Source organism: Pseudomonas sp. 1L-C-7-B-C1, assembly GCF_057291635.1.
This window is the reverse complement of sequence record NZ_JBXAWH010000003.1, coordinates 283,616-341,286: the sequence shown is the minus strand read 5'-3', so window position 1 is coordinate 341,286 and position 57,671 is coordinate 283,616. Positions and strand designations below refer to the sequence as shown.

Here is a 57,671-nt window from a genome sequence, read left to right as displayed (position 1 = left end):
CCGCCTCGCTGAATCTGGACAAGCCCGGCGCTCACGATCCCTACGTCGAGCGGTTGTTCGAAGGTTTCGCGTTCCTCATGGGACGGCTTCGAGAAAAGCTCGACGATGACCTGCCGGAGCTGACCGAAGGCCTGGTCAGCCTGCTGTGGCCCCATTACCTGCGCACGATCCCGTCGCTGTCGATCGTCGAGTTGCAGCCCGACGTGCACCAGATGAAGCAGAGCGAGCAGATCGCGACCGGCTTTGAAATCCAGTCGCAACCCATCGGCCCCCAGCGCACGCGCTGCAGTTACACCACCACTCAGGACCTGACCCTGCGCCCGTTGGCCCTGGATTCGGTGCGCCTGGTCCAGGAGCCGGACGGCCGCTCGGTGATCCGCCTGCGTTTTTCCTGCGGTGCCCTGAGCAACTGGGGCCAACTGGATTTGCGCCGCATCCCGCTGTACCTCAACGCAACGCCGGCGGTGGCCAATGCGCTGCACCACGCACTGACCCTGGGCACCCAGGCGCTCTATGTGCGTCAGCCCGGCGACGCGCAACGTCAACCGCTGCAAGGACGGTTTGGCCCCAAGGGCTTTGGCGATGAGGACCGCCTCTGGCCCAAGGGTGACAGCGCCTTCAGCGGCTATCAGTTGCTGCTGGAGTACTTCAGCTTTCGCGAGAAATTCATGTTCGTGACCCTGTACGGGCTCGAAAACATGAGCATCGCGCCCGACGCGCCGTGGTTCGAGCTCGATGCCGTGCTGAGCACCGCCTGGCCCCATGGGTTTGCCCTCAGTGCCGAGCACATTCGCCTGCACGCCGTGCCGGTGATCAATCTGTTCCCGCTGGAGGCGGATCCCCTGTCCCTGGACCCGTTGCAGACCGACTATCTATTGCGGCCGATGCGTCTGCAGGACGGCCACACCGAAATCTATTCGGTCGACCGGGTGACGGCGTCCCGCGACTCGGGGCGGGAAGAGTACGTGCCGTTTTCCAGCTTCCGGCACAAGGGCGGCATGCTCCGCGACGAGGCGCCCGAACGTTATTTCCACACCCGCCTCAAACGCGGCGCGAACGGGCTGCATGACACCTGGCTGATACTGGGCGGCGAGGGCGCTGACGTCGATCGGTTGACCGAGCGCCCGTGCCTGTCCCTGCGGCTCACCGGCACCAACGGACAGTTGCCGAGAAAAGCCCTGCAACGCACGATCCTCGACACGCCCCTGCACGCGACCCAGGCCGGTCTGCGGGTGCGCAACCTGTGCGCGCCGACCCTGCCGTGCTATCCGCCGAGCCGCGACCGTTTTCACTGGCGGGTGTTGAGCCACCTGGGCTCGAACTTCCTGCCGATGCTCGACAACGCCGAGGTGCTGCGCGGCACCCTGGCGCTGTACGACTGGACCGGCAGCGAGCTCAATCGCCGGCGTCTGGAAGCCATCGTCGAGGTGCGTCATCACCTCATCCAGCGCTTCGAAAAAGGCTTTCTGCTGCGCGGCGTGGACATCGAAGTGACCCTCGATGCCAACGGTTTTGCCGGCGAGGGCGACATCTGCCTGTTTGGCGAAATGCTCAACCGGTTCTTTGCGCTGTACGCCGACATTCATCTGTTCACCCAGATCACCCTGATCCTGCAACCGACCGGGAGGAGCCTGCGATGGAGCGAAAACCACAGCCAGCGGATTCCCGGTTAAGGCTCATCGAATGGCTCGATGCCGCGCAGGGGCGGGTGGCCGAGGCCGGTGTCTACCGCTTCTGTCAGTTACTGGAATGTGCCGCGCCGGAGCAGCCGCCGTTGGGCAGCTCGGAGGATCCGGCCGATGATCTGGTGCGTTTTCGCCCCGATCCCGGCATGGGCTTTCCGGCCAGTGAACTCAAAGCGCTGGAGTGGCCGACGACCGATGAAGGACTGCCGGCGACCGTGCGGACCCGTTTGCTCGGCCTTTACGGTGTGGACTCGCCACTGCCCACCCGTTACCTCGACGACATCGCGCAAAAGCGGGAAGGTCACGAGGCGCTGGAAGGGTTTCTCGACATCTTCAACCATCGGGTCTTCACCCAGTTCTACCGGATCTGGCGCAAGTATTCCTACCCGGCCTCGTTCGCGCCGGCTGGCGCCGACCCCACCTCCCAGTGCCTGTTCGGGCTGATCGGGCTTGGCATCCCCGGCACTGCGAAGCGCATCGCCACGCCGCTGTCGCGTTTTCTGGCGTTGCTCGGCGTGATGCGTCTGCCAACCCGCAACGCCGAGGGCATCACGGCGCTGGTGCAGTTGCTCGCGTCTCATACTCAGGCGTCGATCAAGCCGCACTGGCCGCGAAGCATTGCGTTGGACGCGCCTGCCAGCCTGTCCTCAACGCGGCCGGTGAGCCTGTCCCAGGGCACGCCGATGGGCAGCATCGGTCGCGACGTCAACAGCGAACTGTTGCTGACGCTGTTCACCGCCGACCACGACGAGGCGCGGGAATGGTTGCCCGGCGGCGGTTTGCTCAGCGACCTGCGGGTGCTGTTGCAGGTGTACCTCGGTTGGCGCTGTACGGCACGGTTGCGTCTGTCGCTGCCGATCGATTGCCTGCCGGTGTCAGCACTGAGCGGACGGGGCGTGCTGCTGGGCATGACCGCGGGACTCGCGTTGAAAGGCCGCGCTGCCGGGAGAACCGACACCATCACTATTCATCTGGGCCGTTATCAGGGGCTCCAGGTTAATCCTCAGGAAAGAGAACCCGCCCATGTCGACTATTACTTTTGTTAAAGCGTTGCCCGTCATCGCCCTCGTGCTCCTCGCCAGCGGCTGCGGGGTGACGCAACGCGTGTCCGACTCCACCGCGTCGATGACCCAGGCAATCTTCTACAAACAGGTCAAAACGCTGCGCCTGGACTTCGACGGCCGCCTGGCCCTGAACACCGAAGGCACCGACATGCGCGGGTTGTCGGTGCCGGTAATGGTGCGGGTGTATCAACTGCGCGACGGCCAGTCGGTGAACAAGGCCACCTACGACGATCTGCTGCGTGACGCCGACCACCTGCTCGGCGCTGACCTGTTGGAACAGCGATCGCTGGTGATCAAGCCCGGGGAGGGCGCGCAACTGGATGTGCCGCTGAACGAAAACGCCGGGGCGATCGCCGTCGTCGCCTTGTTCCGCGAACCCGATCTGCAGCGCAATGACTGGCGCTTGCTGCTTAAGCGTGACGAACTCGACCCGGACCGGCCTCGGGTTATCGAGCTGGGCGAAAGCCGGCTGACGCTGCGCCCCCTGGCCGAGGGTTGAGCCATGGGCGAGCTCAACCCCTCGCTGTACGAAACCCTGCTGCAGAATTTCAGCGGCGAGCTCGACCTGTCCCGGGTGGGGGAAGACGACCAATACGTGCTCTCGGTCCTGGATAATTTGCAACGCGTGCTCAACAGCCGCGCGGGCACCCTCGCGCACTTGCCCGACTACGGCCTGCCGGACATGGGCGCTGTGCTCGAAGGCTTGCCGTCTGCCGCCCATGGACTGATGCGGACCATCGCCGACACGCTGCTCAAGTACGAGCCGCGCCTGTTGTCGCTGCACATTGAGCTGATGCCGCAGACCCAGCCCGGCCATCTGGTCTACGCCCTCGACGCCACCCTTGAAGGGAACCGCACCGCGACGTTCGGCACGACGTTGAGCCCGGAGGGAAGGGCAGTGGTGCGTCACCTCAAGCGCCATGATGTGCGGGCCCTGCCTTGAGGCCGACAGGAAGTTCGATGACCAGGGGTTTCGCCATGGAGATCAAGGCCGGCGGCGATCCGCGCGCTCTGCCTGACTACCAGACGCTGTGCACCGAGATGGCCAGACTTGCTCATCCGGCCTGCCCTGATGTGGATTGGCGAGCCATCGAGCACTGCTGCCGCGCCTTGTTTGCGAGCAATGGCGCGGACCTGCAAACGGCGGCGGCCTACGCCCTGGCGCGCAGTCATCTGGCCGGGCTGGACGGGATGTTTGAAGGCGTGGTGGTGCTGGACACCCTCTTGCACGCAGATGCCAAACCATGGCCCCGAGGGCTATCGGCGCAGGCGGCAATTGTGGGCCAATTGTTCGGCCAGTGGCAGGCGGTGCTGCGGGGACTGGAGATCAATCTCTGTAATCTGGCGGGCCTGCGTCTGTTGGGCGCGCAGCTTGAGCGCCTGCGTCAGACGCCGGTTGCTCAACGCCTGGAATTCGTCATCGCGCTGGAAAGGTTGCACCAGCAGATCGGACAGCTCGCGTCACGTATCGAGCGCGATGCTCAAGCCGCTGAAGTGGTCGGGCAGCAGGCAATGCCAGATCCAACACTCCCCGCTGCGGTTCACTCCCCGGTGCATTGCACAACCCAAAGCCACCCGCCGGGCATGCAGCCGAAGGCCGCGCACAACATCCCGCGGATCAAGAGGCGCCGAGCGTCTTGGATCGGCTGGCTCGTCGCCGCGCTGTTCATCCTGATCATCGTCCTGGCCGCAGCGTTTTAGGGTGCGCTGCCATCCTGTTTCGCGGCGCCGTTCGCGCAGAGAGCGTACCGCCCGGCCGAACGTCGGTTTTTACCCGCCAGCCATATTTACAGCCGGGCACTGTCTCCATTAGTGTGCGCGCATCATCTGCCTCAACACTGCGGCTGCCGCATGTTCAGGCACGTCCGCTCAGATCGGACACTTTCGCCCTTGGTTGAAATCACCCCTGCGTTGCGCGACCCTTGCGTCCCGGCCTCCTTTACCAGTGTCCTTCAGCAATTGCGAACGGCTACCGCCGTCCAGCACACGACACTCGAAGCCCGATTGCCACTGACCCACCCTCAGCTTGATCTCGGCACCTACAAACGGATCATCGCGGCCTACTACGGCTTTCATCTGCCCTTGCAACAATCGATTGAGCGCTTTCTGGCGCCCCAGGCCGTCGACCCTGCGCGGCAGAAAATCCCGGCGCTGATCAAGGATCTGCACGCCCTCGGCCTGGACGACCTGCAGATCCAGGCCTTGCCGCTGTGCACTGAACTGCCCGCCATCGACAGCGTCGCGCAGTTGCTCGGCGTGATGTACGTGATGGAGGGGGCGACGCTGGGGGGGCAAGTCCTGCGTCGGATCATCGCGGAAAGACTGGGCGTCGACGCCGACAGCGGTGGCGAGTTTCTGGATGTGTACGGCCGAGAGACCGGGCGTTTGTGGAAAGCCTTCCTCAAACAGTTGGCCGAGTTTGACAATCCGCTGTCCAACACCGAGGTGGTGCAATCGGCCCGCCTCACCTTCGAATCCTTTCAAACCTGGCTGGAGCGGGCGGGAGTGCTGAACGATGCTTAACGACATGCAGACCATGGACGACCTGCTGGATAACTGCGCCAACGAACCGATTCGCATCCCCGGCGCCATTCAGCCCCACGGCGCTCTGTTGACCCTGCTCGAAACCGACTGGACCGTGCAACAGGCCAGCGCCAACGCCTGGCAGATGTTGAACATCGGCAGTGACGTGCAGCCCGGTGATCCACTGGTGCGCTGGCTGGGCGAGGCGCAGACAGACGCCTTGCGCGACGCCGTTCAGGACGCGGATCTGCACAGCCTTGATCCGTTGCCGATGCAGTTTGCCGGGCAGGCATTCGATGGCCTGTTGCATCGCCATGACGGCCTGTTGTTTCTGGAGCTTGAGCCCGTCGCCACACAAGCATCGATGCAGGGATTGGGGCCGCGCCTCACGCGCACCTTGCGTCGCCTGCAATCGGCCAAATCGCTGGACGATCTGTACGCCATCAGCGTCTCGGAAATCCGTGCGCTGACCGGCTACGACCGGGTCATGATCTATCGCTTTGAAGAGGAGGGTCACGGGCAGGTCATTGCCGAGTCGGCGACGGCCGACCTGGACGCCTACCTGGGGCTGTTCTTCCCCGCCACCGACATCCCGCAGCAGGCCCGCGAGCTGTATCGCCTGAACTGGCTGCGCATCATCCCCGACGCCGCGTATGTGCCGGCGCCTCTGGTCCCGGCCCTGCGGCCCGATACCGGCGAGCCGCTGGACATGAGCCACTCGGTGCTGCGCAGCGTGTCGCCGATCCATTGTCAGTACATGCACAACATGGGCGTGCGCTCATCGATGAGCATTTCCCTGCTCAAGGATGAGCGCCTCTGGGGCCTGATCAGTTGCGGCAATCGCGAGCCGTTGCAGGTTCCCCACACGCTGCGCTCGGCCTGCCAGACCATCGGACAAGTGCTGTCGATGCAGATCAGCCTGCTGGAAGATCAGCAGACTCAGCGCCAGCGACTGGCCAAACATCACATGCTGGACAGGCTGTCCAGGGCGATGAACGAGTCCGCGGACGACGTCTACAACGGGCTGCTTGAAAACTCCCAGGCGCTGCTGACACTGGTCGACGCCCACGGGGCGGCGGTGATCATCGACGGTCAGGTACACCTGGTCGGCCAGTGCCCGAGCACCGAGCAAGTGAGCGCGTTGCAGCAATGGCTGCAGAACCGCCCCGGATCGGTGTTCGAGACGTCCAGCCTCGGCGCCGTGTTCCCCGACGCGCAAGCGTATCAACGCGTGGCCAGCGGACTGCTGGCGTTCAGCTTGCCCAAGCCGGTGGCCAATGGGGTGCTGTGGTTTCGCGCCGAAGTCCGGGGCAGCGTGGAGTGGAGCGGCAACCCGCAACAGGCCAAACGGGTCGTCAATGACCGCCTGCAGCCACGGGAATCCTTTGCCCTGTGGGAGCAGCAGGTTGAGGGTAAGGCCAGAGCCTGGAGCGCCGGCGAGGTCTACGCGGTGTCCGACCTGCGTCGCTCTGCGCTGGAGGCAGACCTGTCACGGCAGGTGCTGCGTGAAAAAGAGGCGGTGCGTGCCCGCGATGAGCTGGTAGCCGTGGTGTCCCACGACCTGCGCAGCCCGCTGACGGTTATCGTCATGCAGTGCGGCATGATGCAGCGGGTGATCAACGCCGACGCCACTGCGTCTACCAAACGACTCAACTCTGCCGTCGACATCCTGCAGCGCGCATCTTCGCGGATGACCAGCCTGCTGGAGGATTTGCTCGATACGTCAAAGATCGAAGCCGGCCGCTACTTCATCGACGCCGAGCGGCTGGAAGTCAGCCAGTTGTTCGAAGACGCCTGGTCATTGCTCACGCCACTGGCGCTGAGCAAATTTATCGACCTGACGTTCCACGCCGAGCCCGACCTGACGATTTTCGCCGACCCGGAGCGCATGTTTCAGGTGCTCTCCAATCTGGTGGGCAATGCGATCAAATTCACCCCCAAGGCCGGCAGTGTGAAGGTCACGGCGGCAGGTGAGGGTGACCATGTGGTATTCACCGTGGTGGACACCGGGGAGGGTATTCGCAGCGACCAGTTGCCCCACGTGTTCGAGCGCTACTGGCGCAGACGTGAAGGCAATCCGAGCGGGACGGGTCTAGGGCTCTACATCTCCCAAGGGATCGTCAGGGTCCACGGCGGTGAACTGACGGCCTCTAGTGAAGAGGGGGTCGGCAGCGAATTCCGTTTCACGGTGCCGCGCGCGTCCATGGCGTCCTGACCCTGCTGCGACCGCCTTGGCGGCGGGGGAGGGGTATTCCTGGCTGGAATCCCCCGCATGAAAAACATGAATTTTATTTATGGCCGTCAGCCCTCTACCGTGTGCGTATTCCGTTCACGGTAGAGCCATTATGACCACGCCCTCTCACCCTCAGCCATCCCTCGTCGAAGAACACTGGAAGCGCAACCTGGCGGTCTGCGTGTTCGGCGCGTTCGCCACCATCGTGGCGATGACGTTGCTGCTGCCGTTTCTGCCGCTGTATGTCGAGCACCTGGGCGTCACCGATCCGGCCGCCATCGTGCAGTGGTCGGGGGTGGCGTTTGGTGCGACCTTTCTGTCTGCCGCGCTGACCGCGCCGCTGTGGGGGCGGCTGGGCGATCGCTACGGGCGCAAGTTGATGCTGATCCGCGCCAGCCTGGGCATGGCGGTGGCGATGTCGCTGATCGGCCTGGCAGAGAATATCTATCAGTTAGTCGGGCTGCGTTTGTTGGCGGGGCTGCTCGGCGGCTATGCCTCTGGCGCGACCATTCTGGTGGCGACGCAGACGCCCAAGGCGCGCACCGGCTGGGCGCTGGGCATGCTCTCTTCGGGAATCATGGCCGGTAATCTGGCCGGGCCGTTGATTGGCGGCCTGTTGCCGCCGCTGATCGGCATCCGCAACACGTTCTTCCTGGCCGGGGGCGTGATCTTTCTGACCTTCCTTGCCACGCTGTTTCTGATGAAGGAGGCGCCTCGGTCCAAGCGTCAGACTGGCGGGGCGAAAGCCCCGGCGGTGCGGGCGTGGGACGTCATCACTGACAAGAAGCCGGTGCTGACCATGCTCGTGGTGGCCTGTCTGGTGATGTTCTCGATCATGTCCATCGAGCCGATCATCACCGTGTACCTGACCCAGTTGCACAGCGAAAACGTCACGCTGATGGCCGGGCTGGTGATGTCGGCGACCGCGCTGGCCAGCGTGTTGTCGGCCTCGCGCATTGGCAAGCTGGCCGACCGTATCGGCCACTGGAAAGTGGTCATTGGCTGTCTGACTGCGGCGGCTGTCTTGCTCATCCCCCAGGCCTTCGTCACCCATGCCTGGCAGCTGGTGCTGCTGCGTTTTCTCATGGGCATTGCTCTGGGCGGTCTGTTGCCGTGCATTGCGGCAATCATCCGCCATTCGGTGCCCGACGCCGTGGCCGGACGCATGCTCGGCTATTCCACGTCCTGCCAGTACATCGGTCAGGTGCTGGGCCCGCTGACCGGGGGGTACCTGGGCGGGCATTTCGGCATGCCGGTGGTCTTCATCGTCACCTGCCTGCTGATGGGAGGCTGCGCGGTCGGGATGTTGCTCATGCGGCCTCTGATTTCCAGTGGGCCCGGCCTCAGCCCGAAAGAGGGTGGCATTTGACAAAACCATGACATCCCGCACCGGATAATCGCCGCCGGTGGGGCCACGCCCCGGAGTCGAGTACCGCCATGCACGGACCTTCATGGACATCAAACACAGCCTTAAACAACGCATTGTCATCGTATTTGCGTTGATGAGCGCGCTGGTCGCCGGGGTATTCGCCGCCGGCATCATCGCCACCGTGCACGTGGTCGAAAAGCGCCTGTCGATCATGAGCCTGAAGGGCAATATGCACCGTCTGCTGGCCGTGGACAGCGTCAACGACTGGCGCCACCGGCCGGAAAAAGACGAATTGTTCTACGCCGAAGAGGGCGTTGGCGACCTTGCCATGAGCGATGACCTCAAGGGCCTTCCCCTGGGATTTCAGGAGTTCTTTCGCGGCAAGAAAGCCTATTACGCCATGGTCTCGGAGGTGAACGGACGCCATTACGTGTTGTTGCGAGACCAGCGCAGATTCCAGAAACGTGAACGGATTCTGTTCGGTGTCGTGCTGGTCGGCTTCTTCCTCAGCGTGCTGTTGGCGGTGCTGCTGGGTCGGCTGCTTGCGTCCCGGGTGATCACGCCGGTGTCGCGCCTGGCCGGCCAGGTACGTCATCGCGATCAGTTGCTGGAGCTGGCGCCGGTACTCGCCAGCGACTACGCCAACGACGAAGTCGGTGCCCTGGCCAGGTCCTTCGACGAAACCCTGGGCCGGCTGCGGGCCGCGCTGAGCCGCGAGAAGCTGTTTACCAGCGACGTCAGCCATGAACTGCGCACGCCGCTCATGGTGCTGGCGACGTCCTGCGAATTGCTGATGGAATACCCGGCGCTGGACGAGCGTTCCCGCACGCAGGTGAAGCGAATCGGCAAGGCAACGGCGGGTATGAACCAGTTGGTCGAAACCTTTCTGCTGCTGGCCCGTACCGAGGGCAAGAATGTTCCCCAGGGTCAGCGCTCATCGATGCAGCAGATTGCCGATGAATTGGTCGAGGCCTGGCGTCCTCCCATTGAGGCCAAAGGCCTGCGATTCATTTACCAACAGCTGCAAGTCGACGGCGAAACGCACAACGCACCCTTGCTGCGTTCGGTCATGGGCAATCTGCTGCGCAACGCCTGGCATTACACCGATCAAGGCTTGATTCAGCTGACCCTGCGCAGCGATGGTTTCAGCGTCGAGGACAGCGGCATCGGCATTCCGCTGGAGAAGCAGCAGGCCATGTTTCAGCCCTTCGTGCGCGGCGACGAACAGCGCGGGGAGGGGCTGGGCCTGGGGTTGTCACTGGTCCAGCGTATCTGTGCCAACCAGCGCTGGACAGTCACGCTGACCAGCCGTGATGACGGCGGATGCTGTTTTACGGTGTTGTTGAAGCTGGATGCAACCGGGGAAAAGCCGGTATGAGCGCTTTCCATTTTCGTTGTGTTGCCCGGCGCGTTCCCGGCTAGAGCCGGTCCTACAGTCGAGGTCACCGCGAGTTCTGCACGCCGCGCACGACGCTGCTCACTCCACTGGTCCGACGAACCGCACGAATGCGCGGCACCACGCTCCAACGCCGTGCCTACCCCTACGGACCTGCGACCATGTGCCCGATCCGCCCATCACTCGTTTGCGGGAGTGCCGACAATCAGCCTGCAGACCGCGACGACACCCCCGAATACCCGCTCTCCGGGCCCATCAAGCCTGATGACCCAGAACGTCGCACTGAGGAGTCTCAGGCCGAAACCGACGGCTGTGCCCCGGAACCTGAAGCCAATTTGGCTGATCGGTAATCACCCGTTCGGGTGGACTCGGTATCACGTCTGTCGGCGAATGTCGGTGCAACTGTCGCGGAATTTGATGATTGCCCTTGGAAAGCTCCCTTAAAAACGGAAGAATGTGTGATTAGTCGCGCACTTAACTCGCAATATTCACGACGCCAACACCGTGGCGGAGGAAGCAAATTTGAATCAGCTAAAACGCCTTCAGAGCGGAATTGAAGGGCTTGATGAGCTGCTAATGGGCGGTTTCGTTGCCGGATCCTCGTACATCATTCAGGGGCGACCGGGCTCCGGCAAAACCATCCTGGCCAACCAGATCGGTTTCAATCACATCCGCAATGGCGGCCGCGTGCTGTTTGCAACCCTGCTTGCCGAGCCCCACGAGCGGCTGTTTCAGTTCCTCTCCACCATGAGCTTCTTCGACAAGGACCGGGTTGGCGATCAGATCCAGTTCGTCAGTGCGTTCGACACCATGGAAAACGACGGCCTCGATGAGGTCGTCAAGCTGCTGCGCCGCGAGATCGTCCGCCAGAAGTCCACGGTGATGATCCTCGACGGGCTGCTCAATGCCCGCTCCAAAGCCGAATCCACGATCAACACCAAACGCTTCATCTCCGAGCTGCAGGGCCACGCCGCCTTCGCTGGTTGCACCGTGTTCTTCCTGACCAGCTCCCAGCTGGACGACGGCAGCCCCGAACACACGATGGTGGACGGCGTGCTGGAAATGGGTGAAGAACTGGTCGGCAACCGCTCCGTGCGCCGCATCAAGGCCCGCAAGACCCGTGGCAGCGGCGCCATTCCCGGCGCTCATGAATGCGAGATCACCGAAAACGGCCTGGTCGTCTACCCGCGCCTTGAAAGCACCATCACCCACTCGGCGCTCCGTGACAGCGCGGAATTCAGCGTTGTCCCCAGCGGGATCGACACGCTGGATCCGTTGATCGGCGGCGGACTGGTGGAATCATCCGTGACCTTGCTCCTCGGCCCGTCGGGCACGGGCAAGACCACGTTCGGCCTCAACTTCCTCGCGCGCTCTACGCCCGAGGAACCCGGGCTGTTGTTCGGCTTCTACGAATCGCCGCAGCGGCTGAGGGCGAAGGCGGCGGCGCTTGGGCTGGACTTCGAAGCGCTGGAACGAGACGGTGCGCTGCACGTTGCATGGAGATCACCGACCGCCGAGTTGATCGACAAACTGGCTCTCGATCTGCTGCGGATCGTCGAGCAGCACGGCGTCAAGCGGGTGTTTCTCGACAGCCTCGGTGGCATGGCCCGGGCGTCGGCCGATCAATCGCGGATTCTCGACCTCTTCAGCGCCCTGATGAGCGAGCTTCGCGCCCGTGGCGTCACGGTGGTCTCGAGCTGGGAAATTCGTGGCCTGATCGGCGGCAAGATTGACGCGCCGGTCCCGGACATGTCGGGCATTGTCGACAACCTCATGCTGATCCGCTTCGCGCAATCAACCGCGGGGCTGACCCGGCAGCTGTCGATTCTGAAAATCCGCGATAACCCCTACGACCCGGCCCTGCTGGACGTCTTGATCGGCGAGCAGGGTTTGACTGTGAGAAAGGCTGCTTTCCATGCCCTTGACGATTCAGGCAATGCCACGGCGCAGCAGTCATCACCGAGCCGATGATGGCTCGTTCGCGCGGAGGGTTGCATGACCACAATTCTGATTGTCGATGATGAATACCTCATCGTTGACATACTGAGCTTCGCGCTGGAAGATGAAGGCTACTTGACCGTCACTGCCGGCAGCGGGCAGAAGGCCCTGGGCATTCTCGAACGCGAACGTCCGCAGCTGATCATCACCGATTACATGATGCCGGGGATGAACGGCATCGAGCTCGCAGAAGCAGTGCGTGTGAATCAGAGCCTTGGGCATATCCCTATTGTGCTCATGAGCGGTGCGCAGTCTCATCTGGGGATTGCCCGCCCCGATCTGTTCAGCAAGGTGTTCGACAAGCCATTCGAGATCAGCGCCGTACTGCACGCTGTGCGCGAACTGCTGGGCGCGTAGGACTGGCTTTGGCCGGGAAGGCGATCGTGTGAACGCCATCAATTTTGCAGAGCGGCAGCTGACGCATTCCCGGCTAACGCCGGTCCCACAATCGAGTTCACAGCTGCTGCCCACGTAGAGGCGCAGCACGTCTCGCTGAATGCGTGGGATGCTTTTTGTGGGACCGGCTTCAGCCGGGAAGTGGCCGGTACAGAGGTTGTCGGTTTTGTGGCGCGGCGGGGGATGCCGGGAGGGGATTGAATGTCAGGAAGCAGGGCGGCGCTGGGGCCGCCCGGGCCAGGATCAGCGGCCGTCAGCAACCTTGCGCTCGATTTCGGCTGACTTCTTGTTCAGCTCTTCGACGTCCTGTTCCTTCTCGCGAATGGAGGTCGGGGTGATGACTTCGTCCACCGCGCGGGTGTCGTCGTCCGTATCGTTGAGGTCTCGCTGTACCACGTTGACAGGTTTGCCAGCGCTGTCGAGGGTCGGCGCGTCAGGCTGGGTGACGTTACGTGGGTCAACCGGGGTGTCTTGGCTCATGGATTCATCCTCGCTGTGGGTATGTAGCTTGGATGTGTCGGAGGTCGGCGAGTTCGGGTTTTTTTCGACCGCGCGCGTACCCGATCCTGACCCGGTCAGCGTTGCTCCACCAGATTGAGAAAGCGTCGCGTGCGCTCGTTGTCCGGATCGACCAGCACTTCGTTCGGCGAGCCGTCGGCGACGATGCGGCCGGCCTCCATGAACAGCACGCGATCGGCAATGTCCTGGGCAAACTTCATTTCGTGGGTCACCAGCAGCATGGTCATCTGCTGCTCGTGGGCGATGGCGCGAATCACCGCCAGCACTTCACCGACCAGCTCCGGATCAAGCGCCGAGGTGACTTCGTCGAACAGCATCACCTGGGGCCGCATGGCCAGCGCCCGGGCGATCGCCACGCGCTGTTGCTGACCGCCGGAAAGCTGCGCGGGATAGGCATCGGCCTTGTGACTCAACCCGACCAGCCCGAGGTATTGATGGGCGCGCTCCAAAGCCTCTTCGCGGGTCAGCTTAAGCACTTGAAGGGGGGCCTCGGTGACGTTCTCCTGCACGGTCAGGTGCGGGAACAGATTGAACTGCTGAAACACCATGCCGACGCGGTGCACCAACGGTGGCTTTTTCGCGCCCGGCCAGTGCCAGCCGCCGGACTTGGCGGGCACCGGCGCGCCGGCCACCTCGATGCTGCCGTGCTGATAGGCCTCAAGGCCCTTGATCAGGCGCAACACCGTGGATTTGCCCGAACCGCTGGGGCCGATGAGGGCAACTTTCTGGCCGGCGGGAATGCTCAGGTCAAGATGATCAATGACCCGGGTCGCGCCGAAGTTTTTTACCACTTGGTTGAGGATGATCTGCGGCGAAGCGCCGGGCAGAGCGTGTGCGAGATCAGACATGGCTGCGCCTCTCGAAATATTTGAACAGCAGGGAGGTCGGCACACTGATCGCCAGGAACATCAGTGCCATCACCGTGTAGGGCTCGTTGTAGCGGTAGGTCATGCCGGCGATCTGTTTCGCCGCCTGAAACAGCTCTGGAATGGTGATCACCGCCAGCAGCGGGGTTTCCTTGAACATCCCGATGAGGTAATTGCCAAGCACCGGCAGCATCGGCTTGAGGGCCTGGGGCAGGACGATGCGCCGCCACGTGGTGGCGCTGTCGAAATCCAGTGCCCTGGCCGCTTCCCATTGACCGGCCGGCACGCCCTCGATAGCGCCGCGAAAGGCTTCGGCAATGTAGGCGGCGTAATACAGCCCGAGGCCGATGACCCCGGTGGAAATCGCCGGCAGGGTCAGGCCGGCCAGGGGCAGGGCGAAGAACAGCACGTACAGCTGAACCATCAGCGGGGTGTGTCGAAAGAAGCTCAGGTAGCCGGCGCTCAGTCTTTGCACCAACGGGTTTTGAGATCGCTGAGCAATGGCCAGCAGCAGACCGAGCAACACCGCCAGCAGGAAGCCGAGGATCACTACTTGCAGCGTCACCAGCAGCCCCTCAAGCAGATCGGGGACGATGGACCAGGCGAAGGCGTAATCGAAATTCATCGCGCCACCCCGCGACGCCAGTGAGTGACCCGCCGCTCATAGCGTTTGACCAGCCAGCTGAGCGGCCAGGCCATGACGAAGTAGCACACCAGCACGATGCTCCAGATCAGCGTCTGCTGGCCCAGGGTGGTGATCAATTGGCCACCGGAAAAGGTCAGGTCGCTGAGGGTGATCAATGACACCAATGAGGTGGTCTTCAGCAATTCGACCAATTGGTTGCCCATCGGCGGGAGCATGAACGGCAACGCCTGGGGCAGGATGATTCGGCGAAACGCGGTTATCGCGTCGAAGTCCAGGGCCTTGATCGCGTCGCGTTGGCCTCGGGCGACATTGCTCAGGGCCGAGCGGACGATTTCCGAACCGTAGGCGGAGAAGGTCAGGCCCAGTCCGAGAATGCCGGTGATCATCGGTGCGAGCGTGATACCAAACAACGGCAGGATAAAGAACAGGTAGAACAGCAGCACCAACGCGGAGATGCCGCGCAGGATTTCGACGTAGACCGCCGCGATCCAGCGCAGCGCGCGCCACGGCGACAGGCGCATCAGCGCGATGACGAACGACATCACCACCACGACGATTTGAGCGAAGAAGGTGATTTCGAGGGTGACCAGTGCGCCGTTGGCCAGTTGGCGGGCGATGAAGCGCGCGGTGTCCAGGGTGGAAGCATCAAAAAGCATGGGCCGTACTCGTATGGGTTGGGGCCTTGATATTGAGGGGGCGAAAATTGGCAGCGTCAGGTGCTTGCGGTCCTGCGGAATGCGCGCGGTCTGAAGGACCGGCTTCAGCCGGGAAGAGGCCCGTGCAGGCGCCATCAATTTTGCGGTGTGCTCACCGACGCCTTCCCGGCTGAAGCCGGTCCCACTGAAAGCACGCGATCCCACAGTAGGACTGGCTTTAGCCGGGAAGAGGCCCGTGCTGGCGCCCACCATTTTGCGGTGCCCCCACCGACGTCTTCCCGGCTAAAGCCGGTCCTGCAATGGTGCCGGCGACAGCGCCGGCGTCATTAGGATCAGTCTCAGCGGTTGCAACGCTGCTCGGCGGTCACGTCTGCGGGTGGCAGTTCGTTTTCGGTGTAGCCGTATTTCTGCAGGATCTTCAGCAGGTCGCCGGAAGCGCGCAGTTTCGCCAGTTGCTCGTTGAACCCCTGGATAAACGCCGGATCGTTTTTCGGCAGGCCGTAGGCGTGGTAATTCCAGGTCGGCTTACCGTCGGCATCCGGGATCTGCTCGAATGGCAGTGCCCGTTCAACCGGCGTGCCTTCGGCTTTTTTCAGCAGGCCGATGATTTCGGCATCCGGGAAGTACACCACGTCGACACGATCGGCCTGCAGCGCGGCGAGGGCTTCGGTGTCCTTGTCGAAGAGCACGACGTTGCCATTGCTGATGCCGCTGTCCTTGGCTTCCTGCACCTGATTGCTGCCAGGCTGGGTCGCCAGGCGCGCCTTGCCGTTGGCCGCGACGTCCTTGAGGCTGTGCAGCTTCAGCGGGTTGCCGGCCTTGACCAGAAACGCGCCGCCGGAACGGGTGACCGGGTTCGAATAGCCAATCACTTTGCAGCGCGCCGGATTGATGAACAGGCCGGCGCCGATCAGATCGAAACGACCTGCTGCCAGTCCCGGCACCAGCGAGCCGAACTCGGTGATGGGCAGTTCAACCTTGGTGACGCCCAGCGGTTCGAGAATGGCCCGAAGGATCTCGACGTTGGCGCCGACGATTTTCCCGTCGGTGCCCACGTACGCGTAGGGTTGCTCGTTGGCGATGCCGGCGGTCAGGCCCTGACTGCGGCCCTTTTCCAGCAGGCCGGCAACGGCAGAGAACGAAAACACGGCATTCAGCAGCAGGGCGGAGCCGAGTGCGGCAGACAGCGACAGCGGTTTTAAGCCTTTCATCAAGTGCGCTCAAGAGTGGGAATGAAGGTCAGGTGCAGCGGTTGGTTACGCCAGGTGCTCCGTTCATGGCGTCCAGATGTCCACGTCCTTGGCATCCACAGCAGTGGGCAATAGCCCGGCATTGAAAAAGGCATCGGCGATCTTCTGTTGCTCGCCCAGTTGGTCTGCCTTCACCGGCTCGACCTGATAACTGCGATGGGCGTTGGCGGCCTCGACGGTGTCCACGTCCAGATTGCCCCACAACGGGCCGAGCACTTGCGCCGCCTCACGGGGGTGGCTTTTGACCCAGGCGCCCGCCAGGTGCAACTGTTCATAAACCCGCTTCAACACCTCGGGATGAGCCTTGGCGTAGGCCGTGCTGGTCAAGTAGTAGCGTTTGTAACTCGCCGGGCCGGCACCGTCAGTCAGGGTGCGCGTCGGCAATTGCCGCTGCACGCTGGTGAGGAAGGGCTCCCAAGTGACCCAGGCGTCGACCTTGTCATTCTCGAATGCCGCCCGGCCGTCTGCCGGGGACAGGTACGCCGGCTGGATATCGGAGAACGACAGCCCGGCCTTGCTCAGCGCGGCGATCAACAGGTAATGGGTACCGGCCGCCCTGGTCACGGCGATCTTCTTGCCTTTCAAATCCGACAATTGGCGGATCGGCGAGTCATTGCGCACAACGATGGCCTGGGCGGCGGGCGAAGGCGACTCTTCAGCGAAATAGGTGAGCCTGGCCTTCGCGGCCTGGGCGAAGATTGGCACGGTGTCGGCGACGTCCGCACTGATGTCGACGTTGCCGACATTGAGTGCTTCAAGCAGGGGCAGACCGCTGGGGAATTCATGCCAGGTGATGTCGATGTTGTCTTTGCCCAGCGCCTGCTCGAGGGTGCCCTGGGTCTTGAGCAGGGTGATCAGGGTGGAAGATTTCTGATAGCCGATGCGCACCGTTTCTCGCGCATTTGCCGACACCGCGAAACTGCTCGCCATCGCAACGACCAGGCTGATCAGCCAAGCGTGTCGGACGAAAGTGCCAGCGGTTGTGCGTGGAGTGGGCATGGCGGGCTCGTGGCTTGAGTGAGGCGCGGGAAAGCGCAAGCCACAAATCATAGGGTTCTAAAAAGAATTGGCTAAATATCGTTTGGTTATGAGGTTATGCACTCCGGCGTCGCGTGGCAAAACCGGTAACCAGGACGGGGACCGCTCTGGCACGGCGGTCCCGGTCTTGTGGCGCGCAATCAGGCCGTGGTGGCCTTGTCGCGCACAGGCAATGTCCAGTTCGGTCGAACGAAGTGGCAGGTGTAGCCGTTGGGGATGCGTTCCAGGTAATCCTGATGCTCGGGCTCAGCTTCCCAGAATGGGCCGGCCGGGGCGATTTCAGTGACGACTTTGCCCGGCCAAAGGCCCGACGCATCCACATCGGCCACCGTGTCCAGGGCGACGGCTTTCTGCTCGTCGCTGAGGTAGAAAATCGCCGAGCGATAGCTCACGCCCACGTCGTTGCCCTGACGGTTCGGGGTCGACGGATCGTGGATCTGGAAGAAGAATTCAAGGATTTTGCGGTATGAAATCTGCTCGGGGTCGAAGACGATTTCGATGGCTTCGGCGTGGGTGCCGTGGTTGCGATAGGTGGCGTTGTCAACGTCGCCACCGGAGTAGCCGACGCGGGTCGACACGACGCCGGGGTAGCGGCGCAGCAAGTCCTGCATGCCCCAGAAGCAGCCTCCGGCGAGCAGCGCGGTTTCGGTGTGGGTGGTCATGGGCAAGTCCTTCCAGCTATTAACGGTGTGTGTCAGGTACGCAGTGCAGTGTGCGTGTCTGCGAGCGCGCGGCGCAACGGCCGCCTTGAAGATCAGATGACTGACGCGCGCACTCGTTCAGTCGCCGCCGAACTGCTGACGGTATTGGCCGGGCGTCACGCCAATGCGCTCGCTGAACGCCTTGCGCATGTGCCGCGTGCTGCCAAAGCCGCAGCGACTGGCCACGACCTTGAGGGGCAGGTCGCTGCCTTCGAGCAGTTTGCGCGAGTGGTCGATGCGCGCGTTGAGCAGAAATTGCATGGGCGTCAGGCTGACTTCGCGCTGGAACGCCCGGGCAAAATTGCGCGGGCTCATCGCTGCCAGGTCGGCCATGCGCTGCACGGTGTAGGCCTCATCAATGTGGTCGACGACGTAGGCCTGCACCCGGGCGATCGCGCTGTCATCCCGGGGCACCGCCGCCAGCAGCGGGCCGTAGGGTGTTTGGCCGCCCTGACGCTTCATGACCACCAGCAGCACTTTGGCCACCTCCAGGGCGATCTCTTTGCCGTGGTCTTCCGCGACTATGGCCAGCGCCATGTCGATGCCCGCCGTGATACCACCCGACGTGATCAGGTTGCGGTCGACGACGTAGATCTGCTCGGTTTCGACGCGGGAGGCAGGGAAACGCCGAGCCAGGCGCTCGACGTAGTTCCAGTGGGTGGTGCAGCGGTAGCCGTCGAGCAGACCAGCGTCACCCAGCAGAAACGCGCCGGTGCAGATCGCTCCGAAACGCCGGGCGGCCTGGGCGGCGGCCGGTAGCCAGGCGGTGAGCTGAGGATGGCTGACACCGTACGCACCTGGTCCGCCGGGGACCAGTAGCAGGTCAATGTCGGGCGGCAGATCGTCCAGCGCCACATCCGCCTGGACCTTGAGCCCGCAGGAGCTGCGGATGAGCAGCGGGGGTTCAGCCACCGTGATCAGTCGATACTGTTTTTCCGGCGCCAGCAGTCGATTGGAAATCGAAAAGACGTCCATGGGGCCGGTCACGTCGAGCATGAGCACGTCGTTGAACAGCACCACCGCCACTGTTTTCTGCCCTGAGATGTCGCGCATGCCTTGATTGCCTTTCTATTACCGCCACTGCCAGCGCAGGGCGACGAGCCTGAATCCAGGCGGCATTCTAGGGGATTGCGCGAATGAATGTGAATGATTGGCGTTTGGAAGCCAATTGGATGAGTTTGGCGGGTTTGTCGCGGTTGATTGAACCGGGCTTGATCATAGGAATCGGGAGCGGCTGGCTTGATAACAACCTTTCAGTAACAGCAGGTCGGCAGCTGAAAGCGAATGCGTGCGCCACCGCTGGCCGAGGCTTGTGCCCAGATGCGCCCGTGGTGCGCGTCGACCACCGAGCGGCAGATCGCCAGTCCGACGCCGAGGCCACTGGTCTTGGTGGTGTAGAACGCGCCAAAGATCTGCTCGCGACGGTCAGGGGGGATGCCAGGGCCGTTGTCCTCAACGCAGACTTCGACACCGTCGCCGAGGGTAAATGAATGGATGCGCAACACGGCGGCGTCACGGCCGCAGCCGGCCATGGCTTCCACGGCATTGGTGATGAGGTTGACCAGTAATTGCTGCAACTGCACGGCATCGGCGACGATCGACTGGTCGACGTATAGCCCGGTTTCGAGCCGTACCCGCTGGGCAGTCAACAGCGGCTGGGTTAGGCCGACGGCGTCGCGAATGACATCGTCAATTTTCAGGATGCGCGGCTGCAAGGGCGCCTGACGGGCCAGCGCGCCGAGGGCTTTGACGATGTTGGCGGCGCGTTCGCAGCCGGCGCGGATGTCCTTCAAGCCGGCGATGGCTTCGTCGACGTCCGGCACGTCGCGTTGCAGCCAACGCAGGCTGGCGGCGGCGTTGGCGGCGATCCCCAAAAGGGGCTGACAGATTTCATGGGCGATGGAGGCGCTGAACTCGGCCATCTTTCGGACGTGGAGAGTGTGAGCATAGTCGCTTTGCGCGGCGGCAACCTGATCGCAGCCCGCCGTGCGGTGTGCTGTCGGGTGCGTCAGAGGGGGCAGGGAAGGGTGCCGGATCGCATCCGGCCAGTGCTGCTCCGCTGGCTGCGGGAAGCGCGTGTAAAGAGGAGATTGATGTTCGTCCAGCATCGTAGCCCCCGGCGGTCCGACGTCTTGTGCTTCGTCGCGCTTGAGTATACGCAGCGTGTCCGGCTTGAAACGCAGGCGAGGGCGGTTTGGCAGGAACAGGCACCCGGATGTCTGTCAGAGTCCCCACACAAGCTGAACGGAACCCGGGGCGCGCGTTCCACTGGCGCCTTCTGGCAGCACCATAGGGAAATGGTGAGACCGGCTTCAGCCGGGAAGGGGCCGGTGCGAGCACCCTCGATTTTGCGGTGTGGCCTCTGACGCTTTCCCGACTAAAGCCAGTCCCACTGAATGAACGCATGCCGTGAGTGGGACCGGCTTCAGCCGGGAAGGGGCCGGTACGAGCACCCGCGATTTTGCGCTGGTCAGGCGGCTCGTCTCAGACGCTGCCCTCGCTCTCGATCACCAGAACGCGCGCTTCACCCAGCGGGTGGGCAACGTGGGCCGTGCCGATGGAGGCGTAGAAAATATCCCCCGTTTGCAGCACGGTTCTTTGCTCGACGCCGTCTTGCTTGAAGCGCATCTCCACTTGCCCGTCCAGCACCACAAATACCTCCTGACCGTCGTTGACGTGCCATTTGTAGGGCTGGTCGGTCCAGTGCAGGCGCGTGGTGGTGCCGTTCATGTTAGCGATGTCCAACGCGGCCCACGGGCGCTCACCGGTAAAGTCTTTGCTGCGGATGATGTTCATGGGGAGGTCCGTTCAAGTGCGGGTTGGTGACGATGAACCGCGATGTTGCGGTGTCGGGTTTCCAACGTTCGATGCGCACGATCATAAGGTCGCGATGACAGGGTGCAACGGGTTGCCAGGGCAGTAGGGCTAAAAGCGCAAGATTCTGCAATTGGCGCTGTCTACGGTCGATGTCCGGAATCATTGCGGATCTGACATTGCCGGGCGTGCGGGTGCCCTTTAGACTCCCGGCCATCCACTAGACGACTGGTCTACGCTGGTCGGTCTGGTCAGAACTTTCAACGACTTAACGGAGTGTCACCCTATGGCTACGCAGCCCTTGCTCACCCACGTCAACCTTGGTCGGCATGTGCTGAAAAACCGCATTGCCTTCCCGCCATTGACCCGCCAGAGAAGCCTGCAGCCGGGTGATATCGCTTCGGATCTCATGGCCACCTACTACCAGCAGCGTGCGTCTGCCGGTTTCATGATCACCGAAGGCACCCAGATCGAGCCGCGCGGCCAGGGCTATGCATGGACCCCGGGCATCTACAGCGCCGAGCAGGTTGAAGGCTGGCGCAAAGTGACTGACGCGGTGCACGCGGAAGAGGGCGTGATCTTCGCTCAGCTCTGGCATGTGGGTCGTGTGTCCCATCACGCGTTGCAGCCCAACGGCGAAGCGCCGGTTGCCCCCTCGGCGATCCCGGCGGCCAACGCCAAGGCGTTCATCGAAACCGCGCCGGGCGCAGGGCAACTCGTGGTACCGCCGACGCCTCGCGCCCTGACCGTCGAAGAAATCCGCGAGCTGGTGAAGCTGTACGCCCAGGCGGCGAAAAACGCCATCGAAGCGGGGTTTGACGGCGTGGAAATTCACGCGGCGAATGGTTACCTGGTCAACCAGTTCATCTCCGAACACGCCAACCACCGGGACGACGAATACGGCGGCTCGCTGGAAAACCGCCTGCGCTTCCTGCGCGAGATCGTCACTGCCGTCGCCGAAGCGGTAGGCGGGGACCGTCTGGGTGTGCGCTTTTCGCCACTGTTCGCCAGCACCGATGAAGAACGCGTCTACATCGGCCTGGTGGAAAGCGACCCGCACCACACCTACGTCGAAGCCATCAAGGTCCTGGAAAACGCAGGCGTCGCTTACGTCTCCATCGCCGAAGCCGACTGGGACAACGCCCCCGAGCTGCCGGACACCTTCCGCAAAGCCATCCGCGAAGCCTTCAGCGGACGCATTATCTACGCCGGCCGCTACACCGCCGAACGTGGCAACCGCCTGATCGACGCTGGCCTCGCCGACCTCATCGCCTTCGGCCGCCCCTTCATCGCCAACCCCGACCTGCCGGCCCGCATCGCCAACGGCTGGCCCCTCAACCCCGTCAACCCGGCCACCCTGTATGGCGGGACTGAAGAGGGCTACATCGACTACCCGGTTTATCAGGCCGGCAAGTGAAGGCAGCGCCCCGCAGCTGACTGATGCGACGCAGAGCGTCGGAAGATGCGTTCCCACGCGGAGCGTGGGAACGATCAAATCGGCGGGACTGACTTCATCGAGCGAAATTGACGCTGCATGCACTGGCCTCTTCCCGGCTAAAGCCGGTCCCACTAAAAGCAGCGCGTGCATTCAGCAAAATTGGCAGTGATCCCGCCGGCCTCTTCCCGGCTGAAGCCGGTCCCACTACCAGCAGCGCGTGCATTCAGCAAAATTGGCGGTAATCCGGCCGGCCTCTTCCCGGCTAAAGCCAGTCCTACGAAAAGCAGCGGGTGCAGTCAGTGGGACCGGCTTTAGCCGGGAAGCTTTTGATCCGCTTTTGATTTGCTTGTGATCTGCCTTTGATCTTCATACGCAAAAGGCTCAGTTACCGCCAATCGCGACTTGGGTGCAGGCTGAACGCAGGTCTCGCGCAGTGGGCCGAGCCGCATGGATGCGGCGAGAGCGCCGTCAGGGCATGGATGCCCGTTCGGCGCGAGCCCACGGAGCGGGACCGGAGTGAAGGTATTCCGACGAAGGAGGAACCCAACCAGGAGCAAGTACCCTTGGTTACTTGGGGTGCTTTTCCAAGTAACTCGCCGAAGGCGAAATGTCTGCCGTTAGGCAGACGCTCTTGATTTCGCTATTCTCGCGTAGCGATCTCATCCAGATGATTCAACAGCGCCAGCGGATCCTCATACACCCGCAACGCCCCGGCCCGCTCCAGCTCGCTCGTATCGTACCCACCCGAAAGCAGCCCGATCCCCGTCGCCTTACACCGCCGCGCCGCGAGCATGTCCCAGATCGCATCACCGACCACCAGACAATCCTCAATTTTCGCGTCAATCTTCTTCGCCGCCGTCACGAACAAATCCGGGTCCGGCTTGCCGTTCTTCACATCATCGCGCGTGATCAGATTGATCTTCTTCGGGTCCAGACCCAACGCCTTCAAATTGATCTTCGCCGTCGACATCTCCCCACTGGTCGCGATACACCACGAGAACCCCTCATCATCCAGCGTCTTCAGCAAATCAACAGCGCCGGGCAGCGCAATGATCTGATCCTGGGTTCTCTCGTACGCCTCAGCGTGCTTCTTGCTCAACCGGTCGGCCTGCGCTTCACTGATCTCCATCCCGGTCTCCCGGGACAGCATCTTCAACATCAAACCGCCGCTCATGCCGATCTTGCGGTGGATCCGCCACATAGCCAGTGGGATGTTCTCCGAATCGAGGGCTTCCTTCCACGCCGTGACGTTCTGATAAACGCTGTCAGTCAAGGTGCCGTCGAGGTCGAAAAGGAAGGAGGTATTGGATCGCATGGTGTGGCTCCGTTGGTAAACATGTCATCCGCTGACAATGGCTAAAAATAAAAAGGGAGGTGCCCGGCGCTCAGGCAAGCTGCACAACGTCGGCTCAGGACAACCCGAGCGTCAGCCGCTTCAACCGGCATTCCACGACCTTGTCGTAGAACTCGGAAAGCGCCTCGGCCTGCTGCGCGTCAATGCCGCCGCAGCACTGCAGACCGAGCACGAAGCCGTTGGCCTGAGCGCCGTTCTTGACGGCGTCGATGGTCGAGCCGGACGCATGGATATCCGCCAGGATGCGCGCGCTTTGCGGTCGCAGCACCGGGGGCAAGTGATCAATGATATCGGTCATGGGAAGGCTGCCTTTCAGTTCTTTATCCCCCTGTGTGCCTGCACAGAAGCGGGTGAATGCTCATGCAAGACCTGACCGGGAGAGGAACGCAGCGGTTCCGACAAGTTTGCCGAAATGGCCACGAACGGCAGGGGCCGTGGGACTGGCTTTAGCCGGGAAGGCGTCGGGTGCTACACCACAACACTGATGGTTTACAAACCGACCTCTTCCCGGCTGAAGCCGGTCCCACCAGAATCAATCTATACGCGGGTGCTGCTGAACCAGGCTCTCGCGTTTGGCTTGCAGTTCGGCAATCTGCGTGTCGATGTCTTCGATCTTCTGCTCGATGTTGTCGTGATGCTCCTGCAGCAGCTCACGGGCCTCGTTTAGGTCAGAGGCTGCCGGCGCTGCGCCACGCAAAGGCTTGTTCGCCGTTTCTTTCATGGTCAGGCCGGTGATCAGGCCCACCACCGCCACCACCATCAGGTAGTACGCCGGCATGTACAGGTCCTGGGTGGTTTCAACCAGCCAGGCGACCACGGTCGGGGTCAGACCTGCAATCAGCACCGAGACGTTAAAGGCACTGGCCAGCGCGCTGTAGCGGATGTGGGTGGGGAACATCGCCGGGAGCGTCGAGGCCATCACACCGATGAAGAAGTTGAGGATCACCGCGATCAGCAGCAGACCGGCGAAGATCAGGCCCAACTGGCCGCTGTTGATCAGCTTGAACGCCGGAATCGACAGCACCAGCAAGGCAATGCTGCCAGCGATGATGAAGGGACGACGGCCGATCTTGTCGCTGAGGAAGCCGATCAGCGGCTGCACGAACAGCATGCCGACCATGATCGCCACGATGATCAGCACGCCACGGTCTTCGCTGTAATGCAGGTTATGCGACAGGTAGCTGGGCATGTACGTGAGCAGCATGTAGTACGTGACGTTGGTCGCCGCGACCACGCCGATGCAGGTCAGCAGGCTGCGCCAGTGCTTGGTGGCGACTTCCTTGAAAGAGACTTTCGGGCCGTGGGCCAGGCCTTCGCGGTCGCCTTGCTCAAGTTTTTCAACGTGCTGCTGGAACGCCGGGGTTTCTTCCAGAGCATTACGCAGATAGAGACCGACCATGCCCAGGGGCAGGGCGAGGAAGAACGGCAGGCGCCAGCCCCATTCGAGGAACTTCTCTTCACCCACCACAGAGGAAATCAGCACAACGACCCCGGCCCCGAGGACGAAACCGGCGATAGAGCCGAAGTCCAGCCAGCTGCCGAGGAAGCCGCGTTTACGGTCCGGCGCGTATTCGGCGACGAAGATCGAGGCGCCGGTGTACTCGCCGCCGACCGAGAAGCCCTGGGCCATCTTCGCCAGCAGCAGCAGAATCGGCGCCCAGATGCCAATGGATTCATACGAGGGAATCAGCCCGATGGCAAAGGTGCTGAGGGACATGATGACGATGGTCGCGGCGAGAACTTTCTGTCGCCCGTACTTGTCGCCGATGGCGCCGAAGAACACGCCGCCGATAGGGCGAATCAGGAAGGGCACGGAAAAGGTCGCGAGGGCCGCGATCATCTGCACGCTGGGGTCGGCGCCGGGGAAGAAGATCTTGCCCAGTGCGTAGGCCACGAAGCCGTAGACGCCGAAGTCGAACCATTCCATTGCGTTGCCCAGCGCGGCGGCCGTGATGGCCTTCCGCATCTTGGCATCGTCGACAATAGTGATGTCTTGCAACCCGATCGGGTTGACGGTTTTCTTGCGTGATCTCATAAAAGTCCCGGCAGCTGGAAGTATGACGTTGTGGCAATCAAAGCCCTGGCTATCGGCGACGCGCACTCCGTGGGGTGCGGTGCTGTCGCAAGAGTGGCAGGCCGATCTGCATCTGATAGGACAAGGGCGTAAATAATTCAGAACGGGCGCCATATATTTTGAACCCGTACAAATGAGTGCCTAATCAACCGGCTCTATTAATCCATAAACCCAAACAGGTTGGATCCAATGAATTAAATTCATTAGGAGTAGACAAGCGGTAGTCTCAGGCTATTGCCAAAGTGATGGCGCAATGACATATTCGCTCCGCCATCCATTAACACCCACGGAACATCATGCGCCCCTTCAAGTCACTTGTTGCAGCCTCAGTGCTGATCAGCGGGTGCAACGGAATGCCCACCGCTTTTACTCAGGACCCTGTATTTGACCAAGCCTTCGTCGTCCACTCCGGTGCGCCGTTGCCCTATCTGATGATGGGCACCGCGATCCAGTGGAATGAAGATTATGCCGTGACGGTCAAGCACCTTCCTTACGTATCCGGTGCGGTCTACCAGGGGCAGGGCGACGTGCAATTCTTCAAGCACAAGGCTAACGGCGTGCCGATGTGGCGTTCGTACCAGCCCGGTGAAGAATTGACTTCCGTGGGTTTCAACTCCGCCTACATGTCAGTGAAAGGCACCGGCCATGCGCTGCCGGCCATGGTTCGTCTGGACGCCAAAGAAGGCAACGTGATGTACGGCACCCATGATGGCCCGGTCGCCAAGGGCATGTCCGGAGGTCCGGTGTTCGCGGCAGACGGCAAGGTGGTAGGGATCACCGTGGCGTTGCTGACCGCCAACGACCTGGCCAGGATCAAGCGCCCTGACCTGGCCAACCAGCCCCGCGTCAGCATCTTCTTGCCGTACAACGAGATCAACCGCGAGTGGACCCGCTACATGGCCCAGGCCAAGCCGGCCACGCCCGTGCCGACGAACCTGGCCGCCAACTGATCACCGCTCGCGCAGGGCTTCTCGGGCGCGGTTGAGGGGCTTGATGAGGTAATCCAGCACGGTCTTTTCACCCGTGCGGATGTCCACGGTGGCGATCATCCCCGGAACGATGGCGAAGGTTTTACCTGCCTTGTTGCGCAGCACGTCCGAGTCGGTGCGGATGAACACCCGGTAGTAGAAGATTTCCGGTTTGACTTCATCCTGAATCGTGTCCGGCGAGATGGTCACCACCTTGCCGTCCAGGCTGCCGTAGATCGAGTAGTCGTAGGCCGTGATTTTCACCTTGGCCTGCTGCTCGGGGTGAATAAAGGCGATGTCCCGGGGCGAGATGCGCGTTTCGATGAGCAGTTGCTCATCCAGCGGAACGATTTGCATGAGCTGCCCATTGGGCGGCACCACCCCACCGATCGTGGTGACTTCGATGTCCTTGACGATGCCGCGCACCGGCGAGCGCAGGGTCAGGCGTGACAACGAATCGCTGCGGCCGCGGATCACCGAAGACAGCATCTGCGCTTCGGAATTGGCTTTTGCCAGGTCTTCCCGGGCATGCACCATGTACTCCGAACGCGCTTCGGTGGCCTTCAGCTCAAGCTCGGAGCGCTGGCGGTTCAGGCGCAGGACTTCGACCCGGCTGGAAGCGCCGATTTTTGCCAGATTCTCGGTGATGGTCAGCTCGCTGCGCACCAGTTTCAACGAGCTCTCGATGCCGGTCAGCGTTTCGGCCAGGCCTTTGCGGCGGGCGTTGAACAGCTCGGTTTCGGCACGCCGCAGCTCCGGGTACTTGTCCAGCGAGGCGTCGAAGGTCAGCGGTTTCTCACTGACTTCGGCCTGCAGCCGGTTGACGCTGGCCAGTGCCGCCCGGTACTTCGCCTCACTCTCACCGACGTTCGATTCACTCTTGACCGCATCCAGCTGCGCCAGCACCTGGCCGCGCTCGACCAGCGTGCCTTCGCTGACATTCAGCTCCTTGATGATCCCGCCCTCCATGGATTGAATCAGCTGCTCCCTGGAGCTGGGCACCACCTTGCCGGTGCCGGTGGACACCTCCACGACCTGAAACCAGGCCGCCCAGGCAACGAAGCACGCCAGCATCAGCGCGCAGACCCATATCACCCGCACGCTCCCGGTGATGCTGCGCTCGTCCTGGCCATCGAGGTAGGTGATCTGGTCGCCGAGCCGAGGCGTTTGTTCGGTGGTCAATGCGTTCATGCCTGCGCTCCTTGCGGCTGCTTGAGTCGGGTGAGGGCGGCGTCGCGGTGGTCGTCGATGACGATTCGACCGTTGTCCAGCACGATGATCCGTTCCACCAGTTGCAGCAGGCTGACCCGGTGGGTGGCGACGATCAGCGTGCGGCCCTGGCACCAGGTCGAGAGCTTTTCCAGCAACTGGCGTTCGGTGATGTCATCCAGTGACGCCGTGGGTTCGTCCAGCAGCAGTACCTGGGGCTGGCGAATCAGCAGGCGTGACAGCAGCAGGCTCTGGCGCTGGCCGCCGGACAGGCCCAAACCCCCTTCGAGAATCAGGTGGTCCATGCCTTTGGGCATCTGGCGGACAAACTCCAGCGCGCCGGTCACTGCCAGGGCGGCGATGATTTCCTGATCGCTGGCCTGGCCCGCGCCGAGGGTCAGGTTGTCCCGCAGCGTGCCGTGGAACAGCCGCGCCTGCTGCGACATCAGGCCGACGTCCCGGCGCAGGTCGGCCGGGTCCAGGTGAGCGAGGGAGATGCCGTCCACGGTGGTCTCGCCGCTGGACAAATCCATTGAACCGGCCAGCGCCTGCAGCAGTGTCGACTTGCCCGCGCCGTTGCGCCCGAGAATGGCGACGCGCTCGCCCGGGCGAATCTTCAGGTTGATGCCGCTCAAGGCAGGTGATGCTTCTTCGCTGTACTTGAAGCCGGCCTGACGCAGCACGTAATCCCCGCGAATGGACGGGAGATGCACACGTTGGCTGCCTTCGGGATGATCGACCGGCATCTGCATCAACCGATTGAGCCCTTGCAGCGCGACTTTTGCCTGTTGCCAGCGGGTCAGCACGTGGGTCAGTTGCGCCATCGGCGCCATCATCCGCGAGGCCAGCATCGAGGCCGCCACCAGGCTGCCGGTGGTGAGGTCGCCGGCAATCACCATTGGCGCGCCGAACACGATGACCACGGCGAACACCGCGCCCTGCACGTTCTGGGTCCAGGCCACCAGGCTGTTGGTCAGCGAACGCAGTTTCAGGCTGCTGTCGGCGGACGCAGCGTTGTAATGATTCCACTGCTGCTGAAAGCGTTGCTCGGCCTGCAGCGCCTTGATGTCGTCCATGCCCTGCACGGTTTCCACTAGCATGGCGTTGCGCAGCGCGGCTTCGCGCATCGACGCATTGGCCAGCCGCGCCAGCTTGCGTTGAGCGAGGATGCCGGGCAGCACCATTGCCACCAGCGCAACCAGAGGAATCAGCACCAGTGGCCCGCCAATCAGGTAGAACACCAGCAGGAACAGGAAAAAAAACGGCATGTCCGCCAGCGCCGTTGCAGTGCTTGAGGTGATCAGGTCGCGGATCTGCTCCAGCTCGCGCAATTGCGAAATGAATGAACCGGTGGACTTCGGCCGGGCCGAGTTACGCAGGCGCAGGGCGTGGCCGAACACCAGGTCAGAGACCCGCAGGTCGGCGCGCTTGCCCATGACGTCGGTGATGCGCAGACGCATGATGCGCATCACGAAGTCGAACACCAGCGCGAGCATGACGCCACCGAAGAGCACGTACAGCGTCGGCAGGGATTCGGCCGGAATCACTCGGTCGTAGACCTGCATGGAGAACAGCACGCCGGCCATGCCCAGCAGGTTCGCGACCAGCGACGCCAGCATCACCTGGCGGTACGGGCGCAGGTCACTGAGGACGATGCGCCTGAACCAGTGCTCGTCGTAGGGCTTGATGTAGTCGTCGGTGCGCACGTCGCTCAGGGGCTGAATGGGCCGCAGGATCACCGTGCGCAGCGCCTGTTCGGCGAGCACGGCAGGGTCGATACGGCTTTGCAGGCCCTGATCACCGCTGTAGGCGATGCCCAGTTCGCCTTGCTCGCTGACGCTTTCGATCACGCCGACCTGGCCGTCGCGCAGTTGCACCAGCAGCGGCGTGCGCCAGCGCGACAGGCTTTTACGGTCGTAGTGGGCGAACTTGACGCTCAGGCCCGCCTGACGCGCCATGTGCCGCACCACTTCCTCGGCGCGGCCCTCGCTGTTGGTCGACGCCAGACGAACGCTCTCGGGCGAGACGTCCAGCCGATAATGCCGGGCGACGATGAGGATGGCTTCCACCCACGGCGAGTAGTCCGGACGATCAGGGCCTGCCGCGGGCGCTTCGGGGATGACGATGGTCTCGGTCATGGCAGGATCTCCACGTGCTGGATGGTGCTGTGATCGATGCCGAACGCGCGGCGCAGCGCACCGCTGTTGTACAGGCAGTCGATTTGCAGACGGCGCAGGTCGGCCTGGGTATTGGCCAGGTCGAAGCGCGACTGGTGGATTTCCTGTTCGGCGTTGAGCAGGTCGAGCAACGGCCGGGTGCCCAGCTCCAGGTACTGCCGACCGTACAACTCGCGGGCTTCGGTGATGCTGGTCTGCCGCGATTCGAGCGAACTGAGTCGGCGCGTCAGCCCGGACGTCTGCGCCTGGGCTTCGCCGAGCCCTTGCCGCGCCTGCAAACGGGCGGCGTCTTCGGCGGAATCGGCGGCGGTGAGCGCGTAGTTGGCGGCGCGACTGCGGGCACTGATGGCACCGCCCTGGTAAATCGGCACTTCCAGATTGAGGAAGATCCCGGCCTGGGTGCGATTGATCCTCGTGTTCTGGTCGTCGTAATGGTCGTCCAGAAACTGGTTGATCGACGGCTGCAACGACAGCGTCGGGTAGGCTTCGGCCTTTGCCTGGGCCAGCTCGGCCTGGGCCTGGGTGCGCTGGGCAGCGGCTTGCAGCACCGCGGGGAGGGCGTCAGTGCCCAGTGGACCCTTACAGGCGTCGCTCATCGAGGTGTCGAACCTCTCACTGACCTGGGGCGGGGTCTGCCGCCCGAGCAGGTTGGTCAACGTCGACTGCCAGCGCGCGTACAGTGCTTTGTACTCTTGCAGCGTGGCCATGCCGCCCTCTGCGCGGGACTGCGCCTGAACCACGTCGGAGCGAGTGCTCGCACCCATGTCGCTGCGCTGTCTGGCGAGTTCGACGATGTCGCCGATGCCGCGAATCTGCTCACGGGCGACGTCCACCAGACGCTGATAACGCTGGACTTCGATGTAGGCGAATGCGGTGTCGCGGCTGACCTGATCGATGGTCAGCAGAATGCTGGCCTGACTGCGCGCCACCTTGGCCCGCGCCGCCTCGACTGAGTTCGAGACCTTGCCGAAGTCGTACAGCATCTGCTTGAGGGAAATGCTCACGGACTGGCTGCCGTCGTCGCTGCCGTAGCCGCTGGTGTAACCGCCTTTTATCCCGCCGGAGATCTGCGGGTAATAACCGGCTTCAGCCACGTTGATGCCCTCGGCCTGCTGATACAGGGTGCCGATCGCTTCGCTGATGCTGGGGTGCCAGTCAACCGCGAGCCTGACCGCCTGTTGCAGGCCCAGGGTCGGACTGTCTTCCTTGACCATGACCGCCCCGGGGGCGGAACCGCCTTTGGCATTGTCTCGTGCACTGCCTTTGGAACTGCCTGCCGTGCCATCGCCCTTGCGCCGCTGATCCGCGGGCTTAGCCTGCAAGCGCGAAGGACTTATGCTGCGCAGGCCGGGATCAATCTGATCCTCCGCCAGCGCAACGTTGAATATCGGGTGACACAGGCCGAGGGTCAGAACGACCGCCGGCCATTTCTGCTTGCGAACGCGCTCCACATGGCTTCCTTACTGTACGAATACAGAGCTTCCCTTTAGTGAATCAACCGGCCGAGCGCATTGATCGGCCGGTTGAACCCCGCCGCTGGCAGCGCCAGACGGCGGGCTGATCAAACGACGTGAATACCGTTCTGCACCCACAGATGATGGGTTGGATCTTCCTGCGGCGTGTACTGGGTGTAATCGACACCATCAGCCTGTTGCGCACCGCCGGCGACCCAGGTGTTGGTCATGTGTACGGTGTCCTCGCTGCCCCCTTTAATCAGCAAGGTGTTGTTGTCTGCCGAGGTAATGGACATCAGGTCCGCCAGGCTGATGGTCAGCGCGACGGCACTGGTGTGGTTCAGGTCCAGCACCTCGATGTTGTTGATCCGGTCCTGCAGATCACCCAGGTTGATGGTGGCATCGCCTCCCGCCCAGAGCAGCGTGTCGGTGCCCGTGCCGCCATCGACCGAGGCAAAGTGCTGGTCAGCGATGATCAGCGTGTCGTTGCCGGCGCCGCCTTGCAGCGTGACGGCACCGCCATGGGAGCCGTCCAGCGTGTCGTTGCCTGCCGTGCCCTGAATCAGCTCGGCACCGGTGGCGGCAATGGCGGTGGCGCTGTGATCATCAACGCTCGCTACAGTGGACAGCGCCGCAAACGAGGTAGTGACGACGGCACCAGCCTGTTCCAGATCAATGGTCAGCGTCGCCGTGTCGGTAGTCCCGTTGGGGTGCTTGAGCTGGTAGGTGAAGACGTCTTCACGGCCGATGACCGCATCCGTCTGTCCGGGCGTCAGTGTGTAGGTGTAGCGCCCGTCGGCCTGCACCAGCAGCGAGCCATAGGTGCCGACAATCGTGGTGCCGTTGTAGCCCGGCGTCACATAACTGCCGGCCGCCAGCACGTTGAGCACGGTGAACGCCGAGCCCAGCACGTCAGCACCGCCGCTGGCGGTGTCGGTGAGCAGGTTGCCCGCCACCGGCGTGTAGCTGCCGACGACGAACTGATTGGTATAGGTTGCATCGTTGATCAGGCTGATGTTGACCGTACTGGCGACACCGATGCCCCCGGCGGCGAGTCTGACCTGATAGCTGCCGGGCCCCTGGTCATCGAAGCGCGCGGCGTAATTGCCGCCGCCCAGGTTCGCCAGCGAGCCGCCGGCATAGCTCTTGACCAGCACGTATTGGCCGGTGGTGGTGTTGAGCTTGTACAGGCCCAGGTTCAGCGACCCGAGCAGGCTGAGCAGGTTGGAGGAGTTGACCACCACGGTCAGGTCACTGATCGCACCCGCCGCCACGCTGGTGGTCCATGAGCCACTGCCGCCCAGCAGCGGCACGAGGAACGGGCCCAGCGTGGAGGTGGTGATGACCTCCTTGTTGACCAGGGTGATGTCGCTGATCGCGATGTCGTTGGTGGCGTCGACCAGAAAGGCCGGGCTGGCCAGGTTACTGTCGCTCCACACTTCGGTGGCTTGCGGACTGTCGATGCGCACGTACAGATTGGCCGTGTCGCTCAGGCCATTCGGGTGCACCAGTTGATAGCTGAAGACGTCCACTTTGCCGACGCTGGTCACCGCCCCGTCGGGTCTGTAGCTGTAGTTGCCGCTGGCGTCGATGGTGAGCGTGCCATACAGGCCTTGCACCGTGATGCCCGCGCTGGCCGCGACATAGCTGCCGTTTTTCAGCACCTGCAACACGGCGCCGTTGTCCGGGCCGGTGACATCCGCCTGGCCGTCAATGCCCGGGTTGGTGATGACGTTGCCAGTCACGGCGGTACCGGCCACCCCGTTGAACTGGGTCAGGCTGGTGACGTCCAGCTGGAGTTGCGTGGTGACGTTGGTCACCACGCCGATGCCGGTGCTGGACACGATCAGCCGGTAGTCGCCACCCAGCAGATCACCGATGTTCACCCGCACGCCCTGGCCGGTCAGCGCCACCAGATCGAGCAGCCCGCCGCTGCCGTTGACGTCGAGGGTCACCCAGTTGCCGCTGGCGTTCTTCACCTGCAGCGTGTAGACCACGCCGTCGAGCAGCGACACCAGGCTGCCGGTGGTCAGCGTCAGGGTTGGATCGAGGCGGGTGCCGCTGTTGACGGTGAACACAAACGCCTTGGAGAACCCGGCCAGCAATGTGGTGAAGGAGTCCGCAAAGTTCTGCGTGGTCTTCACCGGGACCAGCGTGACCGTGGCGGTAGCGAGGTTGTCACTGGCGACCACCGGCGTGTTGACGTCGATGTCCGGCGCGGTGACGTTGGCCGTCACGGAAAGATTGCCCCTGATGTCGGTGAGGCTGACCAGCAGGGTTTCGCCGTTGATCTGCGCGGGGGCGAGGGTGACGCTGAACAGCCCCGTGGCGCCGACGGTGCCCGTCCCGAGCACGGCGCCGCCAACGGATTTGATTTGCACCGTCGAACCGATTTCCCCGCTGCCGGTGACCGTCAGGCCATCGACGCTGACCAGCAGCGCGCCGGGGGCAGCAGGGGGTGTCAGATCAGGCGCGATGGCGCTCACCGCAAGGGATACGTTCCCCGCCGCGTCCGCCTGGGTAATGCTCAGCACTTGATTGTCGATCTGCGCGGCGTTCAGTGCCACCGAGAAGCTGCCATTGGCGGCCACGGTCGTTGTGCCGAGGACAGCGCCCAGTGCATTGCGCACGGTCACCGTGGAACCTGCGACACCGGTGCCGGTCACCACCGTACCGCTGGCATTCACCGCAACGGTCGTTGGTGCCCCGGGCGCCGTGGTGTCCGGTGCCAGAAGGCTGCCGGCGGCCGACACGTTGCCAGCGACGTCGACCTGACGCACCGTCAGCGCCTGGCCGTCGAGTTGCGCGGCATTGAGGGTAAGGTTGAACGTCCCGCCAACGCCCACGGTGGTGGTCCCCAGCAGCGTACCGCCCGCGTTGAATACGTTGACCGTCGCGCCGGCCTCACCGCTGCCGCTCAGGGTCAAGCCGTTAGCCGCCAGCAACAGGGCCGAAGGCGCATTTGGCGCTTGAACGTCGAGGGCGTTGACCGTCGCGACGGCCGAGAGGTTACTCGCCGCGTCCACTTGCTGGACGCTCAGCACCTGACCATTCAACTGCGCGCTGGAGAGCGAGACCACAAACCCGCCCGCCGCATTGACCACTGCGCTGCCGAGCACGGCGCCGCCCGCGTTGGTCACGCGCACGGTCGCTCCGGCTTCACCGTTGCCGCTGACCTGCAGGCCTGCGGCATTCAGCGCGACGTTGGTCAGCGCAGCGGGTGGCGTGGTGTCGACGGCAGTCACATTGGCGAGCACCGAGAGGTTGCCTGCGACGTCGCGCTGACTCACCGTCAGCACCTGGCCATTGAGTTGCGCCGCCGAGAGGTTGGCGTTGAACGTGCCGTCAAGGGCAACGGTCGCGGTGCCAAGCACGACGCCGAGGCTGCTGCGCACCGTCACGGTCGCACCGGCTTCGCCGATCCCGCTCAGCACGGTACCCGCGCCATTGAGGGTCAGTTGCACCGGTGCGTTCGGTGCGGTGATGTCGGGCGCCGTGACCGTCACGATGGCGGACGGCTGCGATGCGGCGTCGGTCTGGAACGCGTTGAGGATCTGGCCGTTGGCTTGCGCCGGGCTCAGCGTCAGGGCAAAGGTGCCGCCGGCATTGACCAGCGCGGTGCCGAGCGTTAAGCCGCCGGTGGTGATGGTGACCGTGGCCCCGGCTTCGCCTCGACCGGTCACCAGGGTGCCGGTGGCGTTGACCTGGAGGTCGGCGAGCACCGCCGGCGGCGTGGTGTCAGCCGCCACGACCGCAGCCAGCAGCGATGCGCCGCCCGCCGCAGTGCTGGCCGTCACGCCCAGGCTTTCGCCGTTGGTCTGCGCAGCGTTGAGGATGACGCTGAACGTCCCGCCTGCATTGGTGGCCGCCGTCCCGAGAACAACGCCCGTCGCGCTGTACACCGTGATGGTGGTGCCCGTTGCGGCGTTGCCGGTGACCGTAAGGCCGTCGGCGCTGACCAGCAGATTGGTCGGCGCATTCGGTGGTGGGGTCACGGGGACGGTGAGGTTCAGCGTCCCGGACACGTTGTTGCTGGCATCCACTTGGCCGACCGTGAGGACGTTATTGGCGACGACGCCTGGGGCCAGGGTGACCACGAAGGTGCCATTGGCCGCAACTTGCCCGCTGCCGAGGGTGACGCCCAGGGAGTCTTTGACCGTCACGATCGCGCCTGCTTCACCGCGGCCTGCCAACAGCAGGTAATCGGCGCTGATGGTCAGGTTGCTGACAGGATCAGGTGCCTGAGTGTCCGGCACCGGGTAGACCAGCGGCGCGGAAGCATTGTTGGCCGCGTCCGTTGCAGTCACAGAGATGACTTGCCCGTTGGTCTGCGCAGGGTTCAGCGTGATCTCGTACAGTCCACCGGCGTCGGCCCGGGCAGCGCCCAGCAGCGTACCGTTGGCGGACCTGACGCTGACATTACTGTTGGCCTCGGCCAGACCTTGAAGGATCGTGCCATTGCCGGTGAGCGAGGTGATCGACGGAACCGCTGGAGGCGTGATATCCGGTGCGATGACCGCAACCGGCGCGGAGTCGTTTTGCGCCGCGTCGACTTGCACCACTGTCAACGACTGACCGTTGAGCTGGGCGCTTGACAGCGTGACGCTGAACGTACCGTCCGCGCGCACGATGGCCGTGCCGAGCACCGGCGTGCCAGCCACCGAAACGGTGATGGTGGCGCCGGCTTCGCCGTTGCCGCTAAGGATCAGGCCGTCCTGGCTGACCGAGAGGTTGGTCACCGCCGCCGGATCGGTCACGTCGTCGACCTGATAGACCAGCGTGGCGGAGACGTTGGAGGCGACGTCAGTCTGGGTGAGGTTGAGGGTCTGGCCGTTGAGTTGGGCAGACGTCAGTGCGACGCTAAATTTCCCGTCGACCTGCACCGTGGCGCTGCCGAGGTCGACGCCGCTGGCGCTGGTCACCCTGACCGTCGCGCCCGCTTCGCCGGTGCCGTTCAGCGTCAGCCCGTTCACCAGGCCGGTGATCACCGGCAGCGGTGGCGGCGTGAAGTCCGGCGCCGTGACAGGCGCGCCCGTGGACGGGTTGCCCGCCGCATCACGCTGGACCACCGACAACAGCTCGCCGTTGCTTTGCGGCGCCGACAGCGTGACCGCGAAATTGCCATCCACGCCGACCACGCCTGTGCCGACAATGTTGCCGGCAGCATCGGTGATCAACAGGCTGGCACCTGTCTCACCGCGACCGCTGACCACCACGCCGGTGTCATCGATCTGAACGTTGGTCACGGCGGCGGGCGGCGTCAGGTCGGGTGAAGCGATGGAACCCGCAGCCGAGGGATTGTTTGCCGCATCAGTCAGCACGACGAACACGGGCTGACCGGCGTTTTGAGGCGGGGTCAACGTGATCAGAAACCTGCCGTCGACGCCCACGTTGCCGGCACCGACCTGGGTGCCGTCGGCCAGGGTGATGCGCACGGCTGCGCCAACCTCGCCGCTGCCGCTGAGCACACTGCCCGAGGCATTGAACTGCAGGTCGGTGGCGACCGCCGGCGGGGTCAGGTCGGGGGCGGTGACCGTCGCGGGCACACTGACGTTGCCGGGTGGGTCGGCCTGCTGAACGCTCAGCACCTGGCTGTTGATCTGCGGTGTGGAGAGCGTGACGCTGAACGAGCCGTCTGCCAGCACCAACGTGGTGCCGAGCAGCGTGCCGCCGGCATCACGGACCGTGACAGTGGCCCCGGCTTCACCGGTACCGGTCACTACGGCGCCTGCCGCGTTGATGCGCACGTTGTCGAGCGGATCGGGCGGCGTGAAGTCCGGCGTTGTCAGGCTGACTTGCGGTGACACGTTGCCGACGGCATCCCGTTGCACCAGCGTCAGCACTTCGGCGTTGGAGAGCGCCGGGACCAGCACCAGGGTGAAGGCCCCGGTGCTACCCACCGTCGCCGTGCCGAGCGGAGTGCCGAGGCTATTGGTAACCGTGACAACTGCCCCGGCTTCACCGCGGCCGGTCAGCGTCGCGCCGTCGCTGGAAATTCCCAGCTGGGTCAGGGCGAGCGGTGCCGTGGTGTCGACCGAGGTCAGGCTGGCGGGCAGGGAGATATTCCCGGCCGCATCGGTCAGGGTCACGGCCAGCAGTTCACCATTGGCCTGGGGTGTGGTGAGGGTGATCTGGAACGTGCCATCGATCCGCACGCTGCCGGAGCCGACGAGGGCGCCGCTGGCGTTGGACACGTTGACCGTCGCGCCCGGCTCACCGGTGCCCGACAGCACCGCGCCATCTGGCGTAACCGCCAGGGCGAGCGGCGCATCCGGTGCGATCAGGTCTCTGGCAGTCAGCGCGATGCTGGCCGATTCATTACCGGCGGCGTCGGTCTGGCTGATGCTAAGGGACTGGCCGGCAATTTGCGCGGGGCTCAGCGACAGGGTGAAGTTGCCGTTGGCACCCACTTGCCCGGTGCCAAGAATGAACCCGCCTGCGCCCAGCACAGTGACCGTTGCGCCCGCTTCACCTTGACCGGTCAAGGTCACGCCGTTGGCGGTGAGCACCAGGTCGGTGAGCGGCCCGGGAGCAGTGACATCCGCTGCCAGGTAACCGGTCGCCAGCGAATTGATGCCGTCGCTGGAGGTGGCGATGGCCGAGAGCGACTCGCCGTTGAGCTGCGCGGCATTCAGTTGCGCACTGAACGTGCCGTCGCCATTGACCAGCGCCGTGCCCAGCAGGACACCGGAGGCGGTGCGAATGCTGACGGTGCTGCCGGCGTTGGCGGTGCCGGTCAGGGTCAGGCCGTCTGCACTGAGGGCCAGATTGACGGGAGCAGGTTCCGCGAGATTGCCGGGAGCAACCACCGTGGCGGCATCGGACGCATTCCCGGCGGCGTCGGACTGGATCACGGTCAACGTGCCGCCGGCCGCTGCCGCAGGGGTCAGTCCGACCGTAAAGCTGCCGTTGGCCGCTACAGTGGCGGTGCCCAGCGCGTTGCCATTGGCATCGCGCACGACCACCGTTGCACCGGCCTCGCCGCTACCGCCCAGGGTCAGGCCATCGGCGCTGATGGCCAGGTTGCTGGCCGCGGAGGGCGCCACGGTGTCAGCGGCCTGATAAGGCGCGGGCACCGAGACGTTGCCAGCCGCATCGGTGGCCGTGACGGTAAGGCGCTGGCCGTTGAGTTGAGGCCCGGACAGGCTGACCTGGAACACGCCATTGGTCCCGGCAACGCCAGAACCCAGGACATTGCCCGCGGCGTCGCGCACGGTCACGGTGCTGCCGGCTTCGGCGCTCCCTGCCAGTTGCACGCCGCTGCCGCTGAGCAGCAGGGCGGTCGGGCTGTCCGGTGCCGTCAGGTCAACGGATGTCACGTTGACCGCCGTCGAGACGTTGCCGGGCGGATCTTCCTGGGTGACGGTCAAGACTTCGGCGTTTATCTGCGCCGTGCTCAGCGTCACGCTGAACCCGCCGTTCGCCGCCACCAGCGCCGTGCCCAGCAGGGCACCGCCGGCCGTGCGCACCGACACCGTTGCGCCAGGTTCGCCACGGCCGACCACCGTCAGGCCGTCGGCGTTCACCGACACCTGAGTGAGCGCGGCAGGCGGGCTGATATCCGGCGCCGTGAGGTTCGCCGACGGTGAGACATTGCCGCTCGGGTCGGTCTGGCTGATGTCGAGGGCCTGGCCATTGTTGGGCGCGGGGGCGAGGGTCACGGTGAAGGTGCCGTCACTGGCCACCAGCGCGGTGCCAAGCAGCGCGCCGCTGGCGTCGAGGACTCTAACGGTCGCGCCGGCCTCACCGGTACCGGTGAGGGTGCTGCCGGTGGCGCTGATCAGCAGGTTCTGCGGCAGGGCCGGTGGCGTGGTGTCCACGGTTGTCAGGCTGGCGCCGGCCGACACGTTACCCGCCGCGTCGGTCAGGGTGACCGTGAGCGGCGCGCCGGTTGTGACGGCGTTTGGCAGGGTCACCTGGAACTGGCCGCTCTGGTTGACAATGCCGGTGGCGAGAATGTTGCCTGCGGCGTCGCGGACCGTGACGGTCGCGCCGGCTTCGCCAACGCCATTGACCACGGTGCCGACGTTATTGATGGTCAGACCGGTGGCGGCGTCGGGCGGGGTCAGGTCCGGAGCAAGAACGGCCCCGGTTTGCGAGACGTTGCCGGCCAGGTCGGTTTGCGTGGCCGTCAGCGGTTGGCCGCCCAGCTGCGACGGCGTCACGATGACCGCGAAAGTGCCGTTGGGTGCAACGGTGCCGGAACCCAGCAACGTGCCGCTGCTGTTGGTGATGGCCACCGTCGAGCCGGCTTCGCCACGGCCCGAGACCACGCTGCCATCCGGGCTGATGGTGATGCTGGTCGGCGCCTCGGGGGCCGTCAGGTCGTTGGCCACCACCAGGGCGGTCACCGAGGTCTGGCCGGCGTCATCGGTCGAGGTGACGTGCAGTGTTTGAGCATTCAACTGCGCGAACCGCATGAGAATGCTGAAACGGCCGAAACTGTTGACCCTGCCGCTGCCCAGGCTCGCGCCGTTGCTGTCGAGAATGTTGACTGTGCTGCCTGGGGTGGCGGCGCCGGTGAGAATGAAACCGTCGCTGCTGATGGCCATATCACTGGGGGTCGCCAGCTGCGTGCCGTCCGGCCCTGGGAGGATGACGGCGGTGGAGGCGTTGCCACTCGCGTCGGTGCTGATGACCTCCAGATCGGTATTGCTGGCAGCAGGCGGATTGAGGCCGATGACGAAGCTGCCATCCTGGCCAACCGTGCCGGTGCCGAGCAGCACGTTGCCGGGACCGGGGCCGCGAACGGTGACGGTGGTGCCAGGCTCGCCGGTACCGGAAACCACATCGCCACCGGGGCTGATCGCCAGATCGGACACAGGGACCGGTCGGGTGGTGTCAGGCGCGAGCACAGCAGTGGGCAGCGAGTCGTTGGTGCCATCGGTCGCAACCACTTGCACCGTCTCGCCGTTGCTCAGGATCGGCGTGACATTGAAGGTGAAGGTCCCGTTAGCCAGGGCCACGGCAGTGCCGATCTGAACCCCATTGGCGTCGAGGATGTTCACCGAGCCGAAGGGCACGGTGGTCCCGGTCAGCACGCCGTTAGCGTCCAGATCAAGGTTGCTTGGTGCTGGCGGTGCGGTGATGTCAGGTGCCGTGACGGAACCTGCCGGCGAGGGCAGGGTGCTGGCGTCGGTCTGAGTCACGCTGAGCACCTGTCCGTCCAGCTGCGCCGGACTCAGGGTTACCACAAAACTGTTGTTGCTGGCGACGATGGCCGAACCCAGCAAGGTCCCGTTTCCATCGCGCACTTGCACGGTATCGCCGGGGGTGCCTGTGCCGGAAACCGTCACACCGTCGCTGCTGATGGTGATCCCGGTCGGCGCAGCCGGCGCGGTGGTGTCCGGTGCGGTTAAAGAGGCCGCGGGGGAGAGGTTGCCCGTTGCGTCATTCTGCCTGACCAGCAGGACCTGGCCGTCGGACTGAACCGCGTTCAGCGGGACTTCAAAGCGACCGGTTGCCGGGTCCGCCGTCGCGATACCCAGCACGTTGCCGCTGGCGTCGCGCACGCTGACAGTGGCGCCGGGTTCGCCCTGGCCGCTCAGCGTCAGGCCGTTGGCGCTCAGGGTGAGCGCAGTGGGCGCGTCCGGTGCCTGGATATCCGCAGCCTGCAAGGGAACAGCCGGAGAGGCCAGGGTCGATCCATCGACTTGAGTAACGCTGAGATTCTGGCCGTTGATCTGCGCGCTGGACAGGGTCACCTCAAAGCGTCCGTCGCTGCCGACCACGGCGGTGCCCAGCGTGCCGCCCGAAGCATTCCTAACGGTGACGGTGGCACCGATCTGGCCGTTGCCGGTGACGATCAGGCCGTTCGCCGACAGATCAAGGTTGGTCAAAGGTGGCGGTGCGCTGAGGTCCGGCGCCGTGACAGGGACGGGCTGGGACTGGTTGCCTGCGGCGTCGGCCTGGGTGACCTGCAACAGCTGGCCGTCGGTCTGTGCCGACGTCAAGGTCAGGGTAAAACTACCGCCGGCACCCGCCTGGCCGCTGCCGATGATATTGCCCGCGGCATCACGCACCGTCACTGTGGCACCGGACTCAGCGGTGCCGGTGAGGATCAGGCCAGTGCCGTCGAGGGCGACGTTGGTCAGCGCAGCGGGCGCTTGGGTATCCGGGGTGACAAAGGTCACCGGCAAAGCCGGGTTGCCGGTGCTGTCACTGGCGCCGATCAGCAGGGTTTGGCCATTGTTCTGCGGGCTGCTCAACGTCACGCTGAAGCGCCCGTCGGCGGCGGCGATGGCCGTGCCAAGCACGGTACCGCTGACGGTGGTGACGGTGATCGTCGAACCGGCCTCGCCGATCCCGGTCAGCGTCGTGCCGCCGACGTCGAGGCCGATGGCGGAGGGTTGCAGGGGGCCGTTGAGGTCCGGCGCGCTGACCGGCGCAATGGGCGATGGATTCCCGACTGCGTCGCTCAGCACGACTTGCAGCGCCTGACCGTTGGTTTGCGCCGAAGCGAGGCTGACCGTGAAATTGCCGGTCGCGGACGTCACGCCCGTTCCGATGACGTTGCCTTGGGCGTCACGCACCGAAACGGTCGAGCCCGGTTCGCCACGGCCGGTCAGGGTCAGGCCGTTGTTGGCCACAGCCAGATCAGTGGCGGCAGTTGGGCCGGTGATGTCGGGGGCGGTGACGGGAACGGTGACCGAGCTCTCGCCCTGATCGTCGACCGCCACCACGTCGAGCACTTCGCCATTGGCCTGGGCCGGGGTGATGGCGACGGTAAAGCTGCCGTTGCTGCCGACGGTTGCACTGCCAAGCAGCACGCCGTTGGCGTCACGCACCTGGACCGCCGAACCGGCGCTGGCGGTCCCGGTCAGCTGCGTGCCGTCGCCACTGATGACCAGGCCCGAAGGCGTTGCCGGACCACTGGCGTCAGGCGCCGTGACCACCAGCACGGGGGACGCCAGGCCTGCGGTGTCGGTCTGGCTGATTTGCACCTGATCACCGGGGTTGACCGGCGGTGCCAAGGTGGTAGCGAAGGTGCCGTTGGCGCCGACCACCGCCGTGCCGATGGGCGTGCCGTTGGCGATTAGGGTGACAGTCGCGCCAGCTTCTCCCTTGCCTGAGACCTGTGTGCCGTCTGCGCTGATCACCACATCGGCGACTTGGGCGGGAGGCGTGGTGTCGGCGGCGTTAAGCTCGGCCGAGGCAGTGTTGCCGGCCGAATCCGTGACGCTGACGTTGAGTGTCTCGCCGTTGGTCTGCGCGGTATCGAGGCTCACGCTGAATGTGCCGTCCACACCGGCCCGGGAGGCGCCGATGACCGCACCCGACGCACTACGCACAAGCACGCGGGAGCCCGCTTCGGCACGACCGGTGAGGGTCAGGCCGTCAGCCGACAGAACGAAATTTGAAGGTGCCACTGGCGGCGTGGTGTCCGGTGCTTGCAGTGGAACGTTGGCGGAGGTGTTGCCAGCCGCATCGGTGAGGGTGACCTGCAGGACTTGCCCGGCATTTTGCGGGGCGCCGAGATTGATGTTGAAGAGCCCGTCAGTCCCCACGATAGCGGTCCCGAGCACGTTGCCATTGGCGTCTATGACGCTGGCAGTGCTGCCAGGTTCGCCGCGGCCGCTGACAATCGAGCCAGTGCCGCTGATCGCGATGCCAGCAGGTGCATTGGGCGGTGTGACATCGCCGCCGGGCGGCGTGACGTCGATGTCTGGCGCCAGCGCTTGAGCAGGCGGCGAGACATTGCCGGCGGCATCGACCGCATTGACGGTCAGCGACTGACCATCGGTTTGCGGAGGACTGAGGGTGAGACTGAAGGTGCCATCGGCTGCGACGATGCCGCTGCCCAGCAACGTGCCGTCGGCGGCGCGAACCTGAATGGTCGCGCCGACTTCGCCCGAACCGGTGACGCGCGTACCGTCTGCGCTCACCACAATGTTGCCCGGCGCGTTGGGCGCGGTGGTGTCGACCGGTGGCGTGACGTCGATGTCCGGCGCCAGCGCTTGAGCAGGCGGCGAGACATTGCCGGCGGCATCGACCGTATTGACGGTCAGCGACTGCCCATCGGTTTGCGCAGGGTTCAGCGTAAGGCTGAAGGTGCCGTCTGCCGCGACGATGCCGCTGCCCAACAAAGTGCCGTCGGCAGCGCGAACCTGAATGGTCGCGCCGACTTCGCCTGAACCGGTGATGCGCGTACCGTCGGCGCTCACCACAAGGTTGCCCGGCGCGTCGGGTGCGGTGGTGTCGACAGGTGGGGTGATGTCGATGTCCGGCGCCAGCGCTTGAGCAGGCGGCGAGACATTGCCGGCGGCATCGACCGCATTGACGGTCAGCGACTGACCATCGGTTTGCGGCGGACTCAGGGTAAGGCTGAAGGTGCCATCGGCTGCGACGATGCCGCTGCCCAGCAAAGTGCCATCGGCGGCACGCACCTGAATGGTCGCGCCGACTTCGCCGGAACCGGTCAACCGGTCGCCGGTGGGGTTGACCGCCAGGGTGGCCGGCGCAGCCGGAGGTGTCGTGTCTGGGCCCTGGCCCGGGGGTGTCCCGCCGTCGGTATCGGGCGTTGGCGCCTGAGTGGAAGGGGACACGTTACCTGCGGCGTCGGTGGCGCTCACTGCCAGAGGCTGCCCACTGGTTTGCGGCGGGTTCAGCGTCACACTGAACGTGCCGTCAGGTGCCACAACACCGCTGCCCAGCAGGGTGCCGGCAGTGTTTCGAACCTGGATGGTTGCGCCGGCCTCACTGGTGCCGGTGAGTAACGTGCCGTCCGCACTGACGAGCAGGTTGCCCGGGGCCACGGGGGCCGAGGTGTCCGCGGCGTTCCTACCGCCGCCCCCGCCGCCACCCGCAACGCCGCCTGCCGCTGCCGCTGCACCGCCGGCGCCCAACAGGCCGAGCCCGGCGATCGCAAAAGTAGGCGTCGACCCGCCGACCACGCCGGCGTCTGCGATGAGTTCATCCAGGGAGTTGACTTCGTCGAAGGTAAAACCGTTGAAGGACTGAGTGTCATATTGGGCTTGCCAAAGGGTGCCGTCTTCACCCTGGAACACCATGTCGTTGTTGGGACCTTCAGGCGCGGTGTTGAAGAAGTTGGCGACTTTGATCTGTTCGCCATTCTTCAAGTTCACCACCAGATCTTGCCCATTGCGGGAGACCGAGGACACTTGGCTGGGAGGAACGGGCATTTGAACAACTGACGGCGTATCGAGTGACAGATTTCCCCAGGCTTTGGCAGTAAGTTCGGAGGTTGCTTTATTGGCGACAACAATATTGTCCATTCTGACAGTCCTTTTCTTCGCTTTTAGCACTACAACAACGCGTTTAATGGCGTGTCATACCAGCCGCCTGACCTAGCTAATCAGGCGCAACTTTGTTTCTTACAATGAAAGCCGTTTGCCAGTAATTTAGAATGGAACCCCTCAATATCAATGGAAAATAGTTTGACGTTTATCTGTTTGTAGAATTTTCCAATTCATAGGTCATTGAAATATATGGATTCTTATTGAGTTAGATGGTGATCTACCGGTCGTCGGGGCGTTTGCGCAAAAGCCTCCGTATGGGGGGAAAACGTTTGCTATCTACGGGGTCGATGAGTGGAGGAGTAACAATGGCGCCGGGGATTTGGTCAATCTAGCAACCCACATTCACCTGGATGCACGAACGCGCGTAGAGATACCTTTGTTTTAATCTGGCAACGGGAGATCGGGGGAGGTGGGAGTTCGGAAAACATAAAGTGGGAGGCCAGCCAAATACTTGTTCACTCATGTTGCAAACGCTGTAAGGTGGCGAGTTCCCCCCTGTACGAGGCTATTTCGCTAACCCAGGAAGCTCGCACTCCAGCCCCCCATTCCACCCACCGGTCCATCGCGTGGCGTGAATTCAGCAGGAGTTTGCTCATGGAAAAGCTTGGCACGCGTTTGAGAAAAGAACGCAAACGGTTAGGCCTGACGCAAATCGCGTTCGCCAGAATTGGTGGCGTCGAACCTAACGCTCAAGGTCATTACGAAAGTGGCCATCGATCACCTAAAGCCGACTATCTCCAGCGCGTCTGCGACGCCGGCGTCGATATGCACTACCTGTTTTCCGGTAACAGCCTGATAGGCTCGATGAACGGACCTGACGCCGAAGATCAGTCGTCTCCGAACAGGGCGCTGATCAGCAGTAACCGCGACGTCATCATTTCAAACCGTAACGCGGTGGGAATCCTGGTCACGCTGCACCAGACCCTCAACGACACGACGCAGGTCATCGCCGACGTGGCCACCTGTTTCAGCACTCGCCACCTGGACGTCCGCGAAGAGCAGTTCGCCGCCCAGGTGCGAGATTTTCAGGAAGACTCCCGACGATTCATTGGCCTAGCCATGATGAAAGTCCAGCACAGCGCCTGATCAGCAATGTGGGTAGCCATTCTGTCAATGGCAATGAACGCCGCTGCCCTTCACAGAACCACCGCCACTGCAGGCACCCCCGGCGAACCGACCCACTGCAGGGTCTGCTCAAGGGGCATCGGTCGTGAAAACAGGTAACCCTGAACCAGCGTGCAGCCCAGGGTCCGCAACGCCTGCAGTTCCGCTTCGGTCTCGACGCCCTCGCTGACGCACTGCAGGTCCATGTCCTGGCTCAGCGCCAACAGTGATTTGACGATCTTGAAACTCGCGGCGTTCTGGTGAATGTCGGTGATGAACGAGCGGTCGATTTTCAGCTTGGTCAACGGCAGGGCGTGAAGCTGGCTCAGGCTTGAGTAGCCGGTGCCGAAGTCGTCCAGAGAAATACCGCAGCCCAGTTCACGGAACGCGTTGATTGACCTCTGCGCTTGCACGAGGTCTTTGATAACGGCGGTTTCGGTGATTTCCAGATCCAGTCGCGTGGCGTCGAACCCGCTCTGGCGGATGACGGTGATCAGTTGTTCAACGGCGTCCATGGACGAGCAATCGTGGGCCGACAAATTGAACGCGAGCCTGATATCCGCCGGCCATAACTGCGCCGCGTGCAGGGCTTTTTCCAGCAGCACCGGCGTCAGGCGGTTGATCAGGCCAATCCGCTCGGCCACGCCGATGAAATGCCCCGGGGCGACGCTGCCCAGCTTCGGACTCACCCATCGGGCCAGCGCTTCGAACCCCACCGTGCGCGAGGTGCGGATGTCGACGATGGGCTGAAACACCAGGGTGAACTCCTCGGCGACGTCGGCCTGGCGCAGGCCCTGCTCGGTCAGCACTTCGCGTTTGAGACGCTGATGCTGGCTGGCGGAAAAGATACACAGCTCGCCGGGTGTTTCCCGCTTGCTGGTGTAGAGCGCGTAGTCAGCGAATTCATAAGCTTCGGTCGAGGTGCTCGCCAGGTCCGGAAACACGACAAGTCCCATGGATGCGCTGATGCTGACCTGAATATCGCCAATGGCGAAGGGCTGGCGCATCGTGCGGCAGAGTGACTGGCCTTGTTTGATCAGTTCGTTTTGATCGTCGGCCCTGACGATGATCAGGCCGAACTCGTCGCCGCCCAGCCGGGCCACGTGCAGCTGCTCACTGGCAAACGCGCGAAGGCGCTGGCCGACCTGACGCAGCAGTTTGTCTCCCACGCCGTGACCGTAGGAGTCATTGATCGGTTTGAAGCCGTCCAGGTCGATCATCCCCACGGCCAGCCGCGTTTCGTCCTGCCGCGCATGGTCGAGTTCACGGTCGAGCAAGGCGAAAAACTGTCGTCGGTTGGGCAGGCCGGTCAGGCTGTCTTCGTTGGCCAGTCGCTGGTTGTCATCGCTGAGCTTCTCTGTGCGTATCTGCATGTTCACCAGCCGGGTGAACTCGCCGTAGTGGTTCTGCAGAACCACGATCATCGCCAGCGAAACGAGAAACACGTTGGCGGCCATGGCGGTGTACGTGGCGTTGCCGGCGCTGGCAAAAAACGCTACGAAGGCGATGTTGACCACCGCCGTGGTCATCATCGCCGAGGAGGGCAGGTGCATCAGGCAGAAGATGCAGACGATCACCGTGATCGCCATGTAGAAGGCCACATGGGACTTGGTGTACGTATCGCCGTAGGGAAACAGCAGCAGCGCCCAGATCGTGAAGCCAAACGCGATGAACACCGTGAGCTGATTGGTGCGAGTCAGTTTTTTGAAGATCTGCTCGGAGGTGATGGGCTGACCACGGCTCTGCCACCAGAGCGCCGCCCTCAAGCCGCCTACCAGGGTCAACAGCACCGGGATGTAAACCGTCAGCCAGAGCGGGGCGATGCCGTAATGGGTGGCCGCGAGGGCGAGGGTGTTGATCAGCAGAATCACGTACATCATGGGCAGCTGTCTGGACAGCGCGATGTATTGCGCTTCCATCAGACGGGTGTTGTCCTGCTGGACGCAGACCAGCGCTTTCAATCGATCTAAAGACGGGAATTTCATGACTAGGAACCCAACGCGCGCAATAAGAAAAAACGGCGAACCCCACAACTTGCAGCGCTGCAGAACGTTATGACTGTCAGAGGATATCGGCGGCGGGGTTGGTTTCTATAGCCGGTGCAGCGGTTGAGACGCCGGGCGATTAGCCACCCGGCATGGGGTCGCTGTGAGTGTAAGGAATGGATGGACAGCCTCCTGGCAGAGTTCATCGGCATCGGAAGGCGCAGGGAATAAGCGGTCACCTGCGCCGGCCGACTGCGAAAAACTGACCTTTTTCAGCGATGCCGTGCCCAACAGGGCATGCGTAACGCACGGGCGCGTGGCGGGCCTGAAAGTCCGCCGTAATAAACGTCGTGCAAACCTTGGAAGGATGCAAAAGCAATGGTGATTGCCTGTCTGGGTTGGGGCTCATTGATATGGAAGCCGGACGCACTGCCGATCGCCAGTGAGTGGTTCATGGATGGGCCGGCGTTGCCAGTCGAATTCTCGCGGATAGGTGACGGCGGTGAGCTGGCCACTGCGATCTGTGTCAACGCACCGCCATGCCGGGTCTTGTGGACGGTCCTGGCCACCGAATCACTTGAACAGGCGTGCAGTGCGCTGCGTGAGCGTGAGCAGATCCCGGCACAACGCGAAGACGGTATCGGCGTGTATCGGGCGCAAGGGTCTTCAACGGGCCCGCTGGCTCATTGGGCGAGAGAGCGCCAGGTCGATGCGCTGGTCTGGACAGCACTCCCGCCGCGACTTCACAGCGAGGGGCATTTGCCGACGAGCGAGGACGCTGTGGCCTACCTGCGAAGCCTGACGGGGGAGAAACTCGAACATGCCCGGGATTACATCCGCCAAGTACCGGCCCAGATCGACACCCCTTATCGCCGTGACATAGAGAAGCAGTTGGGCTGGAAGTGACGGCAGTCCGTCAGCGTGCCGCTGCCAACTCATGCAGCGGTCAGGTACAGGAAGGGTCATCGGGTTTTAATAAGTATCAACACTCATTTACAGCCGAACCGGGGAGCTTTTCATGTTTGATCGTGGTGATGTTTATCAGCAGTGGGTGCAACTAACGGCCGACGACGAGTCGTACAGCGAGGCGGCAGAAAACGGCTGTCAGCTGGAAGTTCGTGCGCGCGCCCATGAAGAGGCCGTTGAAGTACTGGTGTGCGTTTATGCTGCGGACGGAGAAAGGGTGGTCGAGTCGTTAGAGAGACTTCCACTCTCTGACTGGACCGTCGAGCAGGGGCTCGTCCGAGGGCGCGATCAGGCTGAGCGTATTGCAGGGGGAGAGACCGCGTAACTACCGTACCCTGGCTCGGGGTCACAGGCGGACTACGGAATGACCGGTAGCGAGTAGGGCGGCGGGACCGCCCTCCAGGCAGGTCGCGCTACTTAATCGGCAGATGATCGACGACCTCCGCCATGGCTGTTCTGGCCGCCTTTTTTCCCCGCTTCGGAGGCCTTGGCGCGGTCGTTGGCGAAGTTGCCACCGGACGCCTGGCCGCCTTTTCTCCCGGCCTGAGAGGCCTTCTCACGATCGTTGGCAAAATTACCCGGATTTTTGTTGGCGGTTGTCATGATGGCTCTCCGATATCAACTAATGAGATGGCGCCCGGTATATCCGACCGACAACTAATCCGATGCGCTTCAATGTTTAATCGTTGAGAAGGTTTGATGAATGGCGGATGAGTGGCGTGGAGCACTAGTTGACGCTATTTCGCCCCTATCCAAATGAATGATTCACACCCGCTCGCGTTATGGATGCATCGTTAGTTGGACAACTCGCACTAAGGGGTCGGTACTGTTTATTAGCCGCTCGTCTCCAATCTTGAAATTTAAGCTGAACATCCGCGATTGTCGGCCGGTCCATCCTTTACCGGCGCATTGTCTGCGCCGGCTTTTAAGCAGCTCCTCGATTCAATGGGTTTACCGCCCAGTTATAACGCGGCACGAAGCCGCCCTTGAAAGCTTGAGGCCTCAGCTATGGAGACTTCCCATGCGGTTATTCCCTGAACGGGTATTGGTGAGTGATGCAGCCCGGGTCAGCCCGAGGCTGGCGCTATCGGCGGCACTGGCCGGCCTGGTGTTAACCGGTTGCGCAGGGGATGACACTCGCTCGAGCGTGCCGAGTCCCGGCAAGCCAACCAGTGCAACCCTCAGCGTTCTCGATGCAGGCGCCGCCACGTTACAGTCGCGTCCGCCTGTAGAGGCTCTGAACGCCTATCTGGATGGCTTTCATTTCTATAACGGTCATCCCGGTGTGCAAATGGAAGCCCATCACTACTGCTCGGTGCTCAGTGAAGAGTTCATTCAGTGCGTGATTTACGATGGCAATGTGCGAGACGCCAAGTTGATGGGCGTCGAGTACATCATCAGCGCTGACTTGTTCAATCAGCTGCCCGAGGGCGAGAAGCGCCTCTGGCACAGCCACGCCCACGAAGTGAAGTCGGGGCAGCTGGTGGCGCCGGGTATTCCCGCCAGTGCCGAACACGCGTTGATGGCCAAGCTTGCCAATACCTATGGCAAAACCTGGCACACCTGGCACACCGATCAGGACAAGCGCCTGCCATTGGGCGTCCCGCAATTGATGATGGGCTTTACCGCAGACGGCCAGGCAGACCCTGCCATGGTTGAGCAGCGCAACCGCCGCATGGCCATCAATACCGAAAAGAAACGCTCGGAACGCGCGGACATCCAGGTCCAGCCGGTGCTCAAGGGCGCTGATGCCTGGCAGCACGGCGATGCAGTGCAGTTGGCAGACCCTACCGGTCGCGGCCACGTCATGCAGCCTGGCAAACCTTCGCCTCCTGGCACCAATAGTCGATCCGCCGCGCCCCAGGCGGATCCCTAGTCTGCAGCGTTAACCCCCCTGCGGTGAGTCAGTCGTCCACCCACAATGGAAACCAAACAACGAAACCGATCCTGTGAACGAGATCAAGACCATGCAACATACCCAACACTACCGCATCGAATACCTTTTCCATGGCAAGCCACGGTGGTTCTACGTGTGCGCCAAGCAAATGGACAACGCTGAGGCGTGGCACTGGGCTGCAGTCGACGCTGGCGTGGCCGACATCCCCAAATACCGGAGCGACAGAGCCATCAAACTGTCCAAGCCCAAGGCCGAACGATTGGGTATCGATGCCGTGACCTGGAAGCCGGCGTGAGTCAGATCCACGAGCCGGGGACAGATTGATTTACGGTGAAGCGCTGTAAATAAATCAGTCCCCTCACATTTCGGCTAAAGCCGGTCCCACTAAAAGCATCCCATGCGCTCAGTGAGACCGGCTTCAGCCGGGAAGCTTTTGATCTGCCTTTGATCTGCTTTCGATCCTCATACACAGAAGGTCCAGTCACCGCCAACCGCGACTTTGGTGCAGGCTGAACGCAGGTCTCGCGGGGTGGGCCGAGCCGCATGGATGCGGCGAGAGCGCCGTCAGGGCATGGATGCCCGTTCGGCGCGGGCCCACGGAGCGAGACCGGAGTGAAGGAACCCTGAGGAACGAAGGGCCCAACCAGGAGCAAGCACCCTTGGTTACTTGGGGTGCTTTTCCAAGTAACTCGCCGAAGGCGAAACCCGAGGCCGTTAGGCCGACGCTCTTGCTCTTGGTTTGCCGACGCTCTTGATCTTGACCCAAAGCGTCAGCTAACGAGCGGCACCGCTTCCGCCTCGTGCAAATGGCACTCCCACCGCCAGGCATCCGCCAACATCCGCTCCAGTGATCGCCGCGCGCTCCAGCCCAACTCGCCCAGCGCTTTCTCAGGATCCGCCCAGCACCGCGCAATGTCCCCGGCACGGCGTCCCTCAAACACCAGCGGCACCGAAATCCCCGAGACCTTCTCGAACGCCCGCACCACCTCCAGCACCGAATACCCCAGCCCCGTGCCCAGGTTCCAGACATGCACACCACGCTGATGGCGCAGCGCATCCAGCGCCTTCACATGCCCCTCGGCCAAATCCACCACATGAATGTAATCACGCACCCCCGTACCGTCCGGCGTCTCGTAATCACGCCCGAACACACTCAGTGCCGCGCGCTGCCCGCTGGCCACCTGCAACAAATACGGCAACAGATTATTCGGCGTACTGGTGGGCGCCTCGCCCAGCAACCCCGACATATGCGCGCCGATCGGATTGAAATAGCGCAGCAAACCCACCGACCAGCGCTCGTCCGAGCAGACCATGCTCTTCATCACATTCTCGGCCATCAACTTGGACTGACCATACGGGTTGGTCGGCTGCCCGGTTGCGCAGGTCTCATCGATGGGCATCGTCAAGCAATCGCCGTACACCGTTGCTGATGAACTGAACAACAGCGTGAACACCCCGGCGTGGGCCATGGCCTGACACAGCGTCACAGTGCCGCCGACGTTGGTGTCGTAATAACGCAGCGGCTCGCGGACGCTCTCGCCCACGGCTTTCAAACCTGCGCAGTGGATGACGGCTTCGATGGGGTAATCGGCAAAAATCGTGTCGAGCAGGGCGCGATTGCGCACGTCGCCGAGCACGAATCCGGGGCGGCGGCCCGTCAGGGTGGCGATGCGATCAAGGGTCGAGCGGTAGCTGTTGCAAAGATTATCCAGGATCAACACGTCATCGCCCTGGTTCATCAATTCCAGCGCCACGTGTGCGCCGATGTAGCCTGCACCGCCGGTTATCAAAATCATCTGCAATCCCTCGAACGCACCCCGGCGACATGTGGCCGGGCATCCTGCGATGGGTATGGCGGGCTGAAATCAGCCGACGCAAACCTGTGTCTGTCCAAGTTATGGGCACAGCGACCGCGCGGAGTTCAAACACGATGATCCACCGGTACATGCTGTTCATCGGTAATCGCGCGGCTTCGCTGAACGGCCGAAGCGGCGCCGCCTTCCAAGCTTCATGAGTCGCCCAATCAGTCACTGACTGCCGCGCGCTCTTCGATGTTGAAGCCAAGGAAGTTCAGGCCTTCAGCCAGTCCCTTTCAGAAAGGAAGTCGCCATGAATCTTGCCGAACAGCCCGACTCGTTATCCGCCGTCGCCATCGACAATCCGCTGCAGCCCACGCAACGAACGCGCCCGACGCTGTTGTGCCTCTCGCACCTGCGCTGGGGCTTCGTTTATCAGCGGCCTCAGCATGTGATGTCGCGTCTGGCCCGCGATTACGACGTGATCTTTTTTGAAGAGCCTGTGTTTGAGGACCTTGCTGAAGACCGCGCTACGCCACGTCTGGATCACTCGCAGCCGGCACCGGGCATTGAAGTCATCGTGCCGCGACTGGCCCACGGTCTGAGCGAAGAACAGATTGCCGAGGCCCAGCGTCAACTGCTGGACGAGATGCTGCTGGCGCGGGGCGACGCGGAGCTGTTGCTGTGGTACCTGACGCCCATGAGCCTGGCGTTCACCGACCATCTGAAAGGCAACGTGACGATCTTCGACTGCATGGACGAGCTTTCCGCGTTCCGCGGTGCGCCCGTGCGACTGGTCGACATGGAACGCGAGCTGATGGCCCGTGCCGACGTGGTGTTTACCGGCGGCTACAGCCTGTGGGAGGTCAAGCAGCGGCAACACGACAACGCCCACCCGGTGCCGAGCAGTGTCGACATCGCGCATTTCGCCGCTGCCCGCGATGGCCTCGCCGATCCTGGCGATCAGGCCGGCATTGCCCATCCTCGCATGGGCTTTTTTGGCGTCATTGACGAGCGCTTCGATATCGAGCTCGTCGAGAAGCTCGCCACCCTGCGTCCTGACTGGCAGATCGTGTTGATCGGGCCGGTGGTGAAAATCGATCCGGCAACGTTGCCGCAGCTGCCCAACATTCACTACCTCGGCGGCAAAAGCTACGACGAGCTGCCGGCGTACCTGGCCGGCTGGGACGTCGCATTGATGCCGTTCGCGATCAATGAATCCACGCGTTTCATCAGCCCGACCAAGACGCCAGAGTATCTGGCGGGGGGCTGCCCGGTGGTGTCAACGCCAATCCATGACGTCATCCGCGGCTACGGCCAGAGCGGCGCCGTGACCATCGCCGACACTGCCGGTGCGTTCGTCGCCGCCATCGATGCTGCCCTGGGCCTGAAGGGCTCGGCGGAATTTCTGCAAAGCGCCGACGCCGCCCTCGACGGCATGTCGTGGGACACCACCAGCCGCTTCATGAAGGAGCAGATCGAATGCCTCAGGTAACCCTTGAACAGGCCATCAATGCGTCGTCGCCCTCATCGAAAGGCGGTTATGACTACCTCATCGTCGGCGCCGGTTTTGCCGGCAGTGTGATCGCCGAGCGCCTCGCCGCAGGATTGGGCAAAAAGGTCTTGTTGATAGATCGCCGCGAACACATCGGCGGCAATGCCTACGACCATCTTGATGCCGCCGGGGTCATGGTCCATCGATACGGCCCGCACATCTTTCACACCAACGCTCAGCGCATCGTTGACTACCTCTCGCAGTTCACCGAGTGGCGCCCGTATGAGCACCGCGTGCTGGCTCAGGTCGATGAGCATTTGGTGCCGATTCCGATCAACCTGACCACCCTCAACACCTTGTACGGATTGTCGATGACGCCGGAAGAGGCCGAGGTATTTCTCGCCGAACGTGCCGAGCCGGTATCGGCCATTCGTACTTCGGAAGACGTGGTCATCAATCAGATAGGTCGCCAGCTGTACGAGAAGTTCTTCCAGGGCTACACCCGCAAACAGTGGGGCCTGGACCCGAGCGATCTGGACAAGTCAGTGACGTCGCGCATTCCCACCCGCACCACAGAAGACGATCGCTACTTCACCGACGCCTTCCAGATGATGCCCCGCGATGGCTACACGCGGATGTTCGAGCAGATGCTCGATCACCCGAACATCGACATCCTGCTGGACACCGATTTCAAGGCCGTGCGCGAGTCGATCGCCCACCGTCACCTGATTTACTGCGGGCCGATCGACGAGTACTACGAGTTCCGCTTCGGCCATTTGCCGTACCGCTCGCTGCGCTTCCAGCACGAAACCGTGCAGCAAGCCGAATACCAGCCGGTGGCGGTGGTCAATTTTCCGGACCAGAGCGTGCCCTACACGCGCATTACCGAGTACAAGCACCTGACCGGTCAGACCCACCCGCTGACCAGCATCAGCTACGAGTTTCCCTGCGACGACGGCGATCCGTACTACCCGGTGCCGCGCCCGGAGAACGCCGAGCTGTACAAGCGCTACAAGGCGCTGGCGGACGAAACGGCGAACGTCACCTTCCTTGGACGGCTGGGCACCTATAAGTACTACAACATGGATCAGGTGGTCGGTCAGGCGCTGGCGTTGTACCAGCGCATCGAAGAGGGCCACGCCGTGACCGCCGAGGCCGCCGGAGCGGAAGCGTCATGATCGCCCCTCAGCGCCGTTGGGATGGCACCCACGGCGCTGACGGCAATGCGGCACTGTTCAAAAGTTTTCTGATGGCGGGTTACGAGTGCTCGAGCCAGCGCCGTCGCGACGGCAAGCGTCTGGACCTGGCCGACGCCACCGGTCATGCGCGCTGGGCTTCCAACGACTACGCGCAGCTCGCCGGCCTGGGGATCGGTTGCGCCCGCGACGGCCTGCGCTGGCACCTGATCGAATCGCGGCCAGGGCACTACGACTGGAGCAGTTTTCTGCCGATGTTGCGAGCGGCACGGGAGCGGGGCATTCAGGTCATCTGGGACCTCTGCCATTACGGCTATCCGGACGACCTTGACATCTGGCGCCCCGAGTTCGTCGACCGTTTCGCGCGTTTCGCCGGTGCTGCCGCAGCGCTGATGCGGGAGGAGGGCGCAGAGATTCCGTTCTATGCGCCGATCAACGAGATGTCGTTCTGGAGCTGGGCAGGGGGCGACGTCGGATACTTCAACCCGGGCGCCCACGGGCGGGGCCTTGAACTCAAACACCAGTTGGTGAGGGCGAGCATCGCCGCCATCGAGGCGGTGCGGGATGTGATCCCCTTCGCGCGATTCATTCAGTGTGATCCGGTGATTCACGTGGTCTCCGGTTCGAAGCGCGGGGAGGACCATGAAAACGCTGAACGCCATCGGATGGCGCAGTTCGAGGCGTGGGACATGCTCACCGGGCGGCAATGGCCGGGACTGGGCGGGCACGAGAAGTACCTGGACATCCTTGGTGCCAATTTTTACCCGCATAACCAGTGGGTGTTCGGCGGCGGCATGATCCCGCGGGGCAGCCCGGATTATCGCCCTCTGGCCGGCATGCTCAAGGAGTTGCACCACCGTTACCAGCGACCCGTTCTGCTCTCGGAGACCGGGTGCGAAGACGAAGAGCGGGTGCCATGGTTCAACTACGTTGTAGAGCAGTCTTTGTTGGCGCTGGACCGGGGCGTGCCCATGGAGGGCGTGTGCTGGTATCCGTTTCTCGATTATCCCGGGTGGGACGACGGACGCTACTGTCCGACCGGCTTGTTTGGTTATCCCGACGGCGAAGGCAATCGCGCACCTTTCCACCCGATGCATCTACAGGCACAGGCGCTGCAGCAACACATGATGGTCCGTGCCCAGCGCACCCCGATTCGGGAATCCGCCGGACTCGCCCATGAAAAATGACCACTGGCGCCGGCAGCCGCTGCCGTTGACCCCCATCGCCTTTCTGTGGCGTTACGTTCGGGTTCGGCCGTGGCATTTCTTCATCATGCTGTTGCTGGTCGTGGGCGCCGCCGGATGCGCGGTGGCGGTGCAGTACGGCATGAAGCTGCTGGTCGACGCCATGGCCGCCGGCAGGGAACACGTGGCGCACGTCTGGCGGCCGTTCACCCTGTTTATCGCCCTGATCGTCATGGAGAACGTGTTCTGGCGCCTCGGTGGCTGGCTGGGCTGTCGCACCGTGGTCGGCAGTTGCGCCGATTTGCGCATCGACCTGTTCACGCACCTGACCGGCCACCCCATGCGTTACTTCACCCAGCATTTTGCCGGAGCACTGGCCAACCGGGTGTCTTCGGCGGGTGCGGCGGCGGGCTCGATCTACGGCGGTCTGGCGTGGAAGATCATCCCGCCCTGCGTGGATTTCGTCGGCGCGGTGATTGTGCTGTGCACCGTGCGCTTGTCGATGGCCTTCGCACTGATTGTCTGCGTGTTCATGGTCGCTGCGCTGATCACCGTGATTGGCATTCGCGGGCGGACGCGGCACATCGATTTCGCTTCGCAATCGGCGCGGGTGGGCGGTGAGATCGTCGACCTGGTGTCCAACGTCTGGACCATCAAGGCGTTCTCGGGACGGGATCGCGAGCGCGCCCGGCTGGAGCGGGAAATCGGCGTGGAAGCCCGGGCGCAACGGCGCAGTTGGATCTACCTGGAGAAGGCGCGGGTGCTGCACGACATCTGCCTGTCGATCATGGCGGGTGCCATGCTCGGCTGGGCGATCTCGTTATGGCTGGATGCGCAGATCACGCCCGGGGATGTGGTAATGGTCAGCGCCCTGACATTCCGTATTCTGCACGGATCGCGGGACCTGGCCCTGGCGCTGGTGGACACCTCGCAGCAAATGGGCGTGATCGCCGAAACCCTG

General features: G+C 63.2%; 42 protein-coding genes (2 of these 42 running past the window's edge). 22 read left to right on the top strand and 20 right to left on the bottom strand.

Translation table 11 applies throughout. The features are described from left to right. The 11 genes from tssF to AC0Z8Z_RS06930 all read left to right on the top strand — a co-directional run. On the top strand, positions 1 to 1,673 hold the 3' portion of the coding sequence (tssF, locus tag AC0Z8Z_RS06980; RefSeq protein ID WP_485618584.1) for a type VI secretion system baseplate subunit TssF. It extends 97 nt beyond the left edge of the window; 1,673 of the gene's 1,770 nt are visible here — the last part of the coding sequence; its start codon lies off the left edge, out of view; its stop codon occupies positions 1,671 to 1,673. Continuing rightward, complete coding sequence (gene tssG, locus AC0Z8Z_RS06975) at positions 1,637 to 2,731, top strand: type VI secretion system baseplate subunit TssG (RefSeq protein ID WP_485618583.1); 1,095 nt, start codon at positions 1,637 to 1,639, stop codon at positions 2,729 to 2,731. Before tssF ends, tssG begins: the two co-directional genes overlap by 37 nt. Then, positions 2,709 to 3,248 carry a type VI secretion system lipoprotein TssJ gene (gene tssJ, locus AC0Z8Z_RS06970; protein WP_485618582.1) on the top strand — a complete coding sequence of 180 codons (540 nt, stop codon included), beginning with the start codon at positions 2,709 to 2,711 and terminating at the stop codon, positions 3,246 to 3,248. Before tssG ends, tssJ begins: the two co-directional genes overlap by 23 nt. A 3-nt stretch (positions 3,249 to 3,251) precedes the next feature. Then, complete coding sequence (gene tssE / locus AC0Z8Z_RS06965) at positions 3,252 to 3,692, top strand: type VI secretion system baseplate subunit TssE (protein ID WP_485618581.1); 441 nt, start codon at positions 3,252 to 3,254, stop codon at positions 3,690 to 3,692. A gap of 17 nt (positions 3,693 to 3,709) precedes the next feature. After that, a complete protein-coding gene (locus tag AC0Z8Z_RS06960; RefSeq protein WP_485618580.1) occupies positions 3,710 to 4,450 on the top strand; it encodes a type VI secretion system ImpA family N-terminal domain-containing protein in 741 nt (246 codons plus the stop codon). A gap of 189 nt (positions 4,451 to 4,639) precedes the next feature. Further along, on the top strand, positions 4,640 to 5,272 hold the full coding sequence (locus AC0Z8Z_RS06955) for a biliverdin-producing heme oxygenase (protein ID WP_254074839.1): 633 nt from the start codon (positions 4,640 to 4,642) through the stop codon (positions 5,270 to 5,272). Then, complete coding sequence (locus AC0Z8Z_RS06950) at positions 5,265 to 7,487, top strand: ATP-binding protein (RefSeq protein WP_485618578.1); 2,223 nt, start codon at positions 5,265 to 5,267, stop codon at positions 7,485 to 7,487. The genes AC0Z8Z_RS06955 and AC0Z8Z_RS06950 overlap by 8 nt, the downstream gene beginning before the upstream one ends. Before the next feature lie 130 nt (positions 7,488 to 7,617). Continuing rightward, complete coding sequence (locus tag AC0Z8Z_RS06945) at positions 7,618 to 8,874, top strand: MFS transporter (protein WP_485618576.1); 1,257 nt, start codon at positions 7,618 to 7,620, stop codon at positions 8,872 to 8,874. Positions 8,875 to 8,956: 82 nt separating this feature from the next. After that, positions 8,957 to 10,252, top strand: coding sequence for a sensor histidine kinase (locus tag AC0Z8Z_RS06940; RefSeq protein WP_485618574.1), 1,296 nt, complete (start codon positions 8,957 to 8,959; stop codon positions 10,250 to 10,252). 540 nt (positions 10,253 to 10,792) lie between these two features. Further along, positions 10,793 to 12,241 (top strand): ATPase domain-containing protein, encoded by a 1,449-nt coding sequence (locus tag AC0Z8Z_RS06935; RefSeq protein WP_485618572.1) that lies wholly within the window; start codon positions 10,793 to 10,795, stop codon positions 12,239 to 12,241. 24 nt (positions 12,242 to 12,265) lie between these two features. Continuing rightward, positions 12,266 to 12,625 carry a response regulator gene (locus AC0Z8Z_RS06930; protein WP_485618571.1) on the top strand — a complete coding sequence of 120 codons (360 nt, stop codon included), beginning with the start codon at positions 12,266 to 12,268 and terminating at the stop codon, positions 12,623 to 12,625. Between the two features lie 282 nt (positions 12,626 to 12,907). On the opposite strand, the gene AC0Z8Z_RS06925 is transcribed toward AC0Z8Z_RS06930, so the two are convergent. The 10 genes from AC0Z8Z_RS06925 to AC0Z8Z_RS06880 all read right to left on the bottom strand — a co-directional run bounded on the left by AC0Z8Z_RS06925 (position 12,908) and on the right by AC0Z8Z_RS06880 (position 21,136). Next, positions 12,908 to 13,144: a hypothetical protein gene (locus AC0Z8Z_RS06925; RefSeq protein ID WP_485618570.1), complete on the bottom strand. Its 237-nt coding sequence runs from the start codon at positions 13,142 to 13,144 to the stop codon at positions 12,908 to 12,910. 95 nt (positions 13,145 to 13,239) lie between these two features. Then, the gene (locus AC0Z8Z_RS06920; protein WP_485618569.1) at positions 13,240 to 14,031 is read right to left on the bottom strand and encodes an amino acid ABC transporter ATP-binding protein; all 792 of its coding nucleotides are present in this window, start codon (positions 14,029 to 14,031) and stop codon (positions 13,240 to 13,242) included. After that, positions 14,024 to 14,674: an ectoine/hydroxyectoine ABC transporter permease subunit EhuD gene (gene ehuD / locus AC0Z8Z_RS06915; protein WP_485618568.1), complete on the bottom strand. Its 651-nt coding sequence runs from the start codon at positions 14,672 to 14,674 to the stop codon at positions 14,024 to 14,026. The genes AC0Z8Z_RS06920 and ehuD overlap by 8 nt, the downstream gene beginning before the upstream one ends. After that, positions 14,671 to 15,351 (bottom strand): ectoine/hydroxyectoine ABC transporter permease subunit EhuC, encoded by a 681-nt coding sequence (gene ehuC, locus AC0Z8Z_RS06910; RefSeq protein ID WP_485618566.1) that lies wholly within the window; start codon positions 15,349 to 15,351, stop codon positions 14,671 to 14,673. The genes ehuD and ehuC overlap by 4 nt, the downstream gene beginning before the upstream one ends. 338 nt (positions 15,352 to 15,689) lie before the next feature. Continuing rightward, positions 15,690 to 16,562: an ectoine/hydroxyectoine ABC transporter substrate-binding protein EhuB gene (ehuB, locus tag AC0Z8Z_RS06905; protein WP_485618565.1), complete on the bottom strand. Its 873-nt coding sequence runs from the start codon at positions 16,560 to 16,562 to the stop codon at positions 15,690 to 15,692. Between the two features lie 63 nt (positions 16,563 to 16,625). Then, the gene (locus AC0Z8Z_RS06900) at positions 16,626 to 17,531 is read right to left on the bottom strand and encodes an aliphatic sulfonate ABC transporter substrate-binding protein (protein ID WP_485618685.1); all 906 of its coding nucleotides are present in this window, start codon (positions 17,529 to 17,531) and stop codon (positions 16,626 to 16,628) included. A 248-nt stretch (positions 17,532 to 17,779) separates the two neighbouring features. Then, a complete protein-coding gene (msrA, locus tag AC0Z8Z_RS06895) occupies positions 17,780 to 18,301 on the bottom strand; it encodes a peptide-methionine (S)-S-oxide reductase MsrA (RefSeq protein WP_122536282.1) in 522 nt (173 codons plus the stop codon). Positions 18,302 to 18,418: 117 nt separating this feature from the next. Beyond that, complete coding sequence (locus AC0Z8Z_RS06890; protein WP_485618563.1) at positions 18,419 to 19,393, bottom strand: GlxA family transcriptional regulator; 975 nt, start codon at positions 19,391 to 19,393, stop codon at positions 18,419 to 18,421. A gap of 200 nt (positions 19,394 to 19,593) precedes the next feature. Further along, entirely contained in the window at positions 19,594 to 20,262 is a 669-nt protein-coding gene (locus AC0Z8Z_RS06885; protein WP_485618562.1) for a sensor histidine kinase, read from the bottom strand. Between the two features lie 562 nt (positions 20,263 to 20,824). Continuing rightward, positions 20,825 to 21,136, bottom strand: coding sequence for a cupin domain-containing protein (locus AC0Z8Z_RS06880; protein WP_485618561.1), 312 nt, complete (start codon positions 21,134 to 21,136; stop codon positions 20,825 to 20,827). A gap of 304 nt (positions 21,137 to 21,440) precedes the next feature. Between AC0Z8Z_RS06880 and AC0Z8Z_RS06875 the strand changes: the two genes are divergently transcribed. Beyond that, complete coding sequence (locus AC0Z8Z_RS06875) at positions 21,441 to 22,571, top strand: alkene reductase (protein WP_485618559.1); 1,131 nt, start codon at positions 21,441 to 21,443, stop codon at positions 22,569 to 22,571. 661 nt (positions 22,572 to 23,232) lie between these two features. Here the strand turns inward: AC0Z8Z_RS06875 and AC0Z8Z_RS06870 are convergent. The 3 genes from AC0Z8Z_RS06870 to proP form a co-directional block, all read right to left on the bottom strand. Next, positions 23,233 to 23,907 carry an HAD family hydrolase gene (locus AC0Z8Z_RS06870; protein ID WP_485618558.1) on the bottom strand — a complete coding sequence of 225 codons (675 nt, stop codon included), beginning with the start codon at positions 23,905 to 23,907 and terminating at the stop codon, positions 23,233 to 23,235. Between the two features lie 94 nt (positions 23,908 to 24,001). After that, a complete protein-coding gene (locus AC0Z8Z_RS06865) occupies positions 24,002 to 24,244 on the bottom strand; it encodes a hypothetical protein (RefSeq protein WP_485618557.1) in 243 nt (80 codons plus the stop codon). A gap of 234 nt (positions 24,245 to 24,478) precedes the next feature. Beyond that, entirely contained in the window at positions 24,479 to 25,981 is a 1,503-nt protein-coding gene (proP, locus tag AC0Z8Z_RS06860) for a glycine betaine/L-proline transporter ProP (protein ID WP_122624110.1), read from the bottom strand. A 392-nt stretch (positions 25,982 to 26,373) separates the two neighbouring features. Between proP and AC0Z8Z_RS06855 the strand changes: the two genes are divergently transcribed. After that, on the top strand, positions 26,374 to 26,970 hold the full coding sequence (locus tag AC0Z8Z_RS06855) for a trypsin-like peptidase domain-containing protein (protein WP_240356611.1): 597 nt from the start codon (positions 26,374 to 26,376) through the stop codon (positions 26,968 to 26,970). On the opposite strand, the gene AC0Z8Z_RS06850 is transcribed toward AC0Z8Z_RS06855, so the two are convergent. The 4 genes from AC0Z8Z_RS06850 to AC0Z8Z_RS06835 all read right to left on the bottom strand — a co-directional run bounded on the left by AC0Z8Z_RS06850 (position 26,971) and on the right by AC0Z8Z_RS06835 (position 45,063). Next, complete coding sequence (locus AC0Z8Z_RS06850; RefSeq protein ID WP_172612311.1) at positions 26,971 to 28,179, bottom strand: beta-barrel domain-containing protein; 1,209 nt, start codon at positions 28,177 to 28,179, stop codon at positions 26,971 to 26,973. Then, positions 28,176 to 30,335, bottom strand: coding sequence for a type I secretion system permease/ATPase (locus AC0Z8Z_RS06845; RefSeq protein ID WP_205483263.1), 2,160 nt, complete (start codon positions 30,333 to 30,335; stop codon positions 28,176 to 28,178). Before AC0Z8Z_RS06845 ends, AC0Z8Z_RS06850 begins: the two co-directional genes overlap by 4 nt. Further along, the gene (locus AC0Z8Z_RS06840; RefSeq protein WP_485618684.1) at positions 30,332 to 31,786 is read right to left on the bottom strand and encodes a TolC family outer membrane protein; all 1,455 of its coding nucleotides are present in this window, start codon (positions 31,784 to 31,786) and stop codon (positions 30,332 to 30,334) included. Before AC0Z8Z_RS06840 ends, AC0Z8Z_RS06845 begins: the two co-directional genes overlap by 4 nt. A gap of 149 nt (positions 31,787 to 31,935) precedes the next feature. Then, on the bottom strand, positions 31,936 to 45,063 hold the full coding sequence (locus tag AC0Z8Z_RS06835; protein ID WP_485618554.1) for a BapA/Bap/LapF family large adhesin: 13,128 nt from the start codon (positions 45,061 to 45,063) through the stop codon (positions 31,936 to 31,938). A 618-nt stretch (positions 45,064 to 45,681) separates the two neighbouring features. Between AC0Z8Z_RS06835 and AC0Z8Z_RS06830 the strand changes: the two genes are divergently transcribed. Continuing rightward, positions 45,682 to 46,173 (top strand): helix-turn-helix domain-containing protein, encoded by a 492-nt coding sequence (locus AC0Z8Z_RS06830; protein ID WP_485618552.1) that lies wholly within the window; start codon positions 45,682 to 45,684, stop codon positions 46,171 to 46,173. A gap of 50 nt (positions 46,174 to 46,223) precedes the next feature. Here the strand turns inward: AC0Z8Z_RS06830 and AC0Z8Z_RS06825 are convergent, their stop codons facing one another. Continuing rightward, entirely contained in the window at positions 46,224 to 48,176 is a 1,953-nt protein-coding gene (locus tag AC0Z8Z_RS06825; RefSeq protein WP_485618550.1) for a putative bifunctional diguanylate cyclase/phosphodiesterase, read from the bottom strand. Between the two features lie 378 nt (positions 48,177 to 48,554). On the opposite strand from AC0Z8Z_RS06825, the gene AC0Z8Z_RS06820 reads away from it, so the two are divergent. Both AC0Z8Z_RS06820 and AC0Z8Z_RS06815 read left to right on the top strand, forming a co-directional pair. Next, positions 48,555 to 49,082, top strand: coding sequence for a hypothetical protein (locus AC0Z8Z_RS06820; RefSeq protein ID WP_485618548.1), 528 nt, complete (start codon positions 48,555 to 48,557; stop codon positions 49,080 to 49,082). A 112-nt stretch (positions 49,083 to 49,194) separates the two neighbouring features. After that, on the top strand, positions 49,195 to 49,467 hold the full coding sequence (locus AC0Z8Z_RS06815) for a hypothetical protein (protein WP_485618547.1): 273 nt from the start codon (positions 49,195 to 49,197) through the stop codon (positions 49,465 to 49,467). Between the two features lie 92 nt (positions 49,468 to 49,559). Here AC0Z8Z_RS06815 and AC0Z8Z_RS06810 read toward each other — a convergent pair whose 3' ends face one another. Next, positions 49,560 to 49,745, bottom strand: coding sequence for a con-10 family general stress protein (locus AC0Z8Z_RS06810; RefSeq protein WP_485618545.1), 186 nt, complete (start codon positions 49,743 to 49,745; stop codon positions 49,560 to 49,562). 418 nt (positions 49,746 to 50,163) lie between these two features. On the opposite strand from AC0Z8Z_RS06810, the gene AC0Z8Z_RS06805 reads away from it, so the two are divergent. Together AC0Z8Z_RS06805 and AC0Z8Z_RS06800 are read left to right on the top strand one after the other, a co-directional pair. Then, positions 50,164 to 51,018: an OBAP family protein gene (locus tag AC0Z8Z_RS06805; RefSeq protein WP_485618543.1), complete on the top strand. Its 855-nt coding sequence runs from the start codon at positions 50,164 to 50,166 to the stop codon at positions 51,016 to 51,018. A gap of 91 nt (positions 51,019 to 51,109) precedes the next feature. Continuing rightward, entirely contained in the window at positions 51,110 to 51,334 is a 225-nt protein-coding gene (locus AC0Z8Z_RS06800; protein WP_122536317.1) for a DUF6555 family protein, read from the top strand. A 475-nt stretch (positions 51,335 to 51,809) separates the two neighbouring features. Here AC0Z8Z_RS06800 and galE read toward each other — a convergent pair whose 3' ends face one another. Next, positions 51,810 to 52,835, bottom strand: coding sequence for a UDP-glucose 4-epimerase GalE (gene galE / locus AC0Z8Z_RS06795; protein ID WP_485618541.1), 1,026 nt, complete (start codon positions 52,833 to 52,835; stop codon positions 51,810 to 51,812). A 313-nt stretch (positions 52,836 to 53,148) separates the two neighbouring features. Between galE and AC0Z8Z_RS06790 the strand changes: the two genes are divergently transcribed. The 4 genes in view from AC0Z8Z_RS06790 to AC0Z8Z_RS06775 are tightly spaced (each overlapping or abutting the next) and all read left to right on the top strand, a layout consistent with a single transcriptional unit that may run on beyond the window. After that, positions 53,149 to 54,330: a glycosyltransferase family 1 protein gene (locus AC0Z8Z_RS06790; protein WP_485618540.1), complete on the top strand. Its 1,182-nt coding sequence runs from the start codon at positions 53,149 to 53,151 to the stop codon at positions 54,328 to 54,330. Beyond that, on the top strand, positions 54,318 to 55,508 hold the full coding sequence (glf, locus tag AC0Z8Z_RS06785; RefSeq protein ID WP_485618539.1) for a UDP-galactopyranose mutase: 1,191 nt from the start codon (positions 54,318 to 54,320) through the stop codon (positions 55,506 to 55,508). The genes AC0Z8Z_RS06790 and glf overlap by 13 nt, the downstream gene beginning before the upstream one ends. Then, positions 55,505 to 56,713: a beta-glucosidase gene (locus tag AC0Z8Z_RS06780; protein WP_485618537.1), complete on the top strand. Its 1,209-nt coding sequence runs from the start codon at positions 55,505 to 55,507 to the stop codon at positions 56,711 to 56,713. Before glf ends, AC0Z8Z_RS06780 begins: the two co-directional genes overlap by 4 nt. After that, positions 56,703 to 57,671, top strand: the 5' portion of a protein-coding gene (locus AC0Z8Z_RS06775; RefSeq protein ID WP_485618536.1) for an ABC transporter ATP-binding protein. Its footprint extends 795 nt past the window's final position; 969 of the gene's 1,764 nt are visible here — the first part of the coding sequence; the start codon lies at positions 56,703 to 56,705; its stop codon lies beyond the right edge, outside the window. Before AC0Z8Z_RS06780 ends, AC0Z8Z_RS06775 begins: the two co-directional genes overlap by 11 nt.

Excerpts from the sequence above, each read along its gene's own strand:
- AC0Z8Z_RS06900 (WP_485618685.1), bottom strand. The coding sequence starts at position 17,531 with ATGGCGAGCAGTTTCGCGGTGTCGGCAAATGCGCGAGAAACGGTGCGC.
- AC0Z8Z_RS06945 (WP_485618576.1), top strand. The coding sequence starts at position 7,618 with ATGACCACGCCCTCTCACCCTCAGCCATCCCTCGTCGAAGAACACTGG.
- AC0Z8Z_RS06885 (WP_485618562.1), bottom strand. The coding sequence starts at position 20,262 with ATGGCCGAGTTCAGCGCCTCCATCGCCCATGAAATCTGTCAGCCCCTT.
- AC0Z8Z_RS06820 (WP_485618548.1), top strand. The coding sequence starts at position 48,555 with ATGGTGATTGCCTGTCTGGGTTGGGGCTCATTGATATGGAAGCCGGAC.
- AC0Z8Z_RS06920 (WP_485618569.1), bottom strand. The coding sequence starts at position 14,031 with ATGTCTGATCTCGCACACGCTCTGCCCGGCGCTTCGCCGCAGATCATC.
- AC0Z8Z_RS06960 (WP_485618580.1), top strand. The coding sequence starts at position 3,710 with ATGACCAGGGGTTTCGCCATGGAGATCAAGGCCGGCGGCGATCCGCGC.
- AC0Z8Z_RS06930 (WP_485618571.1), top strand. The coding sequence starts at position 12,266 with ATGACCACAATTCTGATTGTCGATGATGAATACCTCATCGTTGACATA.
- AC0Z8Z_RS06855 (WP_240356611.1), top strand. The coding sequence starts at position 26,374 with ATGCCCACCGCTTTTACTCAGGACCCTGTATTTGACCAAGCCTTCGTC.
- AC0Z8Z_RS06850 (WP_172612311.1), bottom strand. The coding sequence starts at position 28,179 with ATGAACGCATTGACCACCGAACAAACGCCTCGGCTCGGCGACCAGATC.
- AC0Z8Z_RS06790 (WP_485618540.1), top strand. The coding sequence starts at position 53,149 with ATGAATCTTGCCGAACAGCCCGACTCGTTATCCGCCGTCGCCATCGAC.
- AC0Z8Z_RS06815 (WP_485618547.1), top strand. The coding sequence starts at position 49,195 with ATGTTTGATCGTGGTGATGTTTATCAGCAGTGGGTGCAACTAACGGCC.
- AC0Z8Z_RS06805 (WP_485618543.1), top strand. The coding sequence starts at position 50,164 with ATGCGGTTATTCCCTGAACGGGTATTGGTGAGTGATGCAGCCCGGGTC.
- AC0Z8Z_RS06875 (WP_485618559.1), top strand. The coding sequence starts at position 21,441 with ATGGCTACGCAGCCCTTGCTCACCCACGTCAACCTTGGTCGGCATGTG.
- ehuB (WP_485618565.1), bottom strand. The coding sequence starts at position 16,562 with ATGAAAGGCTTAAAACCGCTGTCGCTGTCTGCCGCACTCGGCTCCGCC.
- AC0Z8Z_RS06835 (WP_485618554.1), bottom strand. The coding sequence starts at position 45,063 with ATGGACAATATTGTTGTCGCCAATAAAGCAACCTCCGAACTTACTGCC.
- AC0Z8Z_RS06890 (WP_485618563.1), bottom strand. The coding sequence starts at position 19,393 with ATGCGCGACATCTCAGGGCAGAAAACAGTGGCGGTGGTGCTGTTCAAC.
- AC0Z8Z_RS06810 (WP_485618545.1), bottom strand. The coding sequence starts at position 49,745 with ATGACAACCGCCAACAAAAATCCGGGTAATTTTGCCAACGATCGTGAG.
- AC0Z8Z_RS06870 (WP_485618558.1), bottom strand. The coding sequence starts at position 23,907 with ATGCGATCCAATACCTCCTTCCTTTTCGACCTCGACGGCACCTTGACT.
- glf (WP_485618539.1), top strand. The coding sequence starts at position 54,318 with ATGCCTCAGGTAACCCTTGAACAGGCCATCAATGCGTCGTCGCCCTCA.
- AC0Z8Z_RS06925 (WP_485618570.1), bottom strand. The coding sequence starts at position 13,144 with ATGAGCCAAGACACCCCGGTTGACCCACGTAACGTCACCCAGCCTGAC.
- AC0Z8Z_RS06950 (WP_485618578.1), top strand. The coding sequence starts at position 5,265 with ATGCTTAACGACATGCAGACCATGGACGACCTGCTGGATAACTGCGCC.
- tssJ (WP_485618582.1), top strand. The coding sequence starts at position 2,709 with ATGTCGACTATTACTTTTGTTAAAGCGTTGCCCGTCATCGCCCTCGTG.
- ehuC (WP_485618566.1), bottom strand. The coding sequence starts at position 15,351 with ATGCTTTTTGATGCTTCCACCCTGGACACCGCGCGCTTCATCGCCCGC.
- AC0Z8Z_RS06845 (WP_205483263.1), bottom strand. The coding sequence starts at position 30,335 with ATGACCGAGACCATCGTCATCCCCGAAGCGCCCGCGGCAGGCCCTGAT.
- ehuD (WP_485618568.1), bottom strand. The coding sequence starts at position 14,674 with ATGAATTTCGATTACGCCTTCGCCTGGTCCATCGTCCCCGATCTGCTT.
- galE (WP_485618541.1), bottom strand. The coding sequence starts at position 52,835 with ATGATTTTGATAACCGGCGGTGCAGGCTACATCGGCGCACACGTGGCG.
- proP (WP_122624110.1), bottom strand. The coding sequence starts at position 25,981 with ATGAGATCACGCAAGAAAACCGTCAACCCGATCGGGTTGCAAGACATC.
- AC0Z8Z_RS06780 (WP_485618537.1), top strand. The coding sequence starts at position 55,505 with ATGATCGCCCCTCAGCGCCGTTGGGATGGCACCCACGGCGCTGACGGC.
- AC0Z8Z_RS06865 (WP_485618557.1), bottom strand. The coding sequence starts at position 24,244 with ATGACCGATATCATTGATCACTTGCCCCCGGTGCTGCGACCGCAAAGC.
- tssE (WP_485618581.1), top strand. The coding sequence starts at position 3,252 with ATGGGCGAGCTCAACCCCTCGCTGTACGAAACCCTGCTGCAGAATTTC.
- tssG (WP_485618583.1), top strand. The coding sequence starts at position 1,637 with ATGGAGCGAAAACCACAGCCAGCGGATTCCCGGTTAAGGCTCATCGAA.
- AC0Z8Z_RS06800 (WP_122536317.1), top strand. The coding sequence starts at position 51,110 with ATGCAACATACCCAACACTACCGCATCGAATACCTTTTCCATGGCAAG.
- AC0Z8Z_RS06825 (WP_485618550.1), bottom strand. The coding sequence starts at position 48,176 with ATGAAATTCCCGTCTTTAGATCGATTGAAAGCGCTGGTCTGCGTCCAG.
- AC0Z8Z_RS06830 (WP_485618552.1), top strand. The coding sequence starts at position 45,682 with ATGGAAAAGCTTGGCACGCGTTTGAGAAAAGAACGCAAACGGTTAGGC.
- AC0Z8Z_RS06940 (WP_485618574.1), top strand. The coding sequence starts at position 8,957 with ATGGACATCAAACACAGCCTTAAACAACGCATTGTCATCGTATTTGCG.
- msrA (WP_122536282.1), bottom strand. The coding sequence starts at position 18,301 with ATGACCACCCACACCGAAACCGCGCTGCTCGCCGGAGGCTGCTTCTGG.
- AC0Z8Z_RS06880 (WP_485618561.1), bottom strand. The coding sequence starts at position 21,136 with ATGAACATCATCCGCAGCAAAGACTTTACCGGTGAGCGCCCGTGGGCC.